Genomic DNA, 57,671 nt, shown 5'->3' with positions numbered 1-57,671 from the left:
GACGGATCGGATAGCGTCGCCGATCGGGTTACGGTCTCCGGGGTTCCGTCCGTGGTGGCGGCCATGGGAAGTCAGGTGCGGTACGAGGTTCCCGTGTTGGGCGGGATCGCCCTGGCGAGCGTGGGTGCCTGGTTCCTATTCACCAGGTGGACGCGGTGGCGGAGCAGGCTGCTGCCGCTACTTACCTCCCTCACCGGAACCGGGTTGACGCTCGCCGCGTTCGGTTGGCTGAGCGTCCCGGTCTCGCTCGGGGCGGTGGCCTTTCTGCCGGTGCTGCTCGCGGTCGGCAGCGATTTCATGACGTACCTGCACCGGAGGGTCGGCATCAGGACCGTTGTGGCCGTGGCCGTGGCGACGGCCACCAGCTTCGCGGCGCTTGCTGTCACACCGATCCCCGTCGTCAGCGACCTCGGTCTCACACTCGCCACGGGCATCGTGGTCTCGCTGCTGGTCAGTCTGGTCATCACATGGTGGTTGCCGCAACAGGCGGGCGCCGGCCCCGGCTTCGTGGGAGCCGGCTCCCGGTACGGCGCGCGGCGGTCGGGTATTGGACGGCGGGCGTCTTGGCGGGTTCGTGCGGGCGCCGGTGTCGCCGCTGCCGCGGTCGCGCTCACGGGCTGGGGCATGCTGCCCGATCTACCGTTGAAGGCCGACTTCCAGGGCTTCGCCGCTGACCTACCGGTACTCGAGCAGGCCCGGCACGTGGAACGCGTGATGGGCTCGTCCGGCGAGATCGGGATAACGCTGACCGGTTCCGATACGGTCAGCAGGGAATCCCTCGATTGGATGCGTGAAGCCGAGTCCGCCGTGATCGCCGCGCACGGTGACAAGGTGCGGCCCGTGCTCAGCCCCCCGATACTCCTCGACTTCCTCGGCACATCGCCCACCGCGAGCCAGCTCGACGCCGCGTTACGGCTGGTGCCGAGATACCTCACCACGAGTGTCGTTCGCAGCGACGAACGGATGGCGACGATGTCCTTCGGCGTCGAGCTGCACGACGCCGTTCAGTTGCGTCGGCTCAGGGACGGTGTCCTGGACGTACTGCCGCCGCCGCCGGATGGGATCGATGTCGAGTTGACGGGCCTGCCACTGGTCGCGGTATCCGGCTACGAGGCCATCGCAGGCGATCGATACCTCACGTCCGGACTGGGCATCGTAGCGGCCACCGGTGCGCTCGGGCTGATTCTGCGCAGGCGGGTCGATGCGCTACGGGCGTTCGCGGCTGCCGTGCTCGCGACGGGCATCATGCTGCTGGGAATGTCGGTGGCCGGAATCTCGCTGAACCCGCTCACTGCGGCTATCGGTTCCCTGATTGCCGCGGTCGCCTGTTCGTTCACGGTCGTGTTGTCGGATGCCGCTCGGCGGGATGATCGGTGGACACGCGGCGCCGTGCTCGTCGCGGCACCGGCGTCCGCGCTGGGATACGCGGCCCTGCTCTTCTCCCGGCTGTCCGTCGTTCGGGAGCTGGGTGTGTTGCTTTGCATAACGGTGCTCGTCGCCGTGCTGTCGGCATGGTTCGTGGTGTGGATGACGTTCGATACGCACGCTCACGACGGCGGCGCCACAGGCACGGAAACCGAACCGATGAAGGAGTCCGAACAGGTGGGAGCAACACCATGACGGACCAGCATGCCGACGACCTCGACCGTGCCGCGGACGGTGACGGGCATGGTGTGGCGGCGGAGGACGAACTCGGCGACGATGGCCGTGACGCGAGCGCCAGTGACAACGACGATTCCCGTGGACACGCGGCCCGGACGGGCGCACTACGCAGGGTACTTCCCGCGTCGCTCGGTGGTCGCCTCACGGCGGCCGCCGCCGTCCTTCTCGCCGTCGTATTGTCGGTCTCGGCGATGGTGTGGAGACCGTGGAACAGCCTCCCGGACAATGCAGCATTCGTCGTCGGGGATGAGATGGTGACCCGGGATGAGCTCGATCAACGGATGGACACGCTGCACGCCCTCTACGGCGTGGAGGAACCGGATGATCCCGACGAACGCGACGAGTTCCGCAGGGATGCAGCCAAGTCCGTCGCGGTCAGCATGATCCTCGATGACGCCGTTGCCGAGCACGACATCGAGATACCGGGCAAGCGGACCCGAGACGTGCTCGACCGGCACATCACCGAGGAATTCGACGGCGGTGGCCGGGATGACTTCGTGCGCGCACTGGGCAACGTGGGAGCATCGGAAAGCGAGGTGCTGGACGAAGTCGAACGCCAGCTCGCCATCGGTCGGCTGATGGAAAACGTACTGGGCGAGGTGGAGATCTCCGACGAGCGGCTGCGCGCCGAGTTCGACGAGCGTGCCGACGAGCTGGCCGCCCCCCAGCGGCGCACGCTACGCAACATCGTGGTGGAATCGGAACGCGACGCGCGGGACGTGCTGGATCGGCTCGATGACGGGGAGAGCTTCGAGACGGTCGCAGAGGAAGTCAGCCTGGACGGGAGCACTAAGGACTCTGGTGGGATGCTTGAGCAGGTGAGCAAGGACCAGCTCGAAACTCCCGTTGCCGAAGCGTCGTTCGATGTGGACACGTCAGAACTGTACGGCCCTGTCGAAGGTGAGACCGGGTGGCACGTCGGCAGGGTCGACGAGATCTTTCCGTCCGCCCCCGCTGACTTCGCGGAGATCAGTGGGGAGCTCCGTGAGCTGGTGCAAGCCGAGGTCGCGCTCGAACGCTGGCGTGAGTGGCTCGCCGAGCGGATCAGGCGTGCGGATGTGCGGTATGCGGATGAGTATCGTCCCGCCGACCCCAACGCCGCTCCCGAGGCATCCGAACCGGGTTCCGAGGGGCTGGCGGGTACGTCGGGGCCTGGTGAGTGAGCCATGCTCGCTGACGTGGTCACGTGCATCGCGGTCGGTTCTGCACTTGGCCCACTCGGATGGTGGGGTATGCGCAACGCGCGCGCCCTCGTGCCGCCTCAGCTGCCCGAACCCGAGCGGGAGAAACGTGTGAGGGTGATGCGCAGGGGTGCGGTTACAGCGCAATGTCTCGCGATCGTATTCGCGCTCGCCGGAATCATGCTAGCGCTGATCTGAGCGTGACGTTGCCCCAGCACACCTATCAGGCTCATCGGAGCAGGTTTCTCCGGCGGGCTTCGGTCACCGACTGCTGCCTACGCGTCACGCCGAGCTTGCTGTTGATGCTCTTCAAGTACCACTTGACGGTGTTGATCGTAATCCCGAGATGCCGTGCGATCTCCTTATTGGTCAGACCGTTGTCGAGCAGGCCAAGAATGTCCATCTCCCGTGCGGACAGCGACAACTCGGCGGTGCTTCGCTCGCGGGTCGGCCGTTGGGGACGGCTGGATGCGCCCGCGGCCGTTTGCGGCGTCGTCGCGGACAGGATCCTCAAGAGATACCGCAGTGGCACATCGGGTAGTCCGTCCGGCCAACGGCCGCGGCGGCGTGCCTCATAGAGTTCGGCGATCATGCGGAGGACGAGGTGCCCTCCATCGGCGAAGCTCCGTACCAGTCCGGCCTCTCCACCCGCGGCGAGTGCCGGAGCCAGCACCTGGAGCGCATCGGTGGAGCGATCGGCCATCTTGAGCACGTGCGCGAGCTCGATCCGTGTCTTGAGTATGGCGTGCGGGCTCGCCTCGCACGAAGCTTGCTCGGATACGGTCTCTGCTAGACGTACTGCCTCGGAGTACGAGCCCGATGCCGCGAGAACCCGCGCTCTGGAAGCCGCGTACTCTCGGCGGATTGCGGCGTCGATCCGGTTGTTACCTTCCGCGAAGCGGGAGTCGTCTACCACGAGGTCCTGTGCCGTGAGGAGATCACCTTGTTCGAGGTGCAGCCGGACTCGCTGTCCGAGTACGGCGACAGCCAGCCGGTCGAGACTCAGCCGTGCGGCTATGCTTTCGCCTTCGGTCAGCGCGGCGTGCGCGCCCGGCAGGTCCGCGCGAAGGGACTTGATCTTGGCGATCGTGACATGTGTGGCGATCATGAAATCGGCTGTACCGCCGTCGGTTTCGAGCTCGTGAGCTTCTTCGAGTAACGGTTCCGCCTCGTCGAGCACATCTCGCTCGTAGTGCCACGCACCGAGCAACGCCGCGCTCAACGACGCCGCGTGCTTCGGTTCCTGCGCGCCATCGAGCGCGAGCGCGCGGGCCCGCTTGTAGGAGCGTCCAGCGTACTCGAGATCCAGCCGTGCGGCGGCTGACAAGCCGTCCATGAACTGCCCGTAAATCTCGGCGAACCGTCCTCCGCGAGCCTGGAACGGTCTAGCCCACTCTTGTTCGCGGCGTGCGGCATCGAAGTCGGCGTACTGCACGTATACGAACGTTTGAATGTTTGCTGCGGCAGCGACCACCCATGGCCGGTACGCGTGCGGGCGGTTCAGGCACGGCGCGATCAGGTTCTCGGCCTTGTCGATGCGGTCCCGGTACACGTTGACACACGCCTCGATGACGTCTGCCTCAATGAGCGGTTCCGTGTTGACTTCGCCGCGCGTGAGGTACTGTGCCTTGACATGTTCCAGTGCGCACTCCGCACGCTGCATGCGATGAACGAGGCAGTTGGCCCATGCGACAGCGATCTGCAACCGGGGCCGATCAGTCCCCTTCTTGGCAGGGAGCTTCTCCACCACCGCGAGGAGCTCGGCTATCTCGCCCCCTTCCACGTACCGCATGGCGTGAGTCTCCACGAGCTCGACTGCCAGATCATCGTCTCTTATGGCCAGGGCATGGTCGACGGCGTCGCCGAGCATGCCCTGCTGTGCGAACCAGTCTGCGGCGATGCGGTGTAGGTCCGCTGCCCGGTCCGGGTAATCCCGTGCGAGGCGTCGACGGAGGTGGTGGGCGAACAGCGGATCGTAACGGAACCACTCTCGCTCCGCGTCGATGGCACGTACGAAGAGGCCGCCACGTTCCAGGTTCTCGAGCTTGCCTGCACCGCTCGACTGCCGACTCAGTGCAGCGGCGAGACTTCCGGTGATGTGGTCGCAGGTCGCCGTCGCCAACAGGAAGTCGACCGTCGCACAGCTGAGGCCGTTGAGCACGACCTCGTCGAGGTAGTCGCCGACCGTTCGGTGCCAACCCGAGTGGATTATGGGCATACGGGCCGGGTCGTCGGCGTCGCGGAGCGCACCGGATGCCAGCCGTACGGCAGCGGGCCACCCCGCACTCATACCGTGCAATCGATCGAGCTCGTCGGCAGTTGGTTCCAGATTGCCGACTCCGGCGAGGAAGTCGGCGGTTTCCTCTCTGGTGAAGCGAAGCTGCTCGTTGTCGACTTCCGTGATCTGGCCGGCGACCCTGAGCCGGCTGCAGGGCAGCGAGCAATCGCGAGCCGCAACGACGAGGTGCAGGTTCGGGGGGCCGGAATGGAGGAGGAACGCTACGACGCCTGCCGCATCGCTCCCGTCCACGACGTGCCAATCGTCCAGCACGATTGTCACCGGGGACGCGTACTCGTGTATCCGGTTCACCAGCTCCGCGAGAGCCGTCTCGCTGACGACCGAGGCGGTACCGCGAATCCGGAGCTGGGTCGCCGTAGGGCCGGTCGGCATCTCGTGTATCGCGTCGATCAGCCCAGTGAGCATGGCCTGCCGCTGGCAATCGTCGTCTTCCAAGTTGAGCCACGCGACAGCTTGCCCCTCTTCTTGGAGTAGACGTTGCCATTGCAGGAGCAAGGTGGTTTTTCCGAATCCGGCAGGAGCGCGCACGAGGGTGAGGCGCCTGGCTCGGCCGAGTCGCAGGGGCTCGATGAGACGAGCTCGATCGATGAGGTCCTGCCTGCACACAGGAGTGCTGACCTTCGTGCGGGTCGGCCGTGGCGGTGTGACGGATGTGCTTGTGGTCTGCATGACGCTGCCTCTGTTGGTTTCGCAGTACCGTGTCGGGAGCACGCGTACACGGTCCACGAGGTCTCACGATCGCCGTGGCGAGCCTTGGCGTGGTCGACGCCACATCGCGCACCTGTGCCGTGTGGCCCGCTCATGGCGACGGCGGTACGCGTGGAAGGTCGGTGGTTCCCGGATCGCAGGATCCATCTGTTGATTCCTGTGACCGACGTAAGCATCAAGCAACGATCGCTTCGCCGCTAAGGTGTCCGCGATACGAAAATAGCTACCGAATTTGTGCGGTGTTCCTAAAAGCGCGGTGCCTGCTTCCATTCGAGTGTGGCGGCTCAACTGGTATGCGTTCGTGTTAGCCCGGTGCACTGTGCAGTGCGTACAAGAGGAGCGCGGAACTTGGTACGCGGCGACCGTAGGCGCGGTGTCGGCGCGTGTCTAATGTCGTGATTCACATGACGTACTTATTGCGAGGTGAACGGTGAGCACTGGCCGCATTCCGTGGGGTAGGTCGGTGGAGATGCGATTCCGCCCCTGCTCCCAGGCGAACCTGCGTGAGCAGCTGTCACGAGCTCCCGGGTCACTGGAAAACGTGTCAAACGACAAGTACACACATCCGGCCGGTGCGACGGACTCCCGGCCGGTAGGTACTCCCCTCTGTCGAAGGAGCTGACGATGGGGTTCAAGAATGCCGACTTCCCGCCGGTCGACGTCGATACTTTTCTTGACAAGCCGCTATTCGAACGAACCAAGCGCCTCGCGTGGCATTGGGTCGAATACGGGTTCGGGTCGCCGAAGATTATCCACACGACGTATATCATGAAGGTGCTGTTTCTCTACGTCCTCCTCGGGACGTTCGTGGCGACCTGGACATCCGGTGCGGGACCGTTCTGGGACGTCACCGTCTGGTGGAACGAGCCGATCGTTTACCAGAAGCTTCTGTTGTGGACGGTTCTACTGGAAGTCACGGGAGTTGCGGGTTCGTGGGGGCCGCTTGCCGGTAAGTTCAAACCCATGACGGGCGGCATCGTATTCTGGGCGAGGAGGGGAACGATCCGCCTCCGACCGTGGAAGGGAGTTCCATTCACTGGGGGTGACACGAGAACGGCCTTCGACGTACTGCTCTACCTCGGTCTGCTCGGCGCGTTACTGACCAGCATACTCGTGCCGGGAGTGTCGACCGACTCGCTGCTCCGAGCGCTACCCGACAACACGACAGGACTGATCTCTCCCGCCCTTGTGCTCCCGATTATCGTATTGTTGATCTTGAATGGATTGCGGGATAAGACGGTATTCCTTGCCGCCCGTAGCGAGCAGTACCTGCCTGCCATGGTTTTCTTCACGTTCCTTCCGTTTATCGACATGATCATTGCGTTGAAGCTACTGATAGCCGCGGTATGGATCGGGGCGGGGATCTCGAAGTTCGGCCTGCACTTCGCGCCGGTCGTCCCTCCCATGATAAGCAACAGCCCGTTCATTCCCAGCCGCTGGTTCAAGCGTGCACAGTACCGTGACTTTCCGAGGGACATCCGCCCGTCCATGGTGGCCAGGTCGCTGGCGCACGTCGGCGGCACCGTTGTGGAGATCGTGACACCGCTGGTGCTGCTCTTCTCTATGAACACGACGGTCACGCTGCTGGCGGTTGTACTGATGGTGGTGTTCCACGTGTTCATCACATCGACGTTCCCGCTGGCCGTGCCGCTGGAGTGGAACGTCTTCTTCGCGTTCGCCACCGTGTTCCTGTTCGTCGGCTTCCCGGCGTGGGACGGTTACGGTGTCGCGGACATGTCATCGGCATGGCTGACCGCGGCGATTGTGGCCGGACTCGCATTCTTCCCCATTCTGGGCAATTTGCGGCCAGATCTGGTGTCCTTCCTCCCGTCCATGAGGCAGTACGCGGGTAATTGGGCGTCCGCCTTGTGGGCATTCCAGCCAGGAGCGGAGGATAAGCTGAACAGGGTGAAGCGACCGACGACGAACCAGGTTGATCAGCTACGCGCGATGGAGTATTCGCCGGCGGTCGCGGAGATCACCATTCAGCAGACGATCGGCTGGCGATCGATGCACAGCCAGGGTCGAGGCCTGTTCTCAGTGCTGATCCGGCACGTACCCGAGCTGGACAGAGCGACGGTCAGGGAGGCCGAGTTCGCCTGCAACTCCTTGGTCGGGTTCAACTTCGGCGAAGGACACCTGCACAACGAAGACCTTATCAACGCTGTGCAGAAACAGTGCGGGTTCGAACCGGGCGAGTTCATCGTCGCTTGGGTGGAGTCGCAAGCCATTCACAGTAAGGTTCAGCATTACAAAGTCATCGACGCGGCGCTCGGAGTCATCGAGCGAGGAACGTGGAAGGTGTCGGATGCCGTCAACGAGCAGCCGTGGTTGCCGAACGGCCCGATTCCGTTGACCGTGACGTGGCAACGTCGGCAGAGCGACGAGGCGGAGCAGGCCGTGCACAAAGAGTCGGAAGCTGATACAGGGAGTCACAAGTGAGCGATGCCGTGGTCGTCGGCGGCGGGCCCAATGGGCTCGCCGCCGGCGTCACACTCGCCCGGGAAGGGGTAAGGGTGACCGTGCTTGAGGCCGGCGATGAGATCGGCGGCGGCACCCGTTCCAGTACCGCAATCGTGCCAGGCTTGCTCCACGATCACTGCGCGGGAATCCATCCGATGGCGGTGGGATCCGAGTTCCTGCGGAGTCTGCCGTTGGAGAGTCATGGTCTGCGGTGGCGATGGAGCGAGATCGACTGCGCACATCCGCTGGACGGTGGGCGCAGCGCGGCATTGTATCGATCGGTGGAGGATACGGCCGCGAACCTTGGCGTGGACGGGCCGCGGTGGAGGCTTGCGTTCGGCCGCACATCGGCAGGGTTCGACGAGCTTGCCCACGACATCATGCAGCCCTTGATGCGGTTACCTCGACATCCGCTCCGGCTGGCGCGGTTCGGTCTGCCGACGGTCCTTCCGGGGTCGGTCGTGGCGCGACTGTTTCGAACCGAGGAGGCACGAGCGCTGCTCGGCGGGCTCCTCGCGCACGCCATCCACCCGCTGCATCGTCCGCTGTCGTCGGCGATCGGACTCGGGATCGCGACAGCCGGGCACCGGCACGGCTGGGCCGTCGCCGAGGGCGGCTCGCGTTCGATCACCGACGCTCTTGCCGCGGAGCTGCGCAAGCTTGGCGGCAGCATCGAGACGGGAGTGCGGGTCCGCTCGACAGCGGACCTGCCGCCGTCCGACGTGACGATGTTCGACCTGGCTCCCGGCGCAGTCGTCGACATCCTGGGTAACCGGTTGCCTGGCAGGGTCGCGCGCGCCTACCGGCGGTTCCGGCACGGCCCCGGTGCCTTCAAGGTGGACTTCGCCGTCGAGGATGGCGTGCCCTGGTCCAGCAGGGAAGCGCGCAGGGCAACCACCGTTCATCTCGGTGGTTCGTTTCCGGAGATCGCTCACGCCGAGCGCAAGATCCATGAGGGGGCGATGCCAGAACGGCCCTTCGTGCTCGTCGGCCAGCAGTACCTTGCCGACCCGTCACGATCGATCGGAAACGTGCACCCCGTCTATACGTATGCGCACGTCCCGAATGGCTTCGCCGGAGATGCGAGTGAAGCGATCATCGCGCAGATCGAACGCTTCGCCCCTGGGTTCCGGGACCGTATCGTCGGTACGGCGGTTCGTACCACGACTGAGTTCGAGGTGGGTAACCCCAACTTCGTCGGTGGTGACATCCTTACCGGCGCCAAGGACGTTCGCCAGGTCGTGTTCGGGCCCCGGGTTACGCCGAACCCGTATTGGACGGGTGTACCCGGCCGCTACATTTGTTCCGCGGCGACACCGCCCGGCCCTGGTGCGCACGGAATGTGTGGAGCGAATGCCGCTCAGCATGCCCTGCGCTACCTGTCGCGTGCGAGCTGACCGTGGTACACGAGGGCTGGCGGGCGCCGTTTGTGCGCAAAGACCAAAAACGCGGGATGACTCCGTGCAGAGATCACGGTGGCAATGGCGCGTTCGGCTGCCAGGGTGTGGTGCAAACCTCAATCGGGAGGTTCGGTAAGGAGCACCGAATGGGCCAAGTAACGTACGTGACACCGCCGAACGGGCGAGTGTACGGTGACACGATGCTAACAGACGGTAGTTCGGTACCTGTCGACAACCAACTGTTGGCGCGTGACCTTGTTGCCGGAGTCGGTAGCGTGCTCAATAGCCGCCTGGCCGACATCACGCAGGAGCTGCTCGATCGATTGTGCGTCGAGGTCAGCGATGTGGCGGGCGATGATGCGCTCGTGCAGCTCATGGGTGCGAGCATCGAGGCGAATGTGGCCACTATCGTGCACATGTTCCAGCACGGCATCGACGTCGAGAGCACGGTCGCGCCGTCCGCCGCGCTTGAGTACGCGCGCCGGCTCGCCCAGCGGGGCCTTCCGGTCAATGCGCTCGTCCGTTGCTACCGGCTCGGCCAGGACAGCTTCCTGCAGTGGGCGCTCGACGAGCTTCGGCGGCACAGCGACGACGCGATCGCTGTATCCAACGCCGCAGTGAACATCGTGTCCGACACGTCTGCCTATATCGACAGGGCGTCCGAGCGTGTCGTCGCGGTCTACGAGGAGGAGCGGGATCGCTGGCTGCTCAGCCGCAATGCCTCGCGGACGGCGAGAGTGAACGACCTGCTCGACGGTCGCTCGGTAGACATTGGCGCTGCGGAGAGCACGCTCGGTTACCGTTTGTGGCAATACCACGTCGGCCTCGTCGTGTGGTTGGACGAGTCGCACACTGAGGATGGCGAGCTGTCGTACCTGGAACGCTCGGTGATTGATCTGGCCAGGCGTCTTGGCTGTGCCGGAAGACCGCTGTTCGTTCCGTGTGATGAGCTGTCAGCCTGGGCGTGGTTGCCTATGGGCAGGGAGAGCCGCCTGGATACGGCCGACTTGGTCACGGTGGTGTCGAACTGGGACCATCCGGTTAAGATCGCCGCAGGCGCCCCGATCTCGGGGGTCGGCGGGTTCGGCCGCTCACATCGGCAGGCCAAGCAGGTCCAGAACGTCGCGCTTCTCGGGCAACTGCCGGGGCCGCTGGCCATGACATTCGCCGAGGTCGGACTGGTCGCGCTGATGTGCACGAATCTCGAGGCCACGCGGGGGTGGATCATGGATACGCTGGGCCCGCTGGCGATCGATGGCCCGTCGAAGGCACGGCTGCGAGAGACGGTGCACGTCTTTCTGTCCGAGAGTGGCAGCTACACCGCAGCGGCGGAGCGGTTGAGCCTCCATCGTAACTCGGTGGTGTATCGCCTGAACCGTGCTGCCGAGGAGTTGGGACGGCCACTGCGGGAAGGCCGACTCCAGCTGGAGCTCGCGCTTGACATCTGCTGTTGGCTCGGTAAGACGGTGCTCGTACAGCCGGGTGACGTGCAGGCGGAGCAGTCGGTCTGAGCGCCACCGCCGCGTACCGCCGTGGCACACCTGTCGTTGCCGCTGACGAGGTGAGGAGGAGGCGTTGACAGCATCGGTGCACGATCGGCTACCGGTCGATGCGCACGGTCTCGCGGCGCGGCTGGACGTGCCGGCACTATCCCGGATGGTCAGGAACGCCATCGCAGACAGCGTCTTTCCCGAGCATGTCGCCGACCGCGCCTTTGATGAGGCGCTGACCGCCTGTGTCACCGGAAATGTCCGATCCGTCATCGATATTGCGACAATGCGCGCCCTACCGGAGGACATCGACCCGCGAGGCGCGCTGGACTTCGCCTCCCTCGTCGCCGAGCTCGGTATTCCGTACGGACAGCTGGAACGTGCGTACTGGGTGGGGGTCGAGAGATTGCTGCAGGAGTGGGCCGTAATATCGGAGCCTGCAGGATCGGAGTGTAGGCCCGACCGCCCGCTCGCTGGCGTCACCCAGGCGGTGTTTCCCTACGTTATGCGGGTGCTCGACCTGATCGCTGCGCGGTACGAGTGGGTGAGTGGCGAGCGTGCCAGCACCGGCGAGCAACGCAGGCAGGACCTGGTGGGCAGGCTGTTGAACGGCTCGGTCGGCGAGTATACCCAGGATCTCGACAACGACCTGGGCTACCGCCTTCGTGGCGGTCACCTCGCGCTCGTGCTTGGCAGGGGGCGGCCGGACGAGGTGCGGCGCACCGTACTTCGGCTGGCCGAACACTGTGGATCGTGGAGTTGGCTGGTTGTGCGGCGAGATCCGGCATACTGGTCGTGCTGGCTCGGCTTTCCCACGCAGCCGGATTCCACCCACCTGGCTGCGGTGCGGCAGGCGTTGTCCGGGCTGAACGAGCCGGTCGCCGTAGGCGGACCGGACGCGGGAGTCGGAGGCTTTCGGCGCGCACACGAGCAGGCTTGCCGTGCCGCTGCCCTCCGGTCGACGCTGACGGAACCGAGTACGTGTTTGTGGTATCGAGATCTTCGTCTCGAGTCGTTCCTGCTCGCGGACCCACAGGCAGCGCAGCGCTTCATCGCTGAGGAACTCGGGGAGTTGACTGGGGCGAGCGAGCGTGCGCAGCGGGTGCGGGAGACGTTGTTGGTCACGCTCACCACCGGTTCGCATGCGCGTGCGGCGGCCGAGTTGGGTGTGCACGAGAACACGGTTCGACTGCGCTGCCGGACTGCGGGTGATGTCCTGGGCGACGCCCTGAGTGATCGCCGTGCCGAGTTGCTGGTGGCGCTACGGCTAAGAAAGGCGCTCGGGCCCGATGGTGCGGCAACCGGGCCCGAGCGCGGCTGAATCACACCAGGGCGGCGGACATTCCGCCATCGACGACGAACGTTGAGCCGCTGGCGAAGCGGGACCGCTCCGAGGCCAGGAACACCGCGAGCGGAGCGACGTCTTCGACTTCACCGAGACGTCCCTGCTTGCTGTTGATCATCGATTCGAAGTCGATGCCGAGTGCATCCTCGAACTGGTAGCGGCGCTCATGCACCAGGTCGGTGCTGATCCAGCCGGGGCAGATGGCATTCACCCGCACACCGTGGTCCCGCAGCTCCACCGCCGCCGTTCTCGTCAGTGATATGACACCCGCCTTCGCCGCCGCGTAATGGGAGATCAGCGGCGATCCGGCGAAGCCGGTGATTGAGGCCATCGTGATGATGGAACCGCCCCCGTTCGCGAGCATCGCGCGGCCAGCGTGCCGAACCGAGGTGAATACTCCGTCCAGGTTCACCGCGAGCACTGAGCGCCACTCCTCGAGGGGCATCTCGGTGATCGGGCTGACCGTCGCGATGCCTGCATTGGCGATCATGACGTCCAACCTGCCATATCGGGAGGACACCCAATCGATGAGGTCGGTGACCTGGTTCTCGTCCCGGACATCGCAGCCTGCACCCACGCCATTGTTGAGCTCATCCGCGGTGGCCTGGGCCCCTGCCTCGTTGATGTCACTGACCACGACGGTGGCTCCGGCTTCGTCGAGACCGCGGGCGACTGCCCGACCAAGCCCCTTCGCGCCTCCTGTGACGATGGCGATCCTGTCTTTCAGCAGTTCGGTCATCAGAACAAGCTCCCACTCAGTGCGCAGTCGAGGACGTAGTGCGACGCGGTAATGAAACGCGCGTCGTCCGAGGCGAGGAAGGCGACTATCTCAGCCACCTCTTCCGGCGTGCCGAGGCGCTGCTGCTTGACGGCGACCACATCCTCGAACTTGGCGCCGGTCGCGGCTTCGAACGGATCCACGAGCCGGTTCACCATCTCTGTGTCGACGAACGAGGGGCACACGGCATTGACCCGGACACCGGAGTCTCGCAACTCGAGCGCAGCCGTCTCCGATAGGCGGATCACCGCCGCCTTCGAGGCACAGTAGGATCCAAGTAAGGGCACACCGCCGAGCCCGGCGACCGATGCCATGTTGATGACGGCGCCCCCACCTGCCTTGGCAAGCGCCGGTGCGGCATATTTGATCCCGAGAAATACTCCCTTGACGTTGATGGCCATCAGCCTGTCGAAATCAGTCTCGGCCTGGTCGACCAGGGGACTGGCTACCTCGATGCCCGCGTTGTTGACGGCGATGTCCAGCCCGCCCCACTCGGACTCGACCTTGGCGACCGCGGCCGCTACCTGATCCGCGTCGGTAACGTCGCAGCGCACCGGTACTGTCGTGCCACCGAGTTCGGTGGCGGTCCTGTGTAGGCGTTCCATGTCGATGTCGGCGAGGACGACCCGCGCCCCACGTTCCACGAACAGTTCCGCGACGGCTCGCCCGAGCCCTTGTGCAGCGCCGGTAACCAGCGCTCGTTTGTTGGTTAGTTCGGAGAGCATAACCCGAGGCTAGTGCGGCCGTGGCGGCTCCGGAATGTCGAGAACCCCGCATCAACGTACGACAGATTGTGCCGAATCCACATTCTACCGGATACCGGTGCGCCATAGTGTGACCAGCAGGAAGATTCCGCGATTCACGTGAAGGGACCGATGCAGTCGATGCTGGACCACACTTTGGGCAGTTTGGTGGAGCGATGCGGCCACGCATACGGCGAGAAAGTCGCCGTGACTTCCGGGGATCGGCGCATCACCTACGTCGAGCAGATCGAACGGATCCGGAAGGCAGGGAGGGCACTTCTGGCGCTCGACTTGAGACACGGCGACCGGGTGGCGATCCTGATGGAGGATTGTCCGGAGCTGCTCGACGTGTTCTACGGCGCGGCCTGGGCCGGCCTGGTCGTGGTGCCACTCAACGCCAAGCTCGGAGCCGTCGACCACGCCCATATCATCGCGGATTCGGGTGCTCGTGCGATCGCCCACGATGCGGCGCACGCCGAGCGCGTCGAGAAGATTCACAAAGAACTCGATATCGAGATCGTGCTTGGTGTCGATGACGGTTCGGTAATACCCGGTGGACACTCCATGCCCCGATTGCTCGATCAGCAGCACGCGAGTCCGGGTCGTCCGGCGGTAGTGCCGGACGACCTGTTCGGCATCTACTACACCGGTGGTACCACCGGGCAGCCTAAGGGGGTTGTGCACAGTCACCGAACATTCGTAGCGGCACTGTTCAGCGAGCTACTCGAACTCGGCCTGGGCGAGCGCGAGGTTTTCGCACACGTCGCACCACTGACGCACGCCGGCGGCGGATTTGTGCTGCCCGTGTGGCTTCGTGGCGGGACGAACGTGATCCTTGGTGGATTCGATCCGCAGCGGCTGCTGCATGCTGTGGCGACCGAACACGTCACGTCGACCATGCTGGTTCCCACGATGTTGTACATGCTGCTGGACACCGAAACCGGGCACGGGTTCGACCTCTCTTCGCTGAGTACGGTTGTCTACGGTGCCTCACCGATTGGTCATCAGCGCCTGCTAGAGGCTATCGAACGGTTCGGCCCGATATTCGCGCAGCTCTACGGCCAGACGGAGGCGCCAAACCAGCTGACTGTGCTGAGCAAGCAGGACCACGCGGATGCGGTCATAAGCGGTGATCTGACGTCGCTGTCCTCGTGTGGGCGCCCGGTCACGATCGCGGATGTTCGGCTATTCGACGAGAATTTCGGTGACGTCGAGGCCGGCGGTGTCGGCGAGATCGCAGCACGGGGACCACACACAATGCTCCGCTACTGGAATCGGCAAGACGAAACCGAGGCCACGCTACGGAATGGCTGGCTGTGCACAGGTGACCTGGCGCGCAGCGACGAACGCGGATTTTTGTATATTGTGGACCGAAAGAAGGATTTGATCATTTCAGGAGGATTCAATGTGTACCCCAAGGAGGTCGAGACCGCGCTGTTCGAGCATCCCGCCGTACGCGATGCCTGCGTCATCGGGGTACCTGACGAGAAGTGGGGCGAAACCGTGAAAGCGGTAGTGGTCACCGACCAGAACGCCGGGGTGCGCACCGATGAATTGATCACGTGGGTCAAGGAACGGAAGGGCAGCGTTCAGGCTCCGAAATCTGTGGAGTTCCTGGACCAGATACCGGTTACGGCGGTAGGTAAACACGACAAGCCGGCGTTGCGCAACGCGTACTGGGCCGGGCGCATCCGAAGCGTCAACTGAGTAATCGTAGGAAGGAAGGACGATCGTGAGCACGGACAAGCCAGTCGTCATCTACGGCGCGAGCGGCTATACCGGCAAGCTGGTGGCCGAGTACTTGCGCGAGTACAGCTTGCCCTTTCTGGCCGCCGGACGCAACAGCGAGCGCATAAAGCAGGCGATGGAGGGACTCCCCGGCCGGGAAACGGCGGTCTACGAGGTTGCGGAGTCGAACCATACGGTCGCTGAGTTGACCGAATTGTTTCGCGGCGCCTCGGTGGTGTGCAATACGGTGGGGCCGTTCTCCAAGTACGGCCCTCAGGTTGTAGAAGCGTGTATAGCCGCAGGGTGCCACTACCTGGATACCACGGGCGAGCAGGACTGGGTGCGGGTGTGCGACGAGGAGTACGGCGAACGCATGGCCGAGCGCGGCCTGCTGCTAGCACCGGGAATCGCTCAGATGTACACCACGGGCGAGATAGCCGCGAACATCTGTCTGGAGACCCCTGGCCTGGACACGTTGGACGTCGCTGTGTTCTGGAAGGGCTCTCCGACTGTTGCGTCTACTCAGTCCATTCTGGTAAATGCGGCACTGTCGAAGGCGTACTACCTGGAGCAGAACCAGTATGTCGAGTGGCCGGTGGACGGAACGTGTCGGCAGTTGGCCGTTCCGGGCCAGCACGAGGTCGGGCTCGGCCTTCCGTGGGGCGGCACGTCGCACCCGGTCTGGTTCAAACGGGATCCCCGGGTGGCCAATGTTTCGGCGTTGGGGGGCGTTCTTGACCGGCAACTCATGCTCGGGGTGCCGCAGATCGTCGAGGCCGCCTTGGAGCAGGTCAAGGACCTTCCGGAGGATGAGAAGTTCCGGGTCTTGTCGGAGCAGGCGCTCGCGATTCGGAGTGAGGCGCCACCCCGCGAGAACCAGCGGGTGAACATTTCCGTCGACTCCGTTCAGGCGTCCGGACCACTGGGTCACGTGCATTGCGTGCTTCGGGGGGCCTGCAACTACAAGCAGACCGGCCTCATGCAGGCATACGCCGCACATCACCTCGTGCACGGCGCGCCCCGTCGGGTCGGGTTTGGTTCAGCGTGCCAGGCGTTCGGTCACCGGGAGCTACTCGGGGTGCTGCAAAGTTTCGGCCTTGTCGCAGCGCCGGTCGTCACCGGCGTCTAGGCGCGGCATTACCCGGATGGCGTTGATAGCGCTGGCTTTCCTGCTGGTGCTACGTACCGGCGAGTGAGCGGCTCGAACGGAGCCGTCCAGGCCGGCCCGTCCAGGCCGGCCCGTGCGGGCCGGCCTGGACGGTCTACTCACGCGACGTCGAACCGGTCGAGGTTCATCACCTTGTCCCAGGCTGCGACGAAATCGCGCACGAACTTCTCCCGCGCGTCGCCGCAGGCGTAGACCTCCGCGAGCGCGCGCAGCTCGGAATTCGAGCCGAACACGAGGTCTGCCCGGCTTCCGGTCCACTTGACGTTGCCCGAGGCGTCGCGGGCCTCGAAGGTCTCCGAGGACTCGTCCGTCGGCTTCCACGTGGTGCCCATGTCGAGCAGGTTCACGAAGAAGTCGTTGGTCAGCGTCCCCGGCTTGTCGGTCAGCGCGCCGAGCGAGGACTGCTGGTAGTTCGCGCCGAGCACGCGAAGGCCGCCCACGAGGACCGTCATCTCCGGTGGGCTCAGGGTGAGCAGATTCGCTCTGTCGACGAGCAGGTTCTCCGCAGGCAGCTGACTGCCCTTGGCGAGGTAGTTGCGGAACCCGTCCGCGGCAGGCTCGAGGTAGGAGAAGGACTCCACATCGGTCTGCTCCTGCGTGGAGTCGCCACGTCCCGGCGTGAACGGGACCTCGATGTCGTGGCCCGCGGACTTGGCCGCCTGCTCGACACCCACGCAGCCGGCTAGGACGACCAGGTCGGCGAACGAGACCTTCGTGTCACCGGACTGTGCGTTGAAGGACTGCTGGATCCCCTCGAGGGTGCTGATCACGGTCGCGAGCTTCTGGGGCTCGTTGACTTCCCAGTTCTTCTGCGGCTCCAGCCGGATGCGACCGCCGTTGGCGCCGCCACGCTTGTCGCTGTCGCGGAACGTCGAGGCAGCCGCCCACGCCGTCGAAACCAGCTGCTGCACCGTGAGTCCGGAGTCGACGATCTTCTGCTTGAGCTCGGCGATCTCTTTGGTACCGACGAGCTTGTGGTCCGGCTTGGGCACCGGATCCTGCCACAGCAGCTCCTCGGACGGGACCTCGGGCCCGAGGTAGCGTTCGATCGGCCCCATGTCGCGGTGGGTCAGCTTGTACCAAGCGCGCGCGAAGGCGTCGGCGAACTCGTCAGGGTTGTCCTTGAACCTACGCGAGATCGGCTCGTAGATCGGGTCGACCTTCAACGAGATGTCGGTGACCAGCATCGTCGGCTTGTGCTTCTTGCCGGGATCGTGGGCGTCGGGGATGGTCTCCTCGGCGTCCTTCGCGACGAACTGGTACGCGCCGCCGGGGCTCTGCGTGAGCTCCCACTCGTAGCCGAAGAGGTTCTCGAAGTAGCCGTTGCTCCACTGGGTCGGTGTGGACGTCCAGGTCACCTCGAGGCCGCTGGTGATGGCGTCGGCGCCCTTGCCGGTGCCGTGGCTGTTGGCCCAGCCGAGTCCCTGCTGTTCGAGCGGCGCGGCTTCCGGGTCGGCTCCGAGGTTGGAGTCCGGTGCCGCACCGTGGGTCTTGCCGAAGGTGTGCCCACCCGCGATCAGCGCAACCGTCTCCTCGTCGTTCATCGCCATCCGGCCGAACGTTTCGCGGATGTCGCGCGCGGCGGCGACCGGGTCCGGCTGGCCCTCGGGGCCTTCCGGGTTCACGTAGATCAGGCCCATGTGGGTCGCGCCGAGCGGCTGCTCCAGGTTGCGCTGCTCGCCGCCGGAGATGCGCTTGTCGCTGCCGAGCCAGGTGGTCTCGGCGCCCCAGTAGACATCGTCCTCGGGCTCCCAGACGTCCTCGCGACCCCCCGCGAAGCCGAAGGTCTTGAAGCCCATCGACTCCAGCGCCACGTTGCCCGCGAGGACCATCAGGTCAGCCCAGGAGAGCTTGCGGCCGTACTTCTGCTTGACCGGCCACAGCAGCCTGCGCGCCTTGTCCAGGTTGCCGTTGTCCGGCCAGCTGTTGATCGGGGCGAAGCGCTGCTGGCCCGTCCCTGCACCGCCGCGACCGTCGCTCACGCGGTAGGTTCCCGCGCTGTGCCAGGCCATGCGGATCATCAGCCCGCCGTAGTGGCCGAAGTCGGCGGGCCACCAGTCCTGGGAGGTGGTCAGTACCTCCTCGATGTCCCGCTTCACAGTGGGAAGGTCGAGGGTCTTGAACTCCTCGGCGTAGTCGAAGTCCTCACCCATCGGGTCGGACGCCGGGTGGTTCTTCGCGAGGATCTTCAGGTTGAGCCGGTCAGGCCACCAGTACCGGTTGCTGTCACCCTGCGTCGGGTGCGGCAGGCCGTTGCCGTGTACGACCGGGCAGCCACCTCCGCTCTCTGTGCTCGCCTGTTCGGCGACTGCGTCGTGTTGCTCTGGCATGGTAATCCTTCCACGCGGATCAGGGGTGATCAGGAAATGCTTACGGTGGAACAGTCGGGGCACAGGCCCCAGTAGATGACCTCGGCCTCGTCGATCGCGAAACCGTGGTCGTCGGATCCGGTCAGGCAGGGCGCCTCGCCGACGACGCAGTCGACGTCGGCGATGAGGCCGCATGACCGGCACACCACGTGGTGGTGGTTGTCCCCGACTCGCGACTCGTAGCGAGCCACAGAGCCCCTCGGCTGGATGCGCCGCACCAGACCCGCGGCCGTCAGCGTGTGCAGCGAGTCGTACACGGCCTGGTGGGACACCTCAGGGAGATCCTTGCGCACGGCGCTGATGATCGAGTCCGTGTCGGCGTGCGGGTGCGCGTGCACCGCGCTGAGTACCGCCACCCGAGGGCGGGTCACCCGCAACGCGGCCCCCCGCAGCATCTGCCGGAAGTCCAAGGACATGAACAACAGTCTGCCGGATTTTCTTGAATAGGTCAAGACTATGCGGCCGCCTCCGGCTGTGGGAGCGGCAGCGTCAGCGCTACACGCCTGTAGGTGATCTTGATACCAGGAAGGGCTTCCGGAACTCGCCTGGCACGCGGCGCGTCCAACGAACAATGCACTATCCGGGCAACATGCGTGAGCCGAGAAGGCGAAAGCGGCATCGTGCCTCGAACGGGACTGCGCCGTGGACCCGCCGACTACGATGCGGCCCGTAAGCGTGACGAATGCAGTGGCGCTCGGGGGTTGGTCGTGTCGGAGGACGGTGCTCAGAGCCGCGCGGGTACCGCGGTTTCAGGAGAAGATTTCCCTCCGGTCGTGTACCACTGTTGCGAGTCCCACGTCAGTTCCGCTGAGGATGCGGTCGTTCAGCTGCGGCAGACCTCGGACGGGCGGACGGCGCTACCGGTGTACTCGGCTCTGGACCGTCTGTACGAGTGCCGTGGAAGACAGCAGCCGTGGCTGGTGATGCCGACCGCGAGCCTCCGGATCCTGGCCCGGCGACGCTCGGGGCCCATCGGTGACGGGACCCCGGGCGGGAACGGTTGCGATCATCGGCGCCCGGTTCAACCGAAGGTCATGCTCAGCAGGCTCGCCGCTGGCAGGAGGTTGTTGATCTGGTGGGTGACGATGCTGGTGAGAACGTTGCCGGTGAGCAACCTTCCCAGGCCGACCGGGATCGAGACGACCAGAAGCAAGGGGCTGCGCAGCAGCTCCATGTGGGCCACGGCGAAGATCACGGTGGTGAGAGCGAAGATGACCCACGGGTTCAACCGGAAGTGCTCCAGCGCGCGCCACAGCGTCCCCCTGAAGATCAGTTCCTCACACAGCGGCGCGACCAGCCACATCGCAAGGAACGCGCCGAGCGCCACGGCAGGGCCGAGGTCCCGGCCTGCAAAGGCGTCCCCGACCGCTGAGCTCGCGTCGTCCTCACCCACCATCGCGGTCCAGACGGATGCGGCAGGCAACGTGATCGCGAGACTTCCCACGCCGATCACCAGCCCGATTCCGGCGTGACGCCAGTTCCACCGGATGGCCAGCTCACGGCGCACACGTCCCGCCCGCCGACCTCCCCCGAACGCCGCGGTACCCGCGAGCGCGGTCAGCGCTGCCAGAACCGTCGGGACCAGCACGGACAGCAGCAACGCGCTGGGTGGGAGGTTCTTCCCCGCGGTCGGTGCGCCCTGTAGTGCGTACGGCACGACAACCAGGAAGGAGGCGGTCAGGAACACCACCTCGGCCGCGGCGAAAACGATGACCATGACAATGCCCGCTCGCCGGCCCCGTGGAGCGCGCGGGTGTGTCGCCCGGCTGCCGTCCAGCTGCTCGCTGATCGTCATTCCACTCGAGCACCTCACAGGAAGCGCCCTGCGCGGTCACGCCGCGCGGCGGTCTCGTCGGTGTTCAGCGTGTCCGGGTCAGGTATTCCCGGGACACGGCGTGGCAAACCCACCGCCTGCCCGGAGCGCGGGACGACATCGCTGACGGAAAGGCCGGTCGAGGAATGGTGATACAACGGGCACGCTTGCCATCCGTGCCGAACCGTACGGAATCGGGTGCGGATACCGGATACTCCTGTCAGCGTTGCCGGGGCATGTTATCCCGCTGAATCCCTTGTGGAGCTAACAGTTCGCCGACGATGTCGTAAGCGGTTCACATCGGCGAAGCCGATCCCCTTGCTCGCTGCACGTTCGGGTGAGAACGATGGTGTTTGGCCGGTACGTGGCCGATCCCAGAGCCCGCGTGAGGATGTCCGTGAGCGAGCCAGAGTATTTGACCGACAGCGATGCACGCCTTCTGTGCCCGGAATGCGGCCGCGCGAGCACCCGAGTTGATCAGGTGTTCGTGACCGCACGCGAGGAGGACGCCCCTGCCAACGAGATCATCGTTGACGCGATCGGGGGTGATGTCGTCACGCACGGTCGAGGCCAGGCCCCGGTCGACCCGAGCGTGGGTGAGGGTCGCAGGCATCGGGTCGCGCTCGTCGGCCGCTGCGAGGAGCAGCATCGATTCGCCCTCGTGCTGACCCAGGTCGACGGCGAGACGCGCCTCGGCTGGTCCCCTGAACTCTCCTACGACGGAGCCGAGGTCGATCTCGACGACCCGCCGTGGTGATCGTGACGCGACCACGGAACGGCACCGTGTGATGTGGGGTGCCGGCGCGCCCGGCGCCCGGGCCGCCCCCGGCCCGGCGGCCCGGTGCGGCCGCGAGCTGATCAGCCGGCGCTCCTGACAGCGTTCTCGATCCGGTCGCCGATGTCCTTGTCGACATTGCGCCAGTACTCGAACGCGCGTCGCAGCACCGGCTCGGTGACGCCGTCGCCGAGGTGCCCTGCGACGTTGGAGACCAGCCGTTCGCGGGCGGCGTCGTCCATCACCTCGCGTACGAGGGTGCCAGCCTGGATGAAGTCGTCGTCATCCCTGCGCTTGGTGTAGGCGGCGTGCACCATCTCGCCGCTGGTCTCCCAGCCTGCCGGTTCGCCGAAGCGGGCGGTGTCGGCGTGCGGCCCGCCCTTGGAGTTCGGCGCGTACACCGGGTCGGAGACGTTCTCCACCCGCATGACGCCGTCCTTGCTGTAGGCGTGCACCGGCACGTGCGCCGCGTTCACCGGGATCTGCTTGTAGTTCACGCCCAGGCGGGCGCGGTGCGCGTCGGCGTAGGAGAACAGCCGGGCAAGCAGCATCTTGTCGGGGCTCGGCCCGATACCGGGCACGAGGTTGTTGGGCTCGAAGGCCGCCTGCTCGATCTGGGTGTGGAAGTCCGTCGGGTTCGCGGTCAGCGTCATCCGCCCGACCTCGTGCAGCGGGTAGTCGCCGTGCGGCCACACCTTGGTGAGGTCGAACGGGTTGAACCGGTAGGTCTCGGCCTCGGCGAACGGCATGATCTGCACGTACAGCGTCCAGCTCGGGTAATCGCCCCGTTCGATCGCCCGGTACAGGTCACGGTTGTGGTAGTCGTGGTCGGCGCCTGCCAGGCGGTCGGCCTCTTCCTGGGTGAGGAAGTCGATGCCCTGGTCGGTCTTGAAGTGGTACTTCACCCAGAACTTCTCGCCCTCTGCGTTGACCCACATGTAGGTGTGGCTGGAGTAGCCGTTCATGTGCCGCCAGGTCTTCGGGATCCCCCTGTCCCCCATCAGCCAGGTGACCTGGTGCGCCGACTCCGGTGACAGCGTCCAGAAGTCCCACTGCATGTCGTTGTCGCGCAGGTTGTTGTCCGCGCGGCGCTTCTGCGAGCGGATGAAGTGCTGGAACTTCATCGGGTCCCGGACGAAGAACACCGGGGTGTTGTTGCCGACCATGTCGTAGTTGCCATCGCTGGTGTAGAACTTCACCGCGAAGCCACGCGGGTCGCGCCAGGTGTCCGGGCTGCCGCGCTCGCCGGCGACCGTGGAGAACCGGATCAGCATGTCCGTCTCGGTCTTCGGCTGGAACACACTGGCCTTGGTGTAGGCGCTGACGTCGCCGGTCACGACGAACTTGCCGAACGCGCCGCCACCCTTGGCGTGCGGCTGGCGCTCGGTGATGCGCTCCCGGTTGAAATTCGCCATCTGCTCGATCAGGTAGTTGTCCTGCAGCAGGATCGGACCGTCCGGGCCGACCGTGAGGGAGTGCTCATCGCTCGCGACGGGGATACCGGCATCCGTCGTTGTGGGCCTGTTTCCGGTTTCCGTCATTGCTGTGCCTCCTCGTGGTGGGATGAACCGGTGGAGTACGAGGCGGGAAGCGGTTCCGCCGTGGCAGAGCAGTCACGGCATACGCCCCAGAACACCACCTCCGCTTCGTCGAGCTCGTATCCTTGGGCGTCGTCCGGGGTGAGGCAGGGTGGTGAGCCACGCGCGCAGTCGACGTCGTCGATGCGACCGCAGGCGCGGCACACCAGGTGGTGGTGGTTGTCGCCGGTGCGGCGTTCGTAACGGGAGGGATGGCCTGCCGGCTCGATCCACCGCACCAGACCGGCCCGCGCGCACGCGGTAAGCACGTCGTAGACGGCCTGCGTCGAGACCGAGCCGATCCGTTCCCGCACGCCCCTGCCGATCTCGTCGACCGTTGCGTGCGGATGATCGGCAAGCCATTCCAGTACCGCCAGGCGCGGCTCGGTCACCCGTAGCCCCGCCTGACGCAACTGCGTACGCAGTGATGCGCCGTGTAGGGGCATACCTCCAGTGCAGTACGTTTCCTGGAACCAGTCAAGAAGACTCTGACCCGGCCGAGGGAGGTGCCGGACGACGTCCGCCCGTTCGGGCGACCGCCTCCCGCCACGTCCCCGTAGCTCCGTGCGGCGCTGCCGAGCGTGTGCGAGTGGAGGACTACCACCGTGGCCGAGCCGGAGCCGGCCACGTCATCCCCAGACCTCCTGGGCGGTTTCCACGACCAGGGCGAGCTTGGCCTTCTGCTCGTCCACGGTCAACGCGTTTCCGTCCACTGTGGACGAGAAGCCGCACTGTGGTGACAGGCACAGCTGGTCGAGGGGAACGTACTCACCGGCCTCCTCGATGCGTCGTTTGAGTGTGTCCTTGTCCTCGAGCCTTCCGTGCTTGGTGGTTACCAGCCCGAGCACGACCTGCTTGCCACGCGGGACGAACCGCAACGGTGCGAAGCCTCCGGACCGTTCGTCGTCGTACTCCAGGAAGAACCCGTCCACGTCGAGTTCGGAGAACAGCGCTTCGGCGACGAACTCGTAGTCGCCTTCGGCGGCCCACGAGGAGCGGTAGTTACCCCGGCACATGTGGGTGGTCACCCGCATGCCCTCCGGGCGGTTGCGCAGGGCGGCATTGATGTTGCGGATGTAGCGCTCGTGCTGGTGCTCGACGTCGACCCCGCCTTGCCCGGCGAGCATCGCCCGCTGCTCGGGGTCGTTGAGGTACGCCAGGCTCGTGTCGTCGAGCTGCAGGTACGTGCAACCGAGCTCGCCCAGCCTGCGCACCTGCTCGGCGTACGCCGAGGTGAGGTCCGCCCAGAAGCGCTGCCGGTCCGGGTAGACGGACTCGTCGATCGCGGCGTCGCCGCCGCGGTAGTGCACCATGCTCGGTGAGGGGATGGTGAGCTTCGGCGTGGCCGTGCGCACGGTGTCGCGCAGGAACTCGAACGCATCGGCGAAGATCGTCTCCGTCAGCCGTACGGTGTCGTGCACCCGTGGCGCGGCCGCCTCGAAGTCCAGGTCACCCTGCTCGTTGTGGAAGTGCACACGGAGCTTCTCGTCGGTCGGGTCGATGCCCTCGAGCCGGTAGATGAAGTCCATGTGCCACGACGTCCGGCGGAACTCCCCGTCCGTCGCCGATTGCAGCCCGGCCTCCTCCTGGAGCCTGACCACGTCGCGGACCGCGCGGTCCTCGGCGTGGCGCAGCTCCTCGGCGCCGATGGAACCGGCCGAATACTTCTCGCGCGCCTCGAGCAGCTCCGCCGGCCGCAGCAGGCTCCCGACGTGATCGGCCCTGAAGGGTGCGGTGTCTCGCCAGACCATGAACTCTCCTCGTGCCGTCGTGATTCACCGACTCCGCCGGGCCTCCGGGGCCGGCGATGCTCGTCGGCTGCCAGTGGTCAGCCTCGCCGATCAGCCTTCCCGTGCCCAGCACGTTTCCCGGATACCGGAAAGTGCATCCGGTCGCGTGCACCCTGGCGCCGGGCGCGCTCGCATAATCGGACGGATGAGCGATCGCGAAGGCGCCACGGCCACCGGCCCCGTACTGGCCCGCGCGCTGCGGATATTCAGCGCCTTCGACACCGACCGCCGGGCGATGACGCTGAGCGAGATCTCCCGCCAGGCGGAGATCCCGGTCTCGACCGTGCACCGGCTGGTCGCCGAGCTGACCGCGTGGGGAGCCCTGGAACGCGGCGGAGACGGCCGGTACCGGGTGGGGCTGCGCCTGTGACAGCTCGGTGCCCTGGCCCCGCGTGGTCAGGGCCTGCGCGAGGTCGCGCTCCCGTTCCTCGAGGACCTGTCCCAGATCACCAGGGAGAACGTGCAGCTCGCCGTGCGTGAAGGTACCGAGCTGGTGTTCATCGAACGCATCGCAGGCTCGGAGGCGGTTCCGGTGCTGACCCGCGTGGGCGGTCGGTTCGCACTCACCGCCACCGGTGTCGGGCTGGTCCTGCTGGCGCACGCGCCGACGGACGTGCAGGACGAGGTGCTCAGCGGACCGATCGACCGCTACACCGAATGCACTGTCACCGACCCGCGGAGCCTGCGCCGCATGCTCGCCGACGTCCGCACCACGGGGTTCTCCATCAGCGACCGCCAGGTGACCATGGACGCGCTCTCCGTAGCGGCCCCGATCCACAGCAGCCGGGGTCACGTGATCGCCGCGGTCTCGCTGGTCGTGCATCACGGCACCGTCTCGCCCCACTCGCTCGCGCCGCTGGTCCAGACGAGCGCCCGCGCCATCTCGCGCACGCTGTCCGGAGCTGCCTAGCGTCGCCGGTTCGCGCTTCTGCCCCGACCGCGCGTGTAGCCTGACGTCGCGCTCGGTTCTTCTCTGCCGCGACGTCGGAGAGGCTTCGCGAGTCGGGCATCGGCGGCGACTGCGTTCCGGGAGGCACCACATGTACCTGAACGACCTAGTAACGGACGTTGGTGAGCATGGGGGCATCCGCCGTGGCTTGGCTCAGATGAAACTAATAGAAATTCGTCGAGAGAGTAGATAGAATGCCAGGTCAGGAAGTGTGCTCCCCGCGCACGCGGGGATGATCCGTCGTGCGATGGTGCGCCGCATTGATCAGCGATGTGCTCCCCGCGCACGCGGGGATGATCCCCCACTAGACCACAACCAACCCTGCTACACAACGTGCTCCCCGCGCACGCGGGGATGATCCGCTTCGCCTCAAACTCCGAGATGCCGTCCGCCTGTGCTCCCCGCGCACGCGGGGATGATCCGAAGTCCCTCACGAAGCCGTTCGAGGAGGGGGCGTGCTCCCCGCGCACGCGGGGATGATCCCTCCTCCTTGTTGTTGATGGCCTGCCGCTGCATGTGCTCCCCGCGCACGCGGGGATGATCCGTTCCTGCGTGACGTCGAGGCCAAGCGGAAGATGTGCTCCCCGCGCACGCGGGGATGATCCACCCAGTGGCGCAGCGAGATCAAACGCGTCGTCGTGCTCCCCGCGCACGCGGGGATGATCCGATCAGCTCGGCAAACCCGGCGACGACTACGGCGTGCTCCCCGCGCACGCGGGGATGATCCGTACGTCATAGCGACGCGGTAGGCTCACGAGCGGTGCTCCCCGCGCACGCGGGGATGATCCCCTGAAGCTCGGTCATGCGAACTGGTCGAACGTGTGCTCCCCGCGCACGCGGGGATGATCCCGGCGACACAGCTCGGCTAGAACGTCGTATGGCGGTGCTCCCCGCGCACGCGGGGATGATCCCCGGCAGGCGTTGAACGGTATCCAGGCGTTGATGTGCTCCCCGCGCACGCGGGGATGATCCCTGCCCCGGCGGTGGTTCGGACCTCGAGGGGACGTGCTCCCCGCGCACGCGGGGATGATCCTGGCAGCGATCACACCCGGCACCGTCGATAGCTGTGCTCCCCGCGCACGCGGGGATGATCCGTACGTCATAGCGACGCGGTAGCCACTCACAGAGTGCTCCCCGCGCACGCGGGGATGATCCGGTGGGAGCGCCGGGAAAATCCGCACCAGCCTCGTGCTCCCCGCGCACGCGGGGATGATCCGGCCTGCCAGGATTGCATGATGTTCCTCGTGAAGTGCTCCCCGCGCACGCGGGGATGATCCCGTTTCCGGTGGCGTGGTCGACGAGGTGCACGTGTGCTCCCCGCGCACGCGGGGATGATCCGGAAGCGCCCAACACGACGAGCCATACGCCAGGGTGCTCCCCGCGCACGCGGGGATGATCCGGTACAGGTCAGCGCGCATATGTTGCACCATAAGTGCTCCCCGCGCACGCGGGGATGATCCGTTGACCCGTGACAAACCTCGCCGTCTTCGTGCGTGCTCCCCGCGCACGCGGGGATGATCCGCGACGACGGCGTCCAACTCGGGCTGTGCCGACGTGCTCCCCGCGCACGCGGGGATGATCCCACCTGGATCGTGCGGCACGACGGCATGCCTGGCGTGCTCCCCGCGCACGCGGGGATGATCCCAACCCCAACTCGGGATCGACAGAGAGCACCGTGTGCTCCCCGCGCACGCGGGGATGATCCTCCACCTGTGCGGGGGAGCGGACCGCAAGGAGCGTGCTCCCCGCGCACGCGGGGATGATCCGTCGCCGGTGCCGCGGATCTCGTAGCGTGCGGGGTGCTCCCCGCGCACGCGGGGATGATCCGAACCCCAGGCGCTCACCTGGAGCTGAGTTCGTGTGCTCCCCGCGCACGCGGGGATGATCCCTTGTCAGCCAGACTCACGCTGGCACTCCCCACGTGCTCCCCGCGCACGCGGGGATGATCCCCGTTCACTGAGCAAAGCGATCGCCTATGCCCAGTGCTCCCCGCGCACGCGGGGATGATCCCCAGACCCGCTATCCGAGGAGTCCAGACCTGTCGTGCTCCCCGCGCACGCGGGGATGATCCCATACGCATCGGCATCACCTACTACCCGACGCCGTGCTCCCCGCGCACGCGGGGATGATCCCACCGCGCTGAACAACGTCGCGTCCGCAACGGTGTGCTCCCCGCGCACGCGGGGATGATCCTGGGGGAGGTGGCGGCATGACCACCACAGAAAACGTGCTCCCCGCGCACGCGGGGATGATCCGCACGCCGCGAGTGGTGGCGTAGCCGGTAACCGGTGCTCCCCGCGCACGCGGGGATGATCCCTCGACACCCCAACCGGGACCAGCGTATATGCCGTGCTCCCCGCGCACGCGGGGATGATCCCAGCCCGGCTCAGGTGACGTTCACTGCCCCCACGTGCTCCCCGCGCACGCGGGGATGATCCGGTGAGTTTCAGCGCCACTGTGCAGGTTGATGGGTGCTCCCCGCGCACGCGGGGATGATCCGGAACCCTGCCCGAGCTGGGGCGGATCCTGGTGGTGCTCCCCGCGCACGCGGGGATGATCCCCTGCAGCTCGCTCTCAAGTTACACCGCCCCGAGTGCTCCCCGCGCACGCGGGGATGATCCCTCGAACCCGCGGTCAACCGTGACGGCAGTGCCGTGCTCCCCGCGCACGCGGGGATGATCCGGAACTCATCAACGTGATGGACGATATCGCCCGGTGCTCCCCGCGCACGCGGGGATGATCCGCTCACCCGGCTCGCGCAGTTTGCCGCGGCGCCGTGCTCCCCGCGCACGCGGGGATGATCCTGGTGACACGAGCGCAACGGGGATCCCGGAGGAGTGCTCCCCGCGCACGCGGGGATGATCCCTGCTGCGAAGCGAGGTTCTCGAAACTCTCGACGCGTGCTCCCCGCGCACGCGGGGATGATCCCGCCGGGTTGCGCATGCGCATCACTACCTTGTGGTGCTCCCCGCGCACGCGGGGATGATCCCGATGGATGCACAGGTGGAAGCGGCACGTCGAGGTGCTCCCCGCGCACGCGGGGATGATCCCCCGCAACCACTCGGTTATCAGCCGAAGTAGCGGTGCTCCCCGCGCACGCGGGGATGATCCCGGCAACCCACACATCGTGATCACTCGCCTTCCGTGCTCCCCGCGCACGCGGGGATGATCCCGCCTCGATCACATCAGGCGGCGTCGGATCCTGGTGCTCCCCGCGCACGCGGGGATGATCCGGTCTGTAGACGCGCCGCGAGCCGCTGCATGTCGTGCTCCCCGCGCACGCGGGGATGATCCGCTGTACCGCAGGATCCAGCCGTGGATCCCGCAGTGCTCCCCGCGCACGCGGGGATGATCCACCCGGCATCGGCGGCACGAGACTTCAGAACGTGTGCTCCCCGCGCACGCGGGGATGATCCGGGTGATCGAGAGAAAGCCGTAAAGAATACTGCGTGCTCCCCGCGCACGCGGGAATGATCCGCTACTCCCGACCCCCACGTCGACGGACGCGAAGTGCTCCCCGCGCACGCGGGGATGATCCGCTGGCGGGGTGTTTCTGCCGCTCCCGGCGAGCGTGCTCCCCGCGCACGCGGGGATGATCCCACGAGCTTGCGGCCGGGCCCGAGCTGGAACATGTGCTCTCCCCGCGCACGCGGGGATGATCCGGCGTTGGCGACACTGAAGAACCCCACGCTGGCCTGCTCCCCGCTCATTCGGGGATGGCTCAGCCAGTCAGGTTGTTCCTTCTCTGAGCCTGTGTGCCAGGTGAGTGGCGTCGTGTATGGGGAACTGCATGATCGGCCACCGTTGCCGGAGCGTTACCGGATTCGTCTGTGCTAGTGAACATTTGAGCTTTCTAAGCACTTCGCCGTTTCCAGTGTCGGTGGTGCGTGTCACAGTGGCTGAGCTGCTGAATTCGGGGGCAACGGCAGTTCGCGACACAGTGGTGCGGGGTCATATCGGCGTTGGAGGTACAGCTGTATGCAGCTGAGCGAGGCCGCTCGGTCAGTGTGGGCGAAGTCGGTCAATGATGACGGTGAGTGGTTGCCACTTTGGCAGCACATGGATGACGCTGCCGATGTTGCGTCTCTGTTGTTCGACGAGTGGCTCGCTCCGAGCGTGGCGCGGTTACTGGCCCGGCAGTTCGATGGTGACATGGAGGACGCGCGTAGAGCTGTCGTCTTCCTGGCCTGCGTACACGACCTGGGTAAGGCGACTCCCGCCTTCGCGGTGCAGCACGAGCTGCTTGGTCAACGCATGCGTGAGCACGGTTTGAACATGCCGTCCAGGAAGGTCGAACTGGATCGGCACCTGGCGCATCACAGCCTGGCTGGGCATCAGTTGTTGGTCGATTGGCTGGTCGAGCAGGGTTGGTCGAAGCGGGCCGCGAGGGCCTGGGCAGTGGTACTCGGTGGGCACCATGGAGCACCGCCCGACACGGATCAGGAAGAGGTGACTCCGCGAACGAATCCCGATCTGTTCGGCACCGGCCGGTGGACGCAAGTTCAGCGGGAGCTGCTGGAACGGGCTGTCGAGCGATGCGGAGCGACGGAGCGCCTGCACGGATGGCGTGACCGCCCGCTGTCTCAGCAGTTCCAGGTGGTCGTGACGGGCATTGTGATCGTCTCCGACTGGATCGCCAGTAACGAGGAATTGTTCGGTTTCTATGCCGATTCGTTGCCATCCGTGACCGATGACCCGGATCGTGCCAAGCGTGCCCTGGACTCGTTGCACTTGCCGTGCCCGTGGCAGGCAGAACCGCCTCGGGGGTCGGTGAGCGAGTTCTTTGCCTCACGGTTCCGCCTTCCGGAAGGGGCCGTGCCACGTCCGGTCCAGCAGGCGGTGCTCGACGTGGCACGGGAGACGAGCGAGCCGGGCATGCTCGTCGTCGAAGCGCCGATGGGGGAAGGCAAGACCGAAGCCGCTCTGGCAGCTGTCGAGACCCTGGCGGGCACGTGGCAGGCGGGTGGGGTGCTCGTCGCGTTGCCCACTCAGGCGACTACGGACGCCATGTTCACCAGGATCGTGGACTGGTTGGATGCTATGGGCGCCGGTGACCAGCAGGTGGGTGGCTCGATCATGCTCAGTCACGGCAAGGCGCGGTTCAACCGGCTGTTCCAAGGGCTCATGCGGTCCGGCCGGACGCCGCGGGACGTGGGAACCGATCTTCCGGACGTCGGATCGAAGCACGAGGTCGTGGCGCATTCGTGGCTCGCTGGCCGTAAGACGGGCCAGCTGGCGAACTTCACGGTTGGCACGATCGACCAGCTGCTCTTCGCGGGGTTGAAGGCGCGGCACCTCATGCTGCGGCACCTCGGCCTTGTCGGCAAGATCGTGCTGCTGGACGAGATCCACGCATACGACGCGTTCATGAACTCGTACCTGACGAAGGTGCTGAACTGGCTCGGCTACTACGGCGTGCCGGTAATCGCGCTGTCGGCGACGTTACCGGCGCGGCGGCGCGAGGAGTTACTGAACGCATACCAGGCTGGACGGGGCGAATCGGGTAGCCGGATCGACGACGATGCTGTGGAGACGGCCCGCTATCCGCTGGTGTCGTGGACCGAAGGTGGGCGGGTACGCAGCCGAGTCGCGGAAGCCTCTGGTCGCGCCACGACGGTGTCGGTCGATGCGTTGAATGATGATGCGGACGCGTTGCTCGCCGGCTTGCGCGAGGCGTTGGCCGAAGGTGGCTGCGCGCTCGTGGTACGCAACACGGTGCGGCGCGTGCTGGAGACAGCGCAGCATCTCGAGCGTGAGTTTCCCGGTGAGGTGCTGGTGGCGCACGCCAGGTTCATCACAGCGGACCGGCTGAGCAAGGACGCCGAACTGCTCGACCGGTTCGGCTCTCCCGAACGGGCATCGACTCGCCCGGAACGCTGTGTCGTCGTAGCCTCGCAGGTCGTGGAGCAGTCGTTGGACGTGGACTTCGACCTTCTGGTTACCGACCTCGCTCCGATCGACCTGATGTTGCAGCGGATGGGCAGGCTACACCGCCACGAGCGGGGATCAGGACAAGATCAGCGACCCGCGGGACTGCGCAGGGCGCACGTCTGGGTCACCGGTGCCGATTTCGCGCAGGAGCCTCCAGAGCTGGAACCGGGCGCCGAGCGGGTGTACGGCTCATATGCGTTGCTGCGTGCCGCCGCTGTGTTGCGACGCCGGTTCGGCGGCACCGTGGAGTTGCCCACCGACATCGCCCCGCTTGTGCAGGACGCGTACGGGCCGGACGATATCGCGCCGCCCGGTTGGGATGAGGCTATGGCCGAGGCATGGCGCACGTGGCGGGAGTCGACCGACCGGCGCGAGGGCAAAGCCAAGGACTTCCAGATCGCCAAGCCGGACCGAAGGGGGAAAGCGATCATAGGCTGGCTCTCGGCGAACGTAGGAGAGGCCGACGACGAGGCGCAGGGACAGGGGCAGGTCAGGGACGGCGCTCCCACCCTCGAAGTCATCCTGGTGCACCAGTACAGCGACGGTACTTGGCGCACACCTGTCTGGCTCGGCGCCGACAACGGCGCGTTACCGATCCCGCGCGAGGCCGTACCGAGTAACGAGCTCGCTGAGGTCATGGCTCGCTGCGCGATCCGCCTGCCCCTCGCATTCAGCAACGAACGCGCCGAGGGCGAACTGTGGGAGGCCACGCCAGAGGCATGGGAAGGTTCGCCGCTCATCTACCGCATGCCCGCATTGGTGCTCGACGGCGACGGATACGGCTGTCTCGACGGCCGCGAGGCACGCTACACACCCGAATACGGCTTGGAGGTGTTCGATAGTGACGAATGACGGCGGGTTCAACCTGCTGTACGAGCCGTGGATCGTGGTACTCGACCCACGTGGAACGGAGCAAGAATTATCTATTGTGGACGTATTCGAACACGCACCCCTTCTGAGGGCTGTCGGTGGTGAAGTGCCGACGCAGTCGTTCGCGATCATTCGCCTACTCTTGGCGTTCCTGCACCGTGCGCTCGACGGTCCGGAGGACGAGTCGGACTGGGGCCGCTTGTGGCGGGACGAAGACTTGCCGATGGATCGGATCCGTGCCTATGCGGAACGGGTGACACACCGGTTCGACCTCTTCGACGTCGATGCGCCGTTCTTTCAGGTCCCGGGATTGTGCACGGAGAAGGGCGAGGAGTCGGGGCTGGAGAGGCTGGTGGCCGATGTTCCGAACGGGGAACCGCTGTTCACCACCAGATCGCCGGCCAGCTTGAGCACCATCGAACCCGCCGAAGCGGCGCGATGGTTGGTGCACGCTCATGCATTCGACCCCGCTGGTATCAAGACGGGAGTAGTGGGTGATCCCACGGTCCAAGGCGGCAGAAGTTACGGCAGCAGCGTGGGTTGGTCCGGTCAGATTGGCGGTGTGCTGCCGCAAGGTGCCTCGTTGCGCGAAACGCTGCTGTTGAACCTCGTCGGCCGGAATGTCGAGACCTACGTGCGTATCGGAGGGCCCGACGATGTCCCGCCATGGGAACGAGATGTGGACAGCGCCAAGTGGTCCGACAAGCGGCCTCCCAAGGGCGCGATCGACCTCTACACCTGGCAGACCCGGAGAGTGCGGCTGGTAGGTGGTCGCGATGGCGTGACCGGAGTCGTTCTCGCCAAGGGCGATGTGATTCCGCCCCACAACCTGCACGGAGTGGACCCGCACGCCGCGTGGCGCTACAGCAAGCCGCAGAGCAAGAAGTTGAACCAGGTGGTCTACATGCCCCGCACGCACGAACCGGAACAGGTGGTGTGGCGCGGGATCGCGGCGATGCTGCCATCGGTGTCGGGACGTCGAGGGTCCGGGCGTGAAGCCAGCGCGAGCTTGGCTCCGGGCGTGTTGCAGTGGATCGGTGAGCTGGTCCGTGAAGGTGAGCTGCCGGATGACTACCGGCCGCGAGTCCGTGCAGTGGGTACGCGATACGGAACCCAGAATGCGGTGTACGACGAAATCCTGGACGACGTACTGCCTCTGTCGGTCGCATTGTTGCGTCAGGACGACCCGGCTCTTGGCCAGGTCGCCGAGCAAGCGGTGATCGATTCGGAGGAGGTCGCGCGCGCGGTCTGGCGGTTCGCGGAGAACCTCGCGCGAGCGGCCGGCTCGGAGCCCCAGTCCGGTGCCGGTGATGCCGCCCGTGAGCAGCTGTACGCGGCGTTGGATGCCCCGTACCGGAAGTGGTTGGCGACCCTGGGAGCCGATTCGGATGTCAGTAGTGCCAGGACCGCGTGGCAGTACACCGTGGCTGGTGCGTGCTGGCCGGTAGCCCGTGAACTGTTGCGTGCTGCCGGGCCGTCAGCCTGGCGCGGCCGTGATGTGGACGGTCGCCTGGTCAACGTAGCGCGCGCAGAGTCGTGGCTACGAGCTGATCTGCGTAAGAAGCTTCCACTGGCGCATCCACCCCGCGAGGAGGCCACGCCGGACGAAGTGACCCTGGAAGGAGCATCATGACGAACGTGACCCCTGCTGTGGGGGAATCGCCCCGGCGACGCGAGCGGAGGTTGGGTCCGCTGGGTTCGGCACTCGAACGGCGGATCGAGCAGTTGCAGTCCGAGTATCTGCAAGGCGCACCGGCCGCGCGCGCTGACCTGGCACGACTACGCCGTGGTCTGGGCAAACCCGCGGGTAGCGTGCCGGAGATCTGGCCGTTGACGGTCGGCCTGGTGCCGGAATCCCTGGTCGGCGACGACGATGAGCCCAGTCGTGCCGAGCAGGCCGCCCACGCCACGCTGACTCTGTTCGCGCTGCACCAGCAATCCGCATCGCGACCGGTGCACAGGGCTGGGTACTCGTTCGGGCGTGCGGTCGGGCATCTGGCCCGTAGCGACAGCGCGAGTACAGAGGCCGTCACACGGCGGTTCATGGCGGTGGCCACGGCGGAGTCGATTGATGAAGTGCTCACACATGTGCGTGGGTTGATCACGCAGATCAAGGCCGCCGAGCTCGCCATGGACTACTCCCGTTTCGCGGAGGACGTGTCCGGCTTGCTCACTCCGGGCCGGCAGACGGACGTTCGATTGGCCTGGGGCCGTGACTTCTACCGCACCACCGGCGACTCCGTCGCGGAGGACGCATCGGACTCGGATAGCGCTAATGCCTCGACAGACAGCTCATGACGACACGTTGATACGTCACACCGACCATTCAAGGAGGACCACAATGAACCGGACCTTTATCGATATTCATGTTCTGCAGACCGTGCCGCCCAGCAACCTCAACCGGGATGACACCGGTAGCCCGAAGACGGCCGTGTACGGCGGGTACCGCCGGGCACGCGTGTCCAGTCAGGCATGGAAGCGGGCGACACGGGTGTCCTTCGGGGATCGTCTCGACGCCGGCGAATTGGGGGTGCGAACCAAACGCGTCGTCCAGCTGCTGGCAGACGCGATCGCCGAACGTGACTCGGAACTGAAACAGCGATCCACCGAGCTCGCCGCCGAAGCCATCAGGCAAGTCGGCATCAAGGTAAGCGCTCCCACCAAGAACTCGAAGAAGGACACCGACGACGATGCCAAGGACACGGCGGAGGAATCCGGCTACCTCGTGTTCTTCAGCCGTCGCCAGATCGACAACCTGGCTGACGCCGCCGTGTCAGCGGCACAGTCCGAGGACGTGAAAAAGGCGTTGAAAGAGGCCAAGGTCAAGGACCTCGCCGACCGGGACCATTCGGTCGATGTTGCGCTGTTCGGCCGCATGGTCGCCGACCAGGCGGACATCAACGTCGACGCGGCAGCACAGGTCGCGCACGCGATCAGCGTGCATCCGGTGGAGACTGAGTTCGACTACTTCACCGCCGTCGACGACACGAACCCGGAGGAAGAAACAGGGGCCGGCATGATCGGCACGGTCGAGTTCAACTCCTCCACCCTGTATCGCTACGCCACGGTCGACGTGAATCGCCTTGTCGACAACCTGGGCGATGCCGTCGCCACACGCCGAGCCGTGGAAGCGTTCACCGACTGCTTCGTGCGCTCCATGCCCAGCGGCAAGCAGAACACGTTCGCTAACCGCACCCTTCCCGAAGCAGTCGTGGTGCACGTACGTGACAGCCAGCCCATCAACCTTGTCGGCGCGTTCGAGTCGCCGGTGCGAGAGTCGGCGACATCAGGTCGGATCAAGCGCGCCGCGGAGGCGCTGCGCGACGAGACGAGTGAGATCGCGCGCGCCTACGGTGAGCGGCCGGTGGCCGGGTGGGTGACGCGAGTGGGCACGGACACCGCGAGCCTGGATGACCTGGGAACCAACGTTCCACTCGACAACCTGGTCGCCGAGTTGGGTGTGCTGGTCGCCGAACGCCTTGGGAGCGAGTGATGGCAGTGGTAGCACTGCGGCTGGCCGGACCCCTGCAGGCGTGGGGCTCGGGCAGCCGGTTCGTCAGGCGCGGAACTGAGACAGCGCCTACCAAGAGCGGTGTCGTTGGGCTGGTAGCTGCCGCCCGCGGCGTTCGGAGGGTCGACCCTCTGGAGGAGTTGTTGAGCCTGCGATTCGGCGTGCGGATGGACCAACCCGGTCGCTTGTTGCGTGATTTCCAGACCGCGCAACGGCCCGAGAAGGCCCGCGATGGCACGGTCACGTGGAAACGATTGCCCCTGTCGCATCGCTACTACATCAGCGACGCGGTCTTCCTGGCAGTGCTGGAAGGCGATCGGACACTGGTTGAGGGGATCGACAGTGCGGTACGAAGCCCGGCGTTTCCGTTGTATCTGGGCCGCCGCTCCTGCCCGCCGGCCGGGCCAGTCGCTCTGGGTGTTTTCGATCTAGACCTGGATGCGGCGCTCAGCGAACTACCGTGGCTGGCGTCGACCCGTACCCAAAGCCGTCATAGGAACCGCACCGTGCGGCTGGAGACGGTGCGGGACGCGGCCGCGGAAGGCACTGGTGCGGAGACGCTGCGGGACGAACCGGTCAGCTTCGACCCGAACCGGCGCAAGCACGCCTGGCGCTCTATCTCCCGCGACGTAGTGGAGATTCCCAACCCGCACGGTGTGCACGACCCGACAGGCGAGCACGACCCGATGGCCAGTTTGGGAGGTTGACGTGTTCCTGACGAAGATGCCGCTGAATCCCAGGCGGCGGGGAGCTCGCAAACTGCTGTCCTCGCCACAGGCTATGCACGCTGCTGTACTCGCGGGATTCGCAGATGCCCGCCCCACTGAGGAAGGCAGAGTGTTGTGGCGGCTGGACACCTACAATCAGCATCGCATCGTGCTGTATGTGGCGAGTCCCGACAAGCCCGACTTCAGTCATGTTGCTGAGCAGGCGGGATGGCCGACAACTGAAGCGTGGGACGTGCGGGCGTTGGACGGGCTGCTCGACTCGTTGCGGAACGGGCAGCGGTGGCAGTTCCGTCTCACTGCCAACCCGGTGCGTTCCGCGCGGCGTGACGGATGGCGTGAGACCAAACCTCTGGCACATGTCACGGTTGCGCAGCAACAACAGTGGCTGCTTGACCGCACCGACCGGCTGGGTTTCCGGATTACGGACACCGAGCACAGGGCTCCGGAAGGCGAGGACGGCCCCCCGGACCTCGCGGTGGTTGACCGGGAAACGCATCGGTTCCAGCGGAACGGGCACCGCGTGACCGTGTCAACGGCGACCTTCCAGGGGCAGTTGGAGGTCACCGACCCCGAGGCACTACGAACCACTCTCACGTTCGGCGTGGGCAGGGCCAAAGCGTACGGTTGCGGGCTGCTCACGTTGGCCAAGCCTGCTGCTCAGGGGCGGCCATGAACACCGTCGGTCGTCGTCCGAGTGAACCGACCGAGCTGGCGCGGGTTATCGATCGCGTGTCGTTCGTGTACCTGGAACGCTGTGTCGTCAATCGCGATAGCAACGCCATCACCGCCACCGACGAGCGAGGTACCGTACACGTGCCAGCCGCGTCGGTGGGGGCGTTGCTACTCGGCCCGGGGACCACGATCACGCACCAGGCGATCACGTTGATGTCCGACAGCGGATCGACGGTGGTGTGGGTGGGTGAGCAGGGCGTGCGTTACTACGCACATGGTGCGGGCCTAGCGCGCACGTCCCGGTTACTCGAGGCGCAAGCTGAGGCGGTGAGCAACCGCAGGTCACGGTTGCGCGTGGCGCGCGACATGTATGCGATGCGTTTCCCCGACGAGCCCGTAGACGAGTTGACGATGCAGCAACTGCGTGGCCGGGAAGGTGCTCGGGTACGGCAGGTCTACCGAGAGCACGCCCAACGCACGGGAGTCGAGTGGTCGCGGCGCAGCTACGACGTCGACGATTGGGAGGCCGGAGACCCGGTCAACCAAGCGCTGTCGGCGGCGAACTCGTCGCTGTACGGGGTGGTGCATTCCGTGATAATCGCGCTGGGGTGCTCGCCGGCCCTCGGATTCATCCACACAGGACATAGCCGCTCGTTCGTTTACGATATCGCTGATCTGTACAAAGCCGAGATGACGATTCCGGTGGCCTTCGACGTGGCGGCCAGCGAGTCAGAGGACGTCGCGGGTGACGTGCGGAGGCAGGTTCGCGACGCGTTACACGGCGGACGTCTGCTACAACGCTGCTCTCGGGACATCCGGCGGCTGATCCTCGGAATCGAAGGCGAAGATGCCGATGAGGATACCTATCTCGACAACGTCGCCCTCTGGGATGAGCAGGCCGGCACCGTCAGCGCGGGCGTCTCCTACGGGGAGTCGCCATGACAGTCGTGATCCTTACTGCCGTGCCGCCCGGTTTACGCGGTCACCTCACCAGGTGGCTACTAGAATTGAGCCCGGGCGTATTCGTCGGCTACGTATCGAGTCGTGTCCGTGAGCTGATGTGGCAACGCATCGTGGAGTATGTGGCCGATGGGCGTGCTCTCATGGTGCACGCTGTCAATGGTGAGCAGCAGCTTGCGTTCCACGTACACGGGCACGACTGGGAACCTGTCGACTACGACGGTATCACGCTCATGCGTCGCAAAACTGTACCCGACTACGTACCGGACGTCGCCGGTCCAAAGCAGGTGGGACAGCGGCGGGGTACGTCACCGACGACTCCTGGGAGCGAAACCGTATGGAAGCGACGCGAAGCCCGGAAGAAGTTCCGCAAGAAGTAGTACCGACCGGACGTGACGAATCAAAAGTGAATGGATTTTGGCGATGTAGCTAGAAGATGTCCAGGTCAAGAAGTGTGCTCCCCGCGCACGCGGGGATGATCCCCATGGGCCACATTCAAGACCGCTGGTACCGACGTGCTCCCCGCGCACGCGGGGATGATCCCGGTGAGCGGTGCGAACGCGCGGGTGAGAGACGGTGCTCCCCGCGCACGCGGGGATGATCCTACCGGTGTATACAGAACCACAACTGCCAGGACGTGCTCCCCGCGCACGCGGGGATGATCCGGCGGGTTTCTGGTCGAGCTTTCCGGTGGAGGCGTGCTCCCCGCGCACGCGGGGATGATCCCTCGCCCCCGGCACGCTTGCCCACGGCAGGGGGGTGCTCCCCGCGCACGCGGGGATGATCCGGGCTGCGCATCAGCGAGTACGCGACGTGCTGGGTGCTCCCCGCGCACGCGGGGATGATCCCGTGTACTGCCGGTTCAAGATCCAAGACCGCCAGTGCTCCCCGCGCACGCGGGGATGATCCTGGACGTCGAGCGGGTGGATCAACAACGGTGGCGTGCTCCCCGCGCACGCGGGGATGATCCGGTCCGCACAGGAAAGACGACCGTGCCGGAGGGGTGCTCCCCGCGCACGCGGGGATGATCCGGTCCGCACAGGAAAGACGACCGTGCCGGAGGGGTGCTCCCCGCGCACGCGGGGATGATCCCTCGGACTTGGCGGCGGCACCACGGGCAGTACCGTGCTCCCCGCGCACGCGGGGATGATCCCCGTCATCCGGGTCGGGGAGGTACTCGTGCAGAGTGCTCCCCGCGCACGCGGGGATGATCCTACCGCGAACTGAGAAGCCGCGAGCCCGACAAAGTGCTCCCCGCGCACGCGGGGATGATCCGCTGGCGAAACCATCCAGGAGATGGCCCGCATCGTGCTCCCCGCGCACGCGGGGATGATCCGCCTTTCACGCCCTGCACACCGAACGCGGCCGCGTGCTCCCCGCGCACGCGGGGATGATCCCTGCGGGGAAGAGTTTCGCAGCCATAGCGAGTTGTGCTCCCCGCGCACGCGGGGATGATCCCACGCTCATTGTGGCCGTGGTCAACGATGTGCCGTGCTCCCCGCGCACGCGGGGATGATCCCAATCGTCATCCCCTAACCAGAAAAGAGATAGAGTGCTCCCCGCGCACGCGGGGATGATCCGAGTTAACACACGCTGTAGGACAGATTAAGGACGTGCTCCCCGCGCACGCGGGGATGATCCCAAGGCCAACCTGTGGAGCAGCCCACCGTTGAGGTGCTCCCCGCGCACGCGGGGATGATCCCACGAACTGCCGCGCCTGCTCCGGGTCGAACCCGTGCTCCCCGCGCACGCGGGGATGATCCGCCGACTCGTTGCCGATGCCCGTCGAGTGGCAGGTGCTCCCCGCGCACGCGGGGATGATCCCCACTGGAGGGAACGGGAACGGGAACGGGAACGGTGCTCCCCGCGCACGCGGGGATGATCCCGGCACGAGGTAGGCTTCACCGAGCGGTCCCGGGTGCTCCCCGCGCACGCGGGGATGATCCTGGGTGCTCATTGGAGCACTTCCCCGGTCTCCGGTGCTCCCCGCGCACGCGGGGATGATCCACCCCACCCGACGTGGACGAGGGCGGCAGCGGTGTGCTCCCCGCGCACGCGGGGATGATCCATGTCCGCCAGCGAAGCCGCCGAGTCGTATTTCGTGCTCCCCGCGCACGCGGGGATGATCCGGGTATTCAGGTCGGACTCGATATCCCGGATCGGTGCTCCCCGCGCACGCGGGGATGATCCGCGGTGCCGGGTTTTCTATTGGGGTGTAGCTCAGTGCTCCCCGCGCACGCGGGGATGATCCCGGGCAGACGCGGCCACCTATGGTCACGTTCACGTGCTCCCCGCGCACGCGGGGATGATCCTGGCTAGATATCGGCGACGCATACGCGGACGCGGTGCTCCCCGCGCACGCGGGGATGATCCCCGTGATACGGATCCATCTCTACACGTGCCCGAGTGCTCCCCGCGCACGCGGGGATGATCCGTCGCTGGGGGAGATGCAGGAGTGGTCGTACTCGTGCTCCCCGCGCACGCGGGGATGATCCGGTGTCCCGAACGAGCGGCCCGCCGCCGACTGAGTGCTCCCCGCGCACGCGGGGATGATCCCGAAGCAGCAGGTTCGGCGCGCGCTCGAGCAGAGTGCTCCCCGCGCACGCGGGGATGATCCTCCGAACCCAAGGCCTGCGTCTGGATCCCGGTGGTGCTCCCCGCGCACGCGGGGATGATCCTCGGTTCCCGTCCCGGTGAGTTCCGTGGCGGACGTGCTCCCCGCGCACGCGGGGATGATCCTCGGCAGCGCTGGCGGCGGCGTGCTGCGCACCCGTGCTCCCCGCGCACGCGGGGATGATCCCCCTGCGACGGGTCGGGCTTCGGAGTCCCCGGCGTGCTCCCCGCGCACGCGGGGATGATCCGGCAGTATGGGTGGCGTCCCGGTCCTCATCAGAGTGCTCCCCGCGCACGCGGGGATGATCCCGGTGTAGCCCCTGTGGGCGCGCTGTTGATCAAGTGCTCCCCGCGCACGCGGGGATGATCCGTGGCCGAGCATCTCGCCTACGCTGGCTTGCTTGTGCTCCCCGCGCACGCGGGGATGATCCCGGTCACGTCACCCCGGTCGACCGCTCGGAGGTGTGCTCCCCGCGCACGCGGGGATGATCCGCTCTCACCGAGATCGGGGGCACCCCACGGCGGGTGCTCCCCGCGCACGCGGGGATGATCCCTCTCGGAACATGCAGGACAGGGCGAACAGGGGGTGCTCCCCGCGCACGCGGGGATGATCCGGGAATGTTGATCATGCTACGGACACGGGTACATGTGCTCCCCGCGCACGCGGGGATGATCCGCAGCTGGCGGATGTTGTGGCTGCGCTGGATGCGTGCTCCCCGCGCACGCGGGGATGATCCGGCATCAAAGGACAGTTCACGAAAGATCGACGCGTGCTCCCCGCGCACGCGGGGATGATCCCCTGGAGTACGGAGCGCATCGATACACAGCACTGTGCTCCCCGCGCACGCGGGGATGATCCGACCGCACACGACGACGATTACATTGCCGCGGCGTGCTCCCCGCGCACGCGGGGATGATCCACACCTTGCTCAACGCCGTACCGCCGGCCTGGGGTGCTCCCCGCGCACGCGGGGATGATCCGGCACTGGGGACGGTAATGGGGTGGTAGTCGACGTGCTCCCCGCGCACGCGGGGATGATCCGGGCATGGTGGACGAGGATGGCTGGCTAACCATGTGCTCCCCGCGCACGCGGGGATGATCCGTCCCGCGAGCCCGACAAACCGTCCGGCACACTGTGCTCCCCGCGCACGCGGGGATGATCCCAGTCGCCTAGCGACCCTGAGCTGTTTGGGGAAGTGCTCCCCGCGCACGCGGGGATGATCCTGTCCAGGGCGATGGTCTCTTCCCACGGTTCCGGTGCTCCCCGCGCACGCGGGGATGATCCCCTTGCGTGGTGGTCACGCCGGGAGGCGTCGCCGTGCTCCCCGCGCACGCGGGGATGATCCCCGCATGCCCCCGAGTGGGATCACTGTGTGCCCGTGCTCCCCGCGCACGCGGGGATGATCCCTCCTGGTCGACGGCGCGCAAGTCCATTCACCAGTGCTCCCCGCGCACGCGGGGATGATCCCCCGCGGGCGTGCTGAGGCACCTGCGCTGGCAGGTGCTCCCCGCGCACGCGGGGATGATCCTATCGACCACATCGCGCTCTACACAGCACAGAAGTGCTCCCCGCGCACGCGGGGATGATCCGGCCAGGTCAGGCCACTACTCGGGCGACCCACCGTGCTCCCCGCGCACGCGGGGATGATCCCCCAGATGGGGTCGTTGCGGAGGACTTCTCCGGGTGCTCCCCGCGCACGCGGGGATGATCCTCCTGGTCGAACTGAGACGCCGGCGTATCCACAGTGCTCCCCGCGCACGCGGGGATGATCCTGTCCCGTCCGGAGACCACAGGAACACGACCTCGTGCTCCCCGCGCACGCGGGGATGATCCCCCGGAAACCGACCAGCCAGGCGGCACCGAGCCGTGCTCCCCGCGCACGCGGGGATGATCCCGAGCTGCGCATGCGTGGCCCGACCCGGCCGACGTGCTCCCCGCGCACGCGGGGATGATCCGCTGGAGGTGACACCGTTGAGGAAGGTGACGTGGTGCTCCCCGCGCACGCGGGGATGATCCCGCGATCACGCCCACATGCCAGCGTTGCTCCTGGTCCTTGCCGACTTCATAGCGTGGGGAGCCGAAGGTGACCTTGGTTCCATAGAAGGAGCCTGATGTCACCTTCGGCTCCCCACGCACCCGCTCCGCACGGACTGCCGCGCCCGCCGCTACACCGCGTAGGGCCAGCCGATGAGGGAGTACGCGCTGTACCAGGAACCGAGGGCGACGATTCCGGCCGTGCCGGTGACGAGGGTGGCGGTGTGCCGCTTGGCGAGCCCGATGGCGACCGGCATCAGCAGGACGAACGCGGCAGGGAGGAGGAACCGTGGTTTGCTGAACTCGATACCGGAGACCGCGATGACCAGCAGCACGGTTCCGATGCCGTAGAGAACCAGGGGCCAGGCCATGCGGTTCAGCGCGGTCAGCACGGCGAGCACGACCGCACCGAGGACGATAAGCACGCCGCCGAGATCCATCGCCGGCGGGTCCCCGGTCATCGTGTTCGTGACCCACGCGAGCGTGCTCACCCCGTAGTCGACGTGCGAGCCCCAACCCTCCTGCACCTCGAACCAGGTGGCGAAGCTGCTGGTCTTGCCTGCCGTGTACATCCAGTAGGCGAGCAGGCCGAGCGGCGCGATCAGCACGCCGGTGATCGCGTGCCCGATCCTGTGGCGTCGCCATATCGACACCAGTGCGGCGAGCACGATCACCCCGATCAGCACCGTCGCCGTGGAGCGGGTCAGCCCCGCGCCCAGGCAACACAGCCCGGCAGGGATCCATTCGCGCTGCAGTGCGAACACCAGCGCCCACACCGCGAGCGCGCTGAACAGTGCCTCCGTGTAGGCCATCGACAGGGTCACGGCCATGGGCGCTCCCGCCCACAGCGCGACCAGTACCAGGCCGGTGCGGTCGTCGTGCCCGCTCAGCCGCGTCAGTCGCAGCACGCCGCAGACCGCGACCGCCCCCAGGACGACGTTCAGCCCGAGAGCGGCGGGTACGACACCGATCCCGGGCATCGCGCTGACCGCCGCGATGAGCATCGGATAGAGCGGGAAGAACGCGTACGCGGTGTACCCCTCGGCGAATTCCCCGCGCGCGTCGACGAACCCGTCGGCATCGGTGATGTTGTCGTACCCGCGTTCGGCCAGCGCGAGGTACCAACCGCCGTCCCATGAGGTGAGCGCGTTGAGCACTCCGGTGTCGTTCGTCGCGGCCAGCGCGGTGAGCAGTGCGAGCCCGGCCACGCGTACGAGGAGGTAGACGGCGACGGCGTGGGTGTACGCGCTGGTGAGTACGGCGCGCGAGCGGTCGCGGGTCGTGGAGTTCATACGCTCGCGGCTGGCTCCGGTTCGTGCCTCTTGGCGGTCGAGGACAACCTACCTTGAGCGTAGCCGGGGCCCGCCGCGCGCCTGATCCGGTGGCCCGGCGCGGTCACCGGAGCGGAGCTGTCGCGTGCGGCTGCCTACCGCTCGGACCCGTCGGTGACGTTCTGTTGCGACTTCTTCGGCCGCTCGCGGGTGTCCTGGGTCAGCAGGTGCGGCACGCAGAGCAGCGCGGATACCGCTGCGACAGCGAGGCCGGAGCTGACAAGGGCGATGCCGGCCAGCTGTCCCGGGCCGAACGTGCCGTACGGGCCGGGCTCGCTGATGTACACGACAAGCAGTCCGACGACCATCCCCACGATCGCTGCGATACCGAGTGCGGCCTGAAACGGGTTCATTCTGCCGGCGCCCCCTGCGTCCGGATATGTGGCCATAACCGACACCTCTCCTCCACTCTGTCCGTCGAGGTGATCTTGTTCTCGTTACGGTCTTCCCTACGTCGTGACCATCTTGTGACCCGCAGCGCCGGAGCGTGCTCGCCCGGACACGGCGGGTGCGGCCCGTCCGCGAGGTCGAGGCGATGTGCCTGCGCGACCCGGCAGGTCCGCGTAGCGGGTATGCCCGCGCTTACCTGGAACGACGCCGCGTCACCTGTCAGCTCGTCCTTATGGATACCGAGGAGCACCGACAGTGGCGGGTTCGCCGGAGTGGCACACGTCCATACTCGCTCGCAGCCTCCAGGTCGGGACGTACCGTTCTCAGTCGTGTTACTTCTCACCAGGGGTAGCACTAGGTATGTCGCATTTGGGCCACGTAGCGTTACTGAGGGTATCTAACACGATCGGGTTAGCACGAGTCGGCCCTGCGTGGTTCACGACTCGCCGGAGGCCGCCCTGGCCAGCGCGGCCTCGTCCTCGGAGCCGAACTGGTCCTCCAGGTACTCGGGGGAGTAGTCGACGTCGATCTCGGACACCGGCCTGCCGCGGGCCGAGGAGATCGCGCCGAGACGCCTGCCCGCCCGGTCGGTGGCGTAGTTGACCAGTTCTTCCGGGTCGATGTGCACGGCGTCGGGGTTCATCTGGTCCAGCGCCCACTGGATCTGTGTCAGCGCGTGCGGCGTCAGCTCGGCCATGGTGTCCTCGACGAGCTTCCAGTTGCTGTCGTCGGCTGCGACCAGGCGGCGGCACGTGAATGTCCCCCACGCCATGTGGCGGCGCTCGTCGTCACCGATGCGTTTGATCAACTGCCGCATGCCCGGCAGTACACCCAGCTTGGTGCAGACCGTGTTCCAGGAGAAGTAGCCCGTCAGCGCCAACGTCCCCTCGATCAGATGGTTGTAGACCACCGAGGCGCGAACCTGGTTGCGGGGGCTGGGGTCGTCCCGCAACGTGCGCAGCGACTCGGGAAGTACCTCGTAGAACAGCGTCCGGTAGCCGGGGTTGTCGGCGACGTAGGAATGCAGGTCCTCGGTCAGCCCGACGGCGTCCATCCACAGCCGGAACACCTGCAGGTGCTTGGCCTCCTCGAAGCAGAACTGGGACAGGTACATCTCGTCGGCCAGCCGTCCCTCGGCTGCCATCGCGGACATGAACGGCTGGATGTCCTCGGTGACGGCCTCCTCCCCGGCGACGAACTGCGCGCACAGCATCGCGGCCGCGAACCGCTGCTCCTCGGACAGGCTCTGCCAGTCCGCGGCGTCGGCGCTGAAGTCCAGTTCCATCGGGTCCCAGAACTTCTTGTTGCCCTTGACGAACAAGCGGAGCGGGAACGAGTCCCAGTTCAGCCCTCCCTGGCGTAGCGAACCGAAGCCGGTGCGATGCATCGCGTCCGTCATGTCGAGGCCTCCTTGCCCGCGGCACCACCGGGAAGCGGCAGTGGGTTTGACATATTTTCGATATTTGTCAAAATATTGGATTGTTCAACTAGCGGCGTCAATAGCTGTGAACGTGAACGGGTCGCCGTTCGCCTCTCCCGGGGCGCTGAATCGTGCCGGAGGGCCTGCGTCACGGGGCGCGGTGGCTTAGTGTCGAGTTCATGAGTGGGCAGCTGCCCGAGATCACCGAAGTCCCGGACGTCGTCGGCTTCGACGCCCGCGAGGCCTGCGCGATCGTGCGCGCGGCCGGGCTGGTGCCCTACGGGCCGGACTACACCGCTGAGCCGGACAGCGGGATCGTCATGGCGCAGGCCCCGATCGCCAACGCGGGCGCGGAGTGCGGCGCGGCGGTGTTCCTCTGGGCGGCCCGTGGCGGGTATGCCAACGATCCGGGGCCACCCGAGAAGGACCCGGGCAAGACGCTCGAACCCGCGTAACCCGGCCCTGTCGCGCGGGCTCACTCCGCGGGCAGGCGGGAGCGGACGATCTTGCCCGCGGCGTTGCGCGGCAGCTCGTCGACGAACACGAAGGCACGCGGCACCTTGAAACGTGCGAGGTTTCCCTTGACGTGCTCGGAAAGCTCCTCGGGCTCGGGGCGTGGCTCGCGCGCGACGACGTAGGCCACCAGCCGCTGCCCGAACTCCTCGTCGTCCACTCCGACCACCGTGGCGTCGGTTATCGCGGGATGCCGGGTCAGAACGTCCTCCACCTCCTGGGGGTAGACGTTCTCCCCGCCGGAGACGATCATGTCGTCCGCGCGACCCTCTACATGCAACCTGCCTTCGGTGTCGAAGTGCCCGACGTCGCCGGTGCTCATCAACCCACCGGCGGTGTCCTTGCTCCCTCCTCCGGTGTAGCCGGTGAACACCAGCGGGCCTCCCACGTAGATGGTGCCCGAGCTCCCACGTGGCAGCGGGTTCCGCGCCTGGTCCAGCACGCGCACCGGCGTACCGGCACACGGCCTGCCGACGGTTCCCGGGGCGGCGCGCAGGTCATCCGGCGTCGCGATGCTCGCGATCCCGACCTCGCTGGATCCGTAGCCGTTGAACAGCACGTCACCGAACTCGTCGAGTACCCGCTGCGCCAGCGCGGGCGGCAGGGGTGCCGCGCCGGACAGCACCGTGCGCAGGTTGCTCCGGTCGTAACGCGCCAGTACCTCGGGCCCGAGCGCGAGAACGCGCCGGAGCATGACCGGCACGGCCGCGACGCACGCGACGCGGTGCGTGTCGATGTCGGCGAGCACGGTCTCCGGGTCGAACCGGCGCCGGAGCACGACAGGGGAGCGTAGGAACGTCGCCAGTGCCCAGATCGCCAACCCGAAGCCGTGGAACAGCGGGGGTGCGACCAGTACAGGGTCTCCCGCCTTCAGCCCGGTGTGGCGCAGCAACGTCGCCACGGGACCGAGCGTGGCCAGCGGGCCGGGGCGTCGTGGCGCGCCTTTCGGGGGGCCGGTCGTCCCGGACGTCAGCAGCGTGATGCTGCCGCCGCGGATCCGCGATCCGGGTTCGTGGCGTGAGTGGTTCGCGACGAGTTCATCCACAGTAGTCCGATCTTCCGGCGATCCGCCGCGCCGGGCGGCATCCGGGTGATCCGCGATCCTGTCGTGCCAGGCCACCAGCACCGGCACGTCCTGCCCGGCGAGCTGGGGGAGGAACTCCTCGTCGGCCACTGCGAGCGTGGGCCGCATGCGCTCGATGACCTGCGCCAGCTGCGGCCCGGAGAACTCGGTGTTGAGGTAGACCAGATCCGCCCCGAGCCTGCCCGCCGCGACGCTGGCGAGCACGAACCCTCGGTGGTTGCGACACATCACGGCGATGCTGGTGACCCGGTCCGCCCCGTGCCGCGCGGCGATGCCCCCTGCCAACCGGGCGCCCGCGTCGTCGAGCTCGGCGTACGTCAGCGTCCCGAGGTCGTCCACGAGAGCCGTGGAGTGCGGCCGGTGGATCGCGGCGACCGCGACCAGCGTCGCGGGCGATGCCCCCGCCTCCCACCAGGCACGGGCCAACCGGGGCAGGTGCCATGGCCGGGCATCGGTGGCCAGGCCGGAGCCTGCGAGGGCGACCGCGGCCTGCCCGATCGCGGACGCGCTCTCCCGTACCGCGTTCATCGCCGCACCTCCTCAGCTCGCTTCGTGGGCCGGCCGGTGGAGGCGGCGGGCCGGTTCCGGCCGGCAGCGAACAACCGGCCGGCGACGACCTCCCACGGCCACCGTGCCGCGGTGAACCCGAGCTCGGCGACATCGGCCCACCACGGGCTGACCCTGCGCGGCCGGTCCACGACGGCCCGGCACACCAGCTCCGCGGCCTCGTCGGGCGCCAGGCCCGGCACGTTGTCGAAGACGGCCGTCGGCGCGCTCATCCTGGTCCTGATCAGGGCCATGTACACCGAGGTGGCGGTGATCCCGTCGCAGGCTGCCTCGGTCGCGGCGCTCCGGAAGAAGACGTCGAACGCGGACTTGGACGCCTGGTAGGCCGACCAGCGCGGACCCGGCGGGATGATGGCCCCGATGGTAGAGATGTTGACCAGGTGCCCCCGCCCGCGGGCGCGCATCCCGGGAAGCAGCGCCAGCATGAGCCGGACCGGGCCCAGGTAGTTCACGCCGATCGTGCGCTCGTAGTCGTGAAAACGGTCGTAGGAATCCTCGATCGACCGGCGGATCGACTTGCCGGCATTGTTGACAAGCACGTCCACCGCACCGTGCCGTTCCTCGATCCGGCTCGCCAGGTCCTTCACCGCCTCGGGGTCGGACAGGTCGCACGGGTAGCTGTGCGCGGTACCGCCGGCAGCGGTGACCGACTCCGCGGTCCCGGCGAGTGCCTCCGCCGTGCGCGCGACGAGCAGCACCGTCGCGCCGGCCGCGCCGAGGCGCCGTGCGGTCGCCGCGCCGAGCCCGTAGGAGGCGCCGGTGACCAGTACGGTCCTGCCGGACACCGCCGCGCGCAACCTGCTGTCCGGGACGGGTGAGTACGGGTTGACCAGCCGCGTCGCCGCACGCGAGCGTGCGAGCCGAACCATGACCGGGTGGTCGAGCACGTTCTCGAGAGTGCCCATCGACTCCTCCTTCGGCTTCGCCGCGTGCGGGTCGGCGCGCCGAGCAGGCGCGCTGTGCCCGACCCGCCGCGTCGCAACCGACCACCATTGGGATATCAGTGATATCTGGATAATGTCAATGTTAATATCGCCGGCATGCCCCGCCTGACCCGCGCCGAGAGTCAGAACCGCAATCGGCAGGTGCTGCTGGACGCGGCACGCGAACGGTTCCTGGCGGAGGGTTACCTCGCCACCTCCATCGCGAAGGTCGCCGACGAGGCCGGCTTCTCCACCGGGGTGGTCTACTCGAACTTCGGCAGCAAGGCCGAGCTCGCGTTGCACGTGCTGCGCGACATCCAGCGCGAGCAGGTGGCTGAGCTGGACGGCATCTTCCGTGGCCAGTCGGACGTCGAGGGCAAGCTCGACGCGTTCCGGCAGTGGGCGGAGCGGGCGATGGCGTCGGGCTGGCCGCGGCTGGAGCTCGAGTTCGCCCTGGACGCCCGCACGGAGGACGCCCTCGTGGCCGCGGAGGCCGAGCGCCAGCGCTCCGCTGTGGATCACATCGCCGCGGCGATCGAGGACCAGCTTCCGGAGGGGGCGCCGGGTGGGCTCGTTCCGGTGCGCGCGCTCGCGGACTCGGCGGTCAACGTCGCCATCGGCCTGGCGGTCCGCCGGTTGATCGATCCGAACGTCTCGGTCGAGTACCTCCTCCAGCTGCTGCGCTCGCTGCTGACCTTGATCTCCCGGTGAGCGCGGGCGTCCCCGCCTCCCGGCGAGGTCGCGGCGGCTGGCGCCGGACCCGAGTCGCCCGCATCGCGTATTTCGGGTGTTACCGCACGATTAGGCCAGATGGTCCCTTGTTAAGTGCGTGTGAAGTCTATTGGGTGAGTCAGGCGATGCGTATGCACCGGAGAACCCGGGAGGTCAACGATGAGAGCCAGATGGATGACCGCGGGAGCAGGGATCCTCCTCGTCGCGGTGTTGGGTGCTGCCCCCTCGGCCGCGCACGACGGGGGGTTTCACGAGGTACAGCCGCCACCGATGGAGATGCAGCAGAAGGAGTTCGAGGCTGTCGCAGCCGCCGACGCGGAGGAGGACAGCAACGCCCCGCGCGGGTTCGCACCCTGCATCCGAGGCATGGCCGCGGACACCTACCCCTGTGACGGCGTGGACATGCTCAGCCATCTGACGCTGGACGATCTCGGGCTCAGCTTTGCCAACGACATGTGGGGCTGGACGGACCCGGCGACGAAGAAGGACTACGCCCTCGTCGGTGGCACCGAAGGCACGGCCTTCGTCGACATCAGCGACCCCAAGCGGCCCCGGCACGTCGGCACCCTGCCCGCGCACGTGCTGGACGAGAACCGGCCGTTCTGGCGGGACATCAAGGTGCACGACGATCACGCCTTCATCGTCTCCGAGCAGATCCCGCACGGCATGCAGGTCTTCGACCTCACCCGCCTGCGCGATACCACGGGTGAGCCGGCGACGTTCGACGAGGACGCGCATTACGACGGGATCGACCGCGCGCACAACGTCGCGGTCAACGAGGACACCGGGTTCGCCTACGTGGTCGGCTCGGACACCTGCGAGGGTGGGTTGCACATGGTCGACATCACGGCCCCGGCCAGTCCGAGCTTCGCCGGGTGCTTCGCCGGGCACGGCTACATCCACGACACCCAGTGCGTGATCTACGAAGGCCCGGACGCGAAGTACCGGGGCAACGAGATCTGCTTCAACTCCAACGCGCACCGCGTCGGCGACGGCATCGAGAACCGTCTGTCCATCGTGGATGTCACTGAAAAGGATGCCCCTGTCGCCCTGGCCCGCGAGGACTACGCCGAGGACGGCTACAGCCACCAGGGGTCGCTGACAGCCGACCAGCGGTACTTCCTGCACGGCGACGAGCTGGACGAGGTCGACCACGGGGTGAACACCCGTACCCGGATCTGGGACGTCAGGGACCTGACAGCGCCCGACGTGAACGGGACGTTCGACAACGAGACGACCTCGATCGACCACAACATCTACACCGAGGGCTCGGTCGCGTACGCGTCCAACTACACCTCCGGTCTGCGCGTGTACGACACGAGCGAGGTCGCCTCGGGTGAGCTGTCCGAGGTCGCGTTCTTCGACGTCTACCCGGAGAACGACAACGCCACCTTCGAGGGCGGTACGTGGAGCAACTACTCCCACTTCCGCCAGAAGGGGATCGTCGCGGTGAGCACAATGGACAGGGGATTGTTCGTCCTGCAGCCGCGCGTGAGCAGGAGCGCGAACTGACCCGCTGATCAGATCGGCGGTGGGGCGGTTCGGGCACGTGAGCCCGGGCCGCCCCGCCCGCCTCCGCATCCTCCTTCGTTTCCGTCCTTCCCCGCACGTTCGAGCTGCTAGGATCCCCAGCCATGACACGCGCCCGACGCCGCGAGTTCCTCGGGCTGATGGCCGCGACGGCGGCCCTCGCCGGAGTCCCCACCGCTGCCTCCGCGCGGGCATCACACCAGGCCCCACGCGCCGCGCGGGCCGCGGCCGAGCTGACCACCCTGGCACGCACCCTCGGCCCTGGCAGGGTGCTCCGCGAGGGGCGGATCGGTAGCTATCGCGAGGTCGCCGCCGGGGACGGCGAGCCGCACGTGGTGCGCGACGACCTCGCCGAGCCGCAACCGGGCAGGCACGGCAGGCGGGACAGCCTGCTGTCGTTCGTGCACCTGACCGACCAGCACGTGATCGACGCCCAGTCGACCACGAGGGTGGAGTTCCTCGACCGCTACGCGGACGGGGAGTGCGGGAGCGTGGCTGTCTTCTCCTCGGCCCACCGCCCGCAGGAGGTCGCGTGCGCGCGGATCGCCGACGCGATGCTGCGCAGGATCCGGGCGATCGAAGCCTCCCCGGTGACGGGCGCACCGCTGCAGGCGGCGATCTGCACCGGCGACAACACCGACAACCAGCAGGGCAACGAGCTGCAGACATTCCTCGACCTGATGGACGGCAGCGAACTGACCGGGCGCAAGGTCTCCCCGCAGTCCGGGGCGGGTGATGCCTACGAAGGCGTGCAACGCTCCGGGGATCGCGCCTACTGGCACCCGGACCCGGACGTGACCGCGGATCCCGACCAGTACAAGGCGCTGTTCGGCTACCCGGACGCGCCGGGCTGGCTGGAGGAAGCCCTCCTACCCTTCGACGCGACAGGCGCGGGCACCCCCTGGTTCAGCTGCTATGGCAACCACGACGGGCTCGCGCAGGGCAACTCCCCGGTGCTGCCGCCGTATCGCGTGCTGGCCGAGGGTGAGCTGAAAGTGGTCGGGACCCCGCTGCACGCGACCTGCCACAGCTTCACCGACCCGGCGGCCGCGCTCGGGCAGCTCACCGTACCGGGAGCGCCCGCGCTGACGGTCGCCGCCGACTCCGGGCGGCAGTACGCGAGCAGGCGGGACTGGATGCGGGCGCACCTGGACTCGCCCGGCGAGCCACGCGGGCACGGGTTCACCTCGGAGAACATCGAGCGCAACGTCTCCTACTACGTGCGCGACGTCGGCCAGGTGCGGTGGGTCGTGCTCGACACGGTCAACCCGGGTGGCTTTGCCTCCGGGTCGGTCGGCAGGCGGCAGCTGGACTGGCTGGAGGCGCGCCTGGCCGAGGCCGACGAGGAGCGGATCCCGGTCCTGCTGTTCAGCCACCACGGGCCGCGCTCGCTGGACAACCCGGTGCAGACGCCGGACCCGTTCGCAGGGGTCGACGGGAACGACCTCCCGCGGCACAACGCCGACGACGTGCTCGCCGTGGTCTCTGCGCACCGCAGTGTCATCGGGTGGGTCAACGGCCACACGCACGACAACATCATCACGCCGCGCGAAGGCCCGTTCTGGGACATCGGCACCGCCGCGCACATCGACTGGCCCTCGCAGGCCCGCCTGGTCGAGGTGGTCGACAACGCCGACGGCACCTTGTCGGTGTTCACGACGATAGTGGATCACGCCGACGACGAGGTGGTTTCGTTCGCGCGTGAGCTCACCGCCAACGACCCGCAGAAGGGCTTCGGTGTCGGTACCGGTACCGAGCGCGACCGCAACACCGAGCTGTTGGTCCCGCACCCCTTCCGGGGGTGACGGGCACGCCTCCTGCGCGGCGGGTGGTGCCGCTCCGGCGAACGAACGCGCGGGTGATGTGGTTAGGCGGCGTGTACGTGGGTAGCCCCGTGATGGGCAGGCAACCCGCCTGCCGTGAAGGACAACGGACAAGGAGGCACCCGGATGACTGCTGCCGCCCCAGAGGGAGCGAGAACTGCGGACAAGAACTACAACCTGCTGGCTGTCGTGCAGGCGTCGCTGCACTACGCCTGGCAGATGGAGACCTACGCCAACGACGCCGAGCGCGACGGTGACGCCGAGCTCGCCAAGTGGTTCCGCAAGATCCAGCACAACAACGAGAAGGCTGCCGAACAGGGCAAGCAGCTCATGGCCAGCCGCCTGTTGAACGAATCGAGCTGATCCGGGGGTTCTCGGCGTGCGTGGAGTGCATCCGACACACATCGTCGTCGTCGGTGGCGGCCATGCGGGCATGACCACGGCGCGGGCGCTGCGCAAGCAGCTGTCCGTGGACAGGGCGACGATCACGATCATCGAGCCGCGGTCCTACATGACCTACCAGCCGTTCCTGGCGGAGGCGGCCGCGGGCTCGGTCGAGCCCCGCCACGTCGTCGTTCCCCTGCGCGAGATCCTGCCGAACTGTGACGTGCTCGCAGGCGAGGTCACCGGGGTGAGCTCGGCCGCGAACACCGTCACGGTTCGGGTGGCTGACGGGAACGTGCGGCAGGTCGGCTACGACCTGCTCGTGCTCGCCCCGGGATCGGTGTCCAAGACCCTGCCGATCCCGGGGCTGGCCGAGCACGCCATCGGGTTCAAGAACCTCGGCGAGGCGATCTACCTGCGCAACCACGTGCTCTCCCGGCTCGACGCGGCGGCGAGCACCCTCGACGAGGATCTCCGCAGGCGCCTGCTGACCTTCCTGTTCGTGGGCGGCGGCTACGCGGGCGTGGAGGCGATGGCCGAGCTGGAGGACATGACCCGGGCTGCCGCGAGCTACTACGACACCGTGGCTGCGGAGGACATGCGCTGGATCCTCGTGGAGGCCGCCGACCGGATCATGCCGGAGGTCAGTGCGAACCTCGGGCAGTACACCCTGAACGTGCTGCGCGAACGCGGCTTCGAGGCCTACCTGAACACCACGCTGTCGTCTGTTCACGACGGGCACGTCGAGCTGTCCGACGGGACGGAGTTCGACACCGACACGGTGGTGTGGACGGCGGGCGTCACGCCGCATCCCGTGCTGCGCAACACCGACCTCCCGCTGGACGATCGGGGCCGGGTGCGGTGCACGCCTACGCTGCAGGTCGAGGGGCTGCGGTCGGTGTTCGCCGCGGGCGACGCCGCGCGGGTTCCGGACCTGACGAGCAAGGACAGCGACGCCGTCTGCGGGCCGTCCGCGCAGCACGCGACCCGGCAGGCCAAGCGCATCGCCACGAACGTGCTGGCGCTGCTGCACGGCGGCAAGCCGCGCAAGTACCGGCACGCCTACGCGGGTTCGGTGGCCAGTCTCGGCCTCTACCAGGGAGTCGCCGAGATCTACCGGGTCCGGCTCAGGGGCAAGCCCGCCTGGCTCGCGCACCGCGCGTACCACCTGGCGGCCATGCCGACGTGGCACCGCAAGGCACGGATCGCGGCCGACTGGTTGCTGTCCTTGCCGTTCCGCAGGCAGGTCGTCGCGCTCGGCGAGCTGCATCACCCGCGCCGCGAGTTCGCCATGGCGACAGAGGCGCAGGGTACCCGGACGGCCGAGGACGACGAGCCGGTCCGGAACAGGCGGGATTAGGAGGTTTGCGGCTGTTCGTCGTGGGTAGCCTCGTATCAACATTCCACCGGCAACGGATGTGGGTGGTGACGATGGCGGAAGGTTCCAGGCATCAATGGCACACCGGCCGGCAGATCGTCATGGCGTGCATGTGCCTCGTCTACCTGGCCCTGCTCATCGGCGGGTTGTTCGCCTCAGACGGGAGGCTGGGTGGGTGGAACCCCGATGCGTCGTTCTGGATCTTCACCGCCAGCGCGGGGCTGAACTTCCTCTACGTCGGGGTCATCGTGTTCGGCGTGGCGTCGCTGGTGCGTCCCGTCGGCGCACAGCTGTTCGGGTGGGTGCTGTTCATCCTGTTCACCGGCCTGACCGCCTACGGGGCGGCCTCGGTGATCACCGGGAACGAGGGCGACATGCTCAACATCGGAACGGCCAACGTGGTGGTGTACGCGCTCACCGCCGTGTTCGGGTTCCTGGAAGGCGTAGGCGGGAGGCGGGGCCTACGTCGTGTACGAGCCTCCTACACTCCCATGGAGGATCTGTGAGTGCCGTGCACCGGCGCTCCTGCCCGCGATGTGACCACGACACGAGACGGAACTTGGTGAGTCGTGACAGTGAGTGAACAGCGTCAGCACGTGGAGATCGACTCGCGGGACGACATCGAGCTCAGGCTCGGAGCGGACGTCGTGCACCTGCCGATCGTGCGCTCGGTAGCGGCGAACATCGCGATGCGCGCCGACTTCGACCTGGACGCGATCTCCGACCTCGAGCTCGCCGTCGACGAGGCGTGCGCGACGCTGATCGCGCTGGCCGCGGCCGAGTCGATCCTCGGGTGCCGCTTCACCATCGGCTCCGACGAGATCGCCGTGACGGCATCGGTACGCAGTGATCACACCGAGGCCGCGAACACGTCCTCGTTCGGCTGGCAGGTGCTGAACACGCTGACCGACTCCGCCGTGACGTGGAGCGAGCCCGACGGTGTAGGGAGCGGCCAGCACCTCGTGAGTATCGGGCTGTCCAAGCGGAGGCCGGTGGTGGCGGGGTGACCGAGTCCGCCGCCACCCCGCACCGGCAGCATTCGCACGAGTACGAGCACCTGCTGCCGCTGCTCGACGAGCTGGCGGAGCTGGACGCCGGCGACCCGCGCCGCGCCGACCTCCGCGAGCAGCTGGTCACCGGATTCCTCCCGGTCGCGGAGAACATCGCGCGGCGCTTCTCCGGACGGGGCGCGGCGAAGGACGACCTCGTCCAGGTCGCCACGCTGGGGCTGATCAACGCGATCGACCGGTTCGACCCCGGCAGGGGCACGGACTTCCTGTCCTACGCCGTTCCGACGGTGATGGGGGAGGTGCGCAGGCACTTCCGCGACTCGAGCTGGACGATGCGCGTGCCGCGCAGGCTGAAGGAGCTGCACCAGGAGGTCAGCGCGGCGAGCGGCACGCTCTCCCAGCGGCTCGGCAGGGCGCCGACCCCTGCCGAGATCGCCGAGTACCTCGGGGTCAGCCGCGACGACGTCTACCAGGGACTCCAGGTGGGGCACGCTTACCACCCAGCCTCGCTGGAGGAGAGCGTTACCGGCGACGACGAGGGGATGCGGCTGGCCGAGACCGTGGGTGAGGAGGACGCAGGCATCGAGGGGGTCGAGAACCACGAGTCGCTGCAGCCGCTGCTGAGCGTGCTCCCGCAGCGGGAGCGCCGGATCCTCGCGCTGCGCTTCTTCGAGAACCTCACCCAGACGCAGATCGCGGAGCGTGTCGGCCTGTCGCAGATGCACGTCTCCCGGCTGCTGAGCCGCTCGCTCGCCCGGCTCCGCGAGGGCATCACCGAAGACGAGGGGTGAGCCGAAGGTCCTCTTCGGTGCATATTCGGTGCCCGAGGAGTCCTTCGGCTCACCCCGAGCGACCGTTCGTTGTATGAGGGCAGGACGTTGGTGACACGGGCGGGGAGTCGTGAAGCCGGTGGCTGTCCTCCGGCTGCGCTATGGGGCCGGTGGACTCTTCTATGTCTGTCAAGCCGGGGCGGGCTGGGCGTGGAGGGCTTCGAGCTTTCGGTAGATCTGGCGTGCGAGGTAGCGCT

At 66.9% G+C, this 57,671-nt stretch carries 40 protein-coding genes, 2 pseudogenes and 2 CRISPR repeat arrays (1 of these 44 running past the window's edge); of the genes and pseudogenes, 28 read left to right on the top strand and 14 right to left on the bottom strand.

The features are described from left to right. Positions 1-1,620 carry the 3' portion of an RND transporter family protein gene (locus CHB84_RS19055; RefSeq protein ID WP_089303027.1) on the top strand. 723 nt of this gene lie to the left of the window's left edge, so the window shows 1,620 of its 2,343 coding nt (coding positions 724-2,343); the start codon falls outside the window, past its left edge; the stop codon is at positions 1,618-1,620. Beyond that, the gene (locus tag CHB84_RS19050) at positions 1,617-2,825 is read left to right on the top strand and encodes a peptidylprolyl isomerase (RefSeq protein WP_176440041.1); all 1,209 of its coding nucleotides are present in this window, start codon (positions 1,617-1,619) and stop codon (positions 2,823-2,825) included. Before CHB84_RS19055 ends, CHB84_RS19050 begins: the two co-directional genes overlap by 4 nt. Positions 2,826-3,072: 247 nt before the next feature. Here the strand turns inward: CHB84_RS19050 and CHB84_RS19040 are convergent, their stop codons facing one another. Next, positions 3,073-5,547, bottom strand: coding sequence for a winged helix-turn-helix domain-containing protein (locus tag CHB84_RS19040; RefSeq protein ID WP_483866685.1), 2,475 nt, complete (start codon positions 5,545-5,547; stop codon positions 3,073-3,075). A 927-nt stretch (positions 5,548-6,474) separates the two neighbouring features. Between CHB84_RS19040 and CHB84_RS19035 the strand changes: the two genes are divergently transcribed. The 4 genes from CHB84_RS19035 to CHB84_RS19020 all read left to right on the top strand — a co-directional run bounded on the left by CHB84_RS19035 (position 6,475) and on the right by CHB84_RS19020 (position 12,524). Continuing rightward, on the top strand, positions 6,475-8,292 hold the full coding sequence (locus CHB84_RS19035; RefSeq protein ID WP_089303023.1) for a DUF3556 domain-containing protein: 1,818 nt from the start codon (positions 6,475-6,477) through the stop codon (positions 8,290-8,292). After that, positions 8,289-9,710, top strand: coding sequence for a phytoene desaturase family protein (locus CHB84_RS19030; protein ID WP_089303022.1), 1,422 nt, complete (start codon positions 8,289-8,291; stop codon positions 9,708-9,710). The genes CHB84_RS19035 and CHB84_RS19030 overlap by 4 nt, the downstream gene beginning before the upstream one ends. Before the next feature lie 203 nt (positions 9,711-9,913). After that, positions 9,914-11,224: a PucR family transcriptional regulator gene (locus CHB84_RS19025; RefSeq protein WP_176440040.1), complete on the top strand. Its 1,311-nt coding sequence runs from the start codon at positions 9,914-9,916 to the stop codon at positions 11,222-11,224. 64 nt (positions 11,225-11,288) lie between these two features. Beyond that, positions 11,289-12,524, top strand: a complete 1,236-nt coding sequence (locus CHB84_RS19020) for a PucR family transcriptional regulator (RefSeq protein ID WP_141134739.1) — start codon at positions 11,289-11,291, stop codon at positions 12,522-12,524. A 1-nt stretch (position 12,525) separates the two neighbouring features. Here CHB84_RS19020 and CHB84_RS19015 read toward each other — a convergent pair whose 3' ends face one another. Together CHB84_RS19015 and CHB84_RS19010 are read right to left on the bottom strand one after the other, a co-directional pair. Next, positions 12,526-13,287, bottom strand: a complete 762-nt coding sequence (locus tag CHB84_RS19015) for an SDR family NAD(P)-dependent oxidoreductase (RefSeq protein ID WP_089303019.1) — start codon at positions 13,285-13,287, stop codon at positions 12,526-12,528. Continuing rightward, the gene (locus CHB84_RS19010) at positions 13,287-14,051 is read right to left on the bottom strand and encodes an SDR family NAD(P)-dependent oxidoreductase (protein WP_089303018.1); all 765 of its coding nucleotides are present in this window, start codon (positions 14,049-14,051) and stop codon (positions 13,287-13,289) included. The genes CHB84_RS19015 and CHB84_RS19010 overlap by 1 nt, the downstream gene beginning before the upstream one ends. Before the next feature lie 150 nt (positions 14,052-14,201). Between CHB84_RS19010 and CHB84_RS19005 the strand changes: the two genes are divergently transcribed. Together CHB84_RS19005 and CHB84_RS19000 are read left to right on the top strand one after the other, a co-directional pair. Beyond that, positions 14,202-15,776: an AMP-binding protein gene (locus CHB84_RS19005; RefSeq protein ID WP_217898634.1), complete on the top strand. Its 1,575-nt coding sequence runs from the start codon at positions 14,202-14,204 to the stop codon at positions 15,774-15,776. 25 nt (positions 15,777-15,801) lie between these two features. Continuing rightward, positions 15,802-16,926 (top strand): DUF5938 domain-containing protein, encoded by a 1,125-nt coding sequence (locus tag CHB84_RS19000; protein WP_089303017.1) that lies wholly within the window; start codon positions 15,802-15,804, stop codon positions 16,924-16,926. Positions 16,927-17,063: 137 nt separating this feature from the next. Here the strand turns inward: CHB84_RS19000 and katG are convergent, their stop codons facing one another. After that, positions 17,064-19,295, bottom strand: coding sequence for a catalase/peroxidase HPI (katG, locus tag CHB84_RS18995; RefSeq protein WP_089303016.1), 2,232 nt, complete (start codon positions 19,293-19,295; stop codon positions 17,064-17,066). Between the two features lie 29 nt (positions 19,296-19,324). Further along, on the bottom strand, positions 19,325-19,750 hold the full coding sequence (locus tag CHB84_RS18990) for a Fur family transcriptional regulator (protein WP_176440039.1): 426 nt from the start codon (positions 19,748-19,750) through the stop codon (positions 19,325-19,327). Positions 19,751-19,843: 93 nt separating this feature from the next. Here CHB84_RS18990 and CHB84_RS24065 point away from each other — a divergent pair. Beyond that, positions 19,844-20,281: pseudogene (locus CHB84_RS24065) on the top strand (SAV_915 family protein); the annotation flags it as partial. A 74-nt stretch (positions 20,282-20,355) separates the two neighbouring features. Here CHB84_RS24065 and CHB84_RS18985 read toward each other — a convergent pair. Beyond that, positions 20,356-21,129, bottom strand: a complete 774-nt coding sequence (locus CHB84_RS18985; protein WP_245818843.1) for a CPBP family intramembrane glutamic endopeptidase — start codon at positions 21,127-21,129, stop codon at positions 20,356-20,358. Between the two features lie 505 nt (positions 21,130-21,634). On the opposite strand from CHB84_RS18985, the gene CHB84_RS18980 reads away from it, so the two are divergent. Further along, complete coding sequence (locus tag CHB84_RS18980; protein WP_141134738.1) at positions 21,635-21,904, top strand: hypothetical protein; 270 nt, start codon at positions 21,635-21,637, stop codon at positions 21,902-21,904. 101 nt (positions 21,905-22,005) lie between these two features. Here the strand turns inward: CHB84_RS18980 and CHB84_RS18975 are convergent, their stop codons facing one another. The 3 genes from CHB84_RS18975 to CHB84_RS18965 all read right to left on the bottom strand — a co-directional run bounded on the left by CHB84_RS18975 (position 22,006) and on the right by CHB84_RS18965 (position 25,250). Beyond that, entirely contained in the window at positions 22,006-23,463 is a 1,458-nt protein-coding gene (locus CHB84_RS18975; RefSeq protein ID WP_089303013.1) for a catalase, read from the bottom strand. Then, on the bottom strand, positions 23,460-23,945 hold the full coding sequence (locus tag CHB84_RS18970; RefSeq protein WP_089303012.1) for a Fur family transcriptional regulator: 486 nt from the start codon (positions 23,943-23,945) through the stop codon (positions 23,460-23,462). Before CHB84_RS18970 ends, CHB84_RS18975 begins: the two co-directional genes overlap by 4 nt. 183 nt (positions 23,946-24,128) lie before the next feature. After that, positions 24,129-25,250 (bottom strand): 5-methyltetrahydropteroyltriglutamate--homocysteine S-methyltransferase, encoded by a 1,122-nt coding sequence (locus CHB84_RS18965; protein WP_089303011.1) that lies wholly within the window; start codon positions 25,248-25,250, stop codon positions 24,129-24,131. A 184-nt stretch (positions 25,251-25,434) separates the two neighbouring features. On the opposite strand from CHB84_RS18965, the pseudogene CHB84_RS18960 reads away from it, so the two are divergent. The 9 genes and pseudogenes from CHB84_RS18960 to cas2e all read left to right on the top strand — a co-directional run bounded on the left by CHB84_RS18960 (position 25,435) and on the right by cas2e (position 39,290). Then, positions 25,435-26,199 (top strand): annotated as a pseudogene (locus CHB84_RS18960) (IclR family transcriptional regulator). Between the two features lie 250 nt (positions 26,200-26,449). Beyond that, positions 26,450-29,900: direct repeats of the CRISPR family, unit length 28 nt; unit sequence GTGCTCCCCGCGCACGCGGGGATGATCC. Positions 29,901-30,216: 316 nt separating this feature from the next. Then, positions 30,217-33,021 (top strand): CRISPR-associated helicase/endonuclease Cas3, encoded by a 2,805-nt coding sequence (locus tag CHB84_RS18955; protein WP_089303010.1) that lies wholly within the window; start codon positions 30,217-30,219, stop codon positions 33,019-33,021. Further along, complete coding sequence (gene casA, locus CHB84_RS18950) at positions 33,011-34,672, top strand: type I-E CRISPR-associated protein Cse1/CasA (RefSeq protein ID WP_089303009.1); 1,662 nt, start codon at positions 33,011-33,013, stop codon at positions 34,670-34,672. Before CHB84_RS18955 ends, casA begins: the two co-directional genes overlap by 11 nt. Continuing rightward, a complete protein-coding gene (gene casB, locus CHB84_RS18945) occupies positions 34,669-35,337 on the top strand; it encodes a type I-E CRISPR-associated protein Cse2/CasB (RefSeq protein ID WP_089303008.1) in 669 nt (222 codons plus the stop codon). The genes casA and casB overlap by 4 nt, the downstream gene beginning before the upstream one ends. 43 nt (positions 35,338-35,380) lie before the next feature. Then, a complete protein-coding gene (gene cas7e, locus CHB84_RS18940; RefSeq protein WP_089303007.1) occupies positions 35,381-36,532 on the top strand; it encodes a type I-E CRISPR-associated protein Cas7/Cse4/CasC in 1,152 nt (383 codons plus the stop codon). Next, positions 36,532-37,257, top strand: a complete 726-nt coding sequence (cas5e, locus tag CHB84_RS18935; protein ID WP_089303006.1) for a type I-E CRISPR-associated protein Cas5/CasD — start codon at positions 36,532-36,534, stop codon at positions 37,255-37,257. The genes cas7e and cas5e overlap by 1 nt, the downstream gene beginning before the upstream one ends. A gap of 1 nt (position 37,258) precedes the next feature. Beyond that, entirely contained in the window at positions 37,259-37,951 is a 693-nt protein-coding gene (cas6e, locus tag CHB84_RS18930) for a type I-E CRISPR-associated protein Cas6/Cse3/CasE (RefSeq protein ID WP_089303005.1), read from the top strand. Further along, a complete protein-coding gene (gene cas1e / locus CHB84_RS18925; RefSeq protein ID WP_089303004.1) occupies positions 37,948-38,892 on the top strand; it encodes a type I-E CRISPR-associated endonuclease Cas1e in 945 nt (314 codons plus the stop codon). Before cas6e ends, cas1e begins: the two co-directional genes overlap by 4 nt. Continuing rightward, the gene (cas2e, locus tag CHB84_RS18920) at positions 38,889-39,290 is read left to right on the top strand and encodes a type I-E CRISPR-associated endoribonuclease Cas2e (protein ID WP_089303003.1); all 402 of its coding nucleotides are present in this window, start codon (positions 38,889-38,891) and stop codon (positions 39,288-39,290) included. The genes cas1e and cas2e overlap by 4 nt, the downstream gene beginning before the upstream one ends. Before the next feature lie 74 nt (positions 39,291-39,364). Further along, positions 39,365-43,541: a CRISPR direct-repeat array (repeat unit 28 nt; unit sequence GTGCTCCCCGCGCACGCGGGGATGATCC). A gap of 149 nt (positions 43,542-43,690) precedes the next feature. Here the strand turns inward: cas2e and CHB84_RS18915 are convergent. From CHB84_RS18915 to CHB84_RS18905, 3 genes are all read right to left on the bottom strand, one after another. Beyond that, positions 43,691-44,851 (bottom strand): hypothetical protein, encoded by a 1,161-nt coding sequence (locus CHB84_RS18915; RefSeq protein ID WP_089303002.1) that lies wholly within the window; start codon positions 44,849-44,851, stop codon positions 43,691-43,693. Positions 44,852-44,985: 134 nt separating this feature from the next. After that, positions 44,986-45,279 carry a hypothetical protein gene (locus CHB84_RS18910; protein WP_089303001.1) on the bottom strand — a complete coding sequence of 98 codons (294 nt, stop codon included), beginning with the start codon at positions 45,277-45,279 and terminating at the stop codon, positions 44,986-44,988. Between the two features lie 437 nt (positions 45,280-45,716). Then, on the bottom strand, positions 45,717-46,679 hold the full coding sequence (locus CHB84_RS18905) for a R2-like ligand-binding oxidase (RefSeq protein WP_089303000.1): 963 nt from the start codon (positions 46,677-46,679) through the stop codon (positions 45,717-45,719). A gap of 200 nt (positions 46,680-46,879) precedes the next feature. Here CHB84_RS18905 and CHB84_RS18900 point away from each other — a divergent pair, with 200 nt between their 5' ends. Next, positions 46,880-47,155 carry a PASTA domain-containing protein gene (locus CHB84_RS18900; RefSeq protein ID WP_089302999.1) on the top strand — a complete coding sequence of 92 codons (276 nt, stop codon included), beginning with the start codon at positions 46,880-46,882 and terminating at the stop codon, positions 47,153-47,155. 20 nt (positions 47,156-47,175) lie between these two features. Here the strand turns inward: CHB84_RS18900 and CHB84_RS18895 are convergent, their stop codons facing one another. Beyond that, complete coding sequence (locus CHB84_RS18895; RefSeq protein WP_089302998.1) at positions 47,176-48,825, bottom strand: AMP-binding protein; 1,650 nt, start codon at positions 48,823-48,825, stop codon at positions 47,176-47,178. After that, on the bottom strand, positions 48,822-49,769 hold the full coding sequence (locus tag CHB84_RS18890) for an SDR family NAD(P)-dependent oxidoreductase (protein ID WP_245818841.1): 948 nt from the start codon (positions 49,767-49,769) through the stop codon (positions 48,822-48,824). Before CHB84_RS18890 ends, CHB84_RS18895 begins: the two co-directional genes overlap by 4 nt. 135 nt (positions 49,770-49,904) lie before the next feature. On the opposite strand from CHB84_RS18890, the gene CHB84_RS18885 reads away from it, so the two are divergent. The 8 genes from CHB84_RS18885 to CHB84_RS18850 all read left to right on the top strand — a co-directional run bounded on the left by CHB84_RS18885 (position 49,905) and on the right by CHB84_RS18850 (position 57,435). Then, positions 49,905-50,498 carry a TetR/AcrR family transcriptional regulator gene (locus CHB84_RS18885; protein ID WP_089302997.1) on the top strand — a complete coding sequence of 198 codons (594 nt, stop codon included), beginning with the start codon at positions 49,905-49,907 and terminating at the stop codon, positions 50,496-50,498. A gap of 195 nt (positions 50,499-50,693) precedes the next feature. After that, positions 50,694-52,031 (top strand): choice-of-anchor B family protein, encoded by a 1,338-nt coding sequence (locus CHB84_RS18880; RefSeq protein WP_245818840.1) that lies wholly within the window; start codon positions 50,694-50,696, stop codon positions 52,029-52,031. A 122-nt stretch (positions 52,032-52,153) separates the two neighbouring features. Continuing rightward, positions 52,154-53,854, top strand: a complete 1,701-nt coding sequence (locus CHB84_RS18875) for a TIGR03767 family metallophosphoesterase (protein ID WP_089302995.1) — start codon at positions 52,154-52,156, stop codon at positions 53,852-53,854. Between the two features lie 144 nt (positions 53,855-53,998). Next, positions 53,999-54,235, top strand: coding sequence for a hypothetical protein (locus CHB84_RS18870; RefSeq protein WP_089302994.1), 237 nt, complete (start codon positions 53,999-54,001; stop codon positions 54,233-54,235). Positions 54,236-54,260: 25 nt separating this feature from the next. Next, positions 54,261-55,616 carry an NAD(P)/FAD-dependent oxidoreductase gene (locus tag CHB84_RS18865; protein WP_089302993.1) on the top strand — a complete coding sequence of 452 codons (1,356 nt, stop codon included), beginning with the start codon at positions 54,261-54,263 and terminating at the stop codon, positions 55,614-55,616. Between the two features lie 71 nt (positions 55,617-55,687). Next, positions 55,688-56,140: a DUF4383 domain-containing protein gene (locus CHB84_RS18860; RefSeq protein ID WP_176440038.1), complete on the top strand. Its 453-nt coding sequence runs from the start codon at positions 55,688-55,690 to the stop codon at positions 56,138-56,140. Between the two features lie 63 nt (positions 56,141-56,203). Next, positions 56,204-56,641: an ATP-binding protein gene (locus CHB84_RS18855; protein ID WP_245818839.1), complete on the top strand. Its 438-nt coding sequence runs from the start codon at positions 56,204-56,206 to the stop codon at positions 56,639-56,641. Then, a complete protein-coding gene (locus CHB84_RS18850; RefSeq protein WP_089302990.1) occupies positions 56,638-57,435 on the top strand; it encodes a SigB/SigF/SigG family RNA polymerase sigma factor in 798 nt (265 codons plus the stop codon). The genes CHB84_RS18855 and CHB84_RS18850 overlap by 4 nt, the downstream gene beginning before the upstream one ends. The last annotated feature ends 236 nt before the right edge of the window (positions 57,436-57,671 follow it).

Source organism: Haloechinothrix alba (genome assembly GCF_900188115.1).
GTDB lineage: Bacteria > Actinomycetota > Actinomycetes > Mycobacteriales > Pseudonocardiaceae > Haloechinothrix > Haloechinothrix alba.
This window is presented reverse-complemented; position numbering and strand designations above follow the sequence as displayed.

Bases quoted from the DNA above. Each gene is read 5' to 3' on its own strand.
- cas5e (WP_089303006.1), top strand. From the start codon at position 36,532: ATGGCAGTGGTAGCACTGCGGCTGGCCGGACCCCTGCAGGCGTGGGGC.
- casB (WP_089303008.1), top strand. From the start codon at position 34,669: ATGACGAACGTGACCCCTGCTGTGGGGGAATCGCCCCGGCGACGCGAG.
- CHB84_RS18870 (WP_089302994.1), top strand. From the start codon at position 53,999: ATGACTGCTGCCGCCCCAGAGGGAGCGAGAACTGCGGACAAGAACTAC.
- CHB84_RS18965 (WP_089303011.1), bottom strand. From the start codon at position 25,250: ATGGTCTGGCGAGACACCGCACCCTTCAGGGCCGATCACGTCGGGAGC.
- cas1e (WP_089303004.1), top strand. From the start codon at position 37,948: ATGAACACCGTCGGTCGTCGTCCGAGTGAACCGACCGAGCTGGCGCGG.
- cas2e (WP_089303003.1), top strand. From the start codon at position 38,889: ATGACAGTCGTGATCCTTACTGCCGTGCCGCCCGGTTTACGCGGTCAC.
- CHB84_RS19050 (WP_176440041.1), top strand. From the start codon at position 1,617: ATGACGGACCAGCATGCCGACGACCTCGACCGTGCCGCGGACGGTGAC.
- CHB84_RS19040 (WP_483866685.1), bottom strand. From the start codon at position 5,547: ATGCTCACTGGGCTGATCGACGCGATACACGAGATGCCGACCGGCCCT.
- CHB84_RS18890 (WP_245818841.1), bottom strand. From the start codon at position 49,769: ATGGGCACTCTCGAGAACGTGCTCGACCACCCGGTCATGGTTCGGCTC.
- CHB84_RS18905 (WP_089303000.1), bottom strand. From the start codon at position 46,679: ATGACGGACGCGATGCATCGCACCGGCTTCGGTTCGCTACGCCAGGGA.
- CHB84_RS19025 (WP_176440040.1), top strand. From the start codon at position 9,914: ATGCTAACAGACGGTAGTTCGGTACCTGTCGACAACCAACTGTTGGCG.
- CHB84_RS18975 (WP_089303013.1), bottom strand. From the start codon at position 23,463: ATGACGGAAACCGGAAACAGGCCCACAACGACGGATGCCGGTATCCCC.
- cas7e (WP_089303007.1), top strand. From the start codon at position 35,381: ATGAACCGGACCTTTATCGATATTCATGTTCTGCAGACCGTGCCGCCC.
- CHB84_RS19005 (WP_217898634.1), top strand. From the start codon at position 14,202: ATGCAGTCGATGCTGGACCACACTTTGGGCAGTTTGGTGGAGCGATGC.
- CHB84_RS18860 (WP_176440038.1), top strand. From the start codon at position 55,688: ATGGCGGAAGGTTCCAGGCATCAATGGCACACCGGCCGGCAGATCGTC.
- CHB84_RS18885 (WP_089302997.1), top strand. From the start codon at position 49,905: ATGCCCCGCCTGACCCGCGCCGAGAGTCAGAACCGCAATCGGCAGGTG.
- CHB84_RS18895 (WP_089302998.1), bottom strand. From the start codon at position 48,825: ATGAACGCGGTACGGGAGAGCGCGTCCGCGATCGGGCAGGCCGCGGTC.
- CHB84_RS18970 (WP_089303012.1), bottom strand. From the start codon at position 23,945: ATGCCCCTACACGGCGCATCACTGCGTACGCAGTTGCGTCAGGCGGGG.
- CHB84_RS19035 (WP_089303023.1), top strand. From the start codon at position 6,475: ATGGGGTTCAAGAATGCCGACTTCCCGCCGGTCGACGTCGATACTTTT.
- CHB84_RS18985 (WP_245818843.1), bottom strand. From the start codon at position 21,129: ATGACGATCAGCGAGCAGCTGGACGGCAGCCGGGCGACACACCCGCGC.
- CHB84_RS19010 (WP_089303018.1), bottom strand. From the start codon at position 14,051: ATGCTCTCCGAACTAACCAACAAACGAGCGCTGGTTACCGGCGCTGCA.
- katG (WP_089303016.1), bottom strand. From the start codon at position 19,295: ATGCCAGAGCAACACGACGCAGTCGCCGAACAGGCGAGCACAGAGAGC.
- CHB84_RS18955 (WP_089303010.1), top strand. From the start codon at position 30,217: ATGCAGCTGAGCGAGGCCGCTCGGTCAGTGTGGGCGAAGTCGGTCAAT.
- CHB84_RS19015 (WP_089303019.1), bottom strand. From the start codon at position 13,287: ATGACCGAACTGCTGAAAGACAGGATCGCCATCGTCACAGGAGGCGCG.
- CHB84_RS18875 (WP_089302995.1), top strand. From the start codon at position 52,154: ATGACACGCGCCCGACGCCGCGAGTTCCTCGGGCTGATGGCCGCGACG.
- CHB84_RS18880 (WP_245818840.1), top strand. From the start codon at position 50,694: ATGACCGCGGGAGCAGGGATCCTCCTCGTCGCGGTGTTGGGTGCTGCC.
- CHB84_RS18900 (WP_089302999.1), top strand. From the start codon at position 46,880: ATGAGTGGGCAGCTGCCCGAGATCACCGAAGTCCCGGACGTCGTCGGC.
- CHB84_RS18915 (WP_089303002.1), bottom strand. From the start codon at position 44,851: ATGAACTCCACGACCCGCGACCGCTCGCGCGCCGTACTCACCAGCGCG.
- CHB84_RS18990 (WP_176440039.1), bottom strand. From the start codon at position 19,750: ATGTCCTTGGACTTCCGGCAGATGCTGCGGGGGGCCGCGTTGCGGGTG.
- CHB84_RS18910 (WP_089303001.1), bottom strand. From the start codon at position 45,279: ATGGCCACATATCCGGACGCAGGGGGCGCCGGCAGAATGAACCCGTTT.